This window comes from Bradyrhizobium sp. USDA 327, assembly GCF_041262065.1.
In the GTDB taxonomy this organism is placed as follows: domain Bacteria; phylum Pseudomonadota; class Alphaproteobacteria; order Rhizobiales; family Xanthobacteraceae; genus Bradyrhizobium; species Bradyrhizobium liaoningense.
This window is the reverse complement of sequence record NZ_JBGCCW010000001.1, coordinates 6,644,313-6,701,983: the sequence shown is the minus strand read 5'-3', so window position 1 is coordinate 6,701,983 and position 57,671 is coordinate 6,644,313. Positions and strand designations below refer to the sequence as shown.

The following is a 57,671-nucleotide window of genomic DNA, read 5'->3' as shown; positions in this document are numbered from 1 at the left end:
ACCGCGGGCACCGCGAACATCGATTTCGTGATCTTCCCCGAGCGCTGGATGGTCGCCGAGAACACCTTCCGTCCGCCCTGGTACCACATGAACATCATGAGCGAGTTCATGGGACTGATCTACGGCGTCTACGACGCCAAGCCGCAGGGCTTCGTCCCCGGCGGCATGAGCCTGCACAATTGCATGCTGCCGCACGGCCCGGACCGCGACGCTTTCGAGCATGCCAGCAATGGCGAATTGAAGCCGGTGAAGCTGACGGGCACCATGGCCTTCATGTTCGAGACCCGCTACCCGCAGCGCGTCACCGCGCATGCTGCGAAATCCTCGACGCTCCAGGACGACTATGCCGATTGCTGGAACGGACTGGAGAAGCGGTTCGATCCGAGCCGGCCGTAGTTACTTCGTCATTCCGGGATGCGCCGAAGGCGCAGGCCCGGAATCCATACTCACGATCGTGGTTATGGATTCCGGGCTCGCGCTCCGCGCGCCCCGGAATGACGGCGAAGAAACTGTAAAAAAACATCCGGCAGGAAGCCAATGCCCCACCCCAACGACCCCAGCCTCCGCTCCTTCATCGACGTCGATCCCGCCTCCGACTTCCCGATCCAGAACCTGCCCTATGGCGTGTTCTCGGCGAATGGATTGGCGCCGCGCGTCGGTGTCGCCATCGGCGCCTACATTCTCGATCTCTGGGAGCTCGAGCAGGATGGCCGCCTCGATGTCGGGCAGCCGGGGATCTTTGCGGCAGGCAGCCTGAACCCGTTCATGTCGTTAGGCCCAAAAGTGTGGTCGACGACCCGCGCGCGGATCAGCGAACTCCTGCGGCACGACAATCCCGAATTGCGCGACAATGACGAGTTGCGCAAGCTGGCCCTGGTTCCCATGTCGGCTGCCAAACTGCATCTGCCCTTCACCGTCTCCGGCTACACCGACTTCTATTCCTCGAAAGAGCACGCCACCAATGTCGGCGTGATGTTCCGCGGCAAGGACAACGCGCTGCAGCCAAACTGGCTGCATATGCCCATCGCTTACAACGGCCGGGCCTCGACCGTGGTCGTGTCAGGCACCAAGGTGAAGCGCCCGCGCGGGCAGCTGAAGCCGCCGAATGTGGAGCTGCCGAGCTTTGCGCCGTGCAAGCGGCTCGATTTCGAGCTGGAGATGGGCGTCGTCATCGGCCAGCCATCGCCGATGGGCGGCATGCTCAACGAGGGCCAAGCCGAAGACATGATCTTCGGCTTCGTGTTGCTCAACGACTGGAGCGCGCGCGACATCCAGCAATGGGAATATGTGCCGCTCGGGCCGTTTCTCGCCAAGGCGTTTGCGACCTCGATCAGCCCCTGGGTGGTGACGCGCGAGGCGCTGGAGCCGTTCCGGCTGAAGGGGCCGGAGCAGGAGCCGGTGCCGCTCGACTATCTCAAGCAGACGAAGCCGCAGAACTATGATGTCGAGCTGGATGTGTCCTTGCGCGCTGCGGGCGCCAATGCACCCGCCAGCATCAGTCGCACCAATTTCAAGTACATGTACTGGTCCTCGGTGCAGCAGCTCATGCACCACGCTTCCAGCGGCTGCGCCATGAATGTCGGCGATCTCCTAGGCAGCGGCACCATCTCCGGCCCCGAGAAGGACCAGCGCGGCAGTCTTCTGGAGATCAGCTGGAATGGCACCGAGCCGGTCGACCTGCCTGGCGGCGCCAAGCGCTCGTTCCTGGAAGACGGCGACAGCCTCGTCATGCGCGGCTGGTGCCAGGGCAATGGCTATCGCGTCGGCTTCGGCGAGGTCGAGGGGACGATTCTGCCGGCGGAGTAGGGTCACCGTCATTCCGGGGCGATGCGAAGCATCGAACTACGGTGCGCAATTGCGCACCTGAGAATCTCGAGGTTCCGGGTTCGCGCTTTGCGCGCCCCGGAACGACGGCCCCGTAACTACCGCCTCTCCGGCGGCACGTCCTTGATCCTCGCGCAATGCGCCGCGACATCCTCCACGCTGTACTTCAAATGCACCCGCTTGTCGGACGGCGCCTGCTTGCTCGTGCACACGCCGGGGCGCCACTCCTGCGCCGGCCTGATCGGGCGCGGGGCAAAGCCGCCGCCGCAATTCGGGCAGACGTTGAACAGCTTCGCCTCGACGCAATCCGCGCAGAATGTGCATTCATAGGAGCAGATCCGCGCGTCCGTTGCGTTTGGCGGCAGGTCGCGGTCGCAAAATTCGCAGTTCGGCCGAAGCTGGAGGGCCATGTCGAAGCTCCGCACGTGGAGCCGGATCATCGCAGATCGCGCGCTCCGCGCGAATGCCATAGTTCCCTCGATTTCAGCCGGCTCTGATTTCCTTGAGCGGCAGCCGTGAGCTTTCCTTGAGCCTGTCGAGCACGATCGAGGAGCGCACATGCGCCACGCTCTGGTGCGGCATCAAGACGTCGTTGACGAGGTTGGAGAGGCCCTTGAGGTCGCGCAGCACGGCTTTCAACACATAGTCGGCGTCGCCCGTGAGCGAATACGCTTCCTGGATCTCGTCGATCCGGTTCACCAGCGCGCGAAAACGCTTGGAGTTATCCGGCGAATGCGTGGCCAACGTCACCTGGATGAAGGCGATCACGCCGAAGCCGAGCGCCTCGCTGGAGAGGTCGGCATGATAGCCCGCGATCACCTTCTCCTCCTCCAGCCGCATCCGCCGGCGCGAGCATTGCGAGGCGGAGAGGCCAGCGAGCTCGGCGAGCTCCTGGTTGGTGAGGCGGCCGTCGTCCTGGAGTGCGCCCAGGATCTTGAGGTCGAAGGCGTCCACGGGAATCATGCGTCAATCGTCCATTTCTTGCACAAAGCGTGCATAGGGTAGCGAAATCGCGTCCCGTTTGCACGCCCCTTGCGCATGCTATGAAGGATAGTTCCTCCCGGCAGCAAATTGGGAGAACAGCATGGGTCCGTTTCCGCACGATGCACCGCCGGCCACGATCAGCGCCGACAATCCGATGGGCACCGACGGGTTCGAGTTCGTCGAATATGCGCATCCCAATCCGGAAGAGCTGCACGCGCTGTTCAAGCTGATGGGCTATGCGCCCGTCGCGCGCCACAGGACCAAGAAGATCACGGTCTACCGCCAGGGCGACATCAACTATCTCGTCAACGAGCAGCCCGGAACCCACGGCTACGAGTTCGTCGCCGCACATGGCCCCTGCGCGCCGTCGATGGCCTTTCGCATCGTCGACGCGAAGGCGGCCTATGACCGCGCGATTTCGCTCGGCGCCGAACCTGCCGATGTGCCATCGGCGCAGAAAACGCTCGATGTCCCCGCGATCAAGGGGATCGGAGGCAGCCTGCTTTATCTCGTCGACCGCTACGGCGCCAACGGCTCGGCCTATGATGCCGAGTTCGAATGGCTCGGCGCACGCGATCCACGGCCGGTCGGCGCCGGCCTGTTCTATCTCGACCATCTCACCCACAACGTTCATCGCGGCCGCATGGACGTCTGGGCCGGCTTCTATGAGAAGCTGTTCAACTTCCGCCAGATCCGTTTCTTCGACATCGAGGGCCGCGCCTCCGGCCTGTTCTCGCGCGCGCTGACGAGCCCGGACGGCAAGATCAGGATTCCGATCAACGAGGACGCCGGCGAGTCTGGCCAGATCGAGGAATATCTCAAGACCTATCGCGGCGAGGGCATCCAGCACATCGCCTGCGGCTGCCGCGACATCTACCGCACCATCGAAGGCCTGCGTGAGGCCGGCCTGCCCTTCATGCCGTCGCCGCCCGACACCTATTTCGAGAAGATCGATGCGCGCCTGCCCAAGCATGGGGAAGACGTCGTGCGGCTCCGGAAGAACGGCATCCTGATCGATGGCGAGGGCGTCGTCGAGGGCGGCCAGACCAAGGTGCTGCTGCAGATCTTCTCCGCCAACGCGATCGGCCCGATCTTCTTCGAGTTCATCCAGCGCAAGGGCGACGACGGCTTCGGCGAGGGCAATTTCAAGGCCCTGTTCGAATCGATCGAGGAGGATCAGATCCGGCGCGGCGTGTTGAAGGTGGATAGCGCGGCGTAGGTCGCGCGGCGCGTGCGGGCACAGCTGCCGCGTCACAACAGCTGTCGTCCCCGCCTAGTGCGCAATTGCGCACGGGGGCGGGGACCCATAATCACAGGGAGGAGTTGTCGCGCGAAGTGAAAACTCCGAGCCGTCGCCAAACCACTCCCTGGGGTTATGGGTCCCGGGCTCGCGCTTCGCGCGCCCCGGGACGACAGCGGAAATTGAAGTAGGAGGGTGGGCAAAGCGACTTGTCCGCCGTAGCTCGAAGAGCGAAGGCGGAAGCGTGCCCACCACCTCTATGGGAATTGCGGAGTGATGGTGGGCACGGCGCGTCGCGCCTTTGCCCACCCTACAGGTCTGTGCGCTGGGCTACTTCGCCGCCTTCCACGCCTGCATCACCGCGGCGATCTCCGCCGGCTCCGGCTCCCGCACCGTCGAGGGCGTGCGCGAGAAGCGCGGTGCCGGCCCCGGCTGCTTGATGCCGTGACGCTCCACGAAGACCTTTCGCGCGACCATGTGCGGATGCTTTGTCGCCTCCGACATGGTCAGCACCGGCGCGAAGCAGATGTCGGTGCCTTCCATGATCTTGCACCAGTCCTCACGCGTCTTGCTCTTGAACACCGTCTTGAGCTTCTCCTTCAGCGCGGGCCAGGCCTTGGGATCCATCTGCGCGTCGAAATCGGCGTCGCTGAGCCCGGCGTGCTCGCGCAGCAGCGCATAGAATTGCGGCTCGATCGAGCCGATCGAGACGAAATGGCCACAGGCGCATTCATAGACGCCGTAGAAATGCGCGCCGCCATCGAGGAAGTTCTGGTTACGCCCCTCGGACCAGCGTCCCATCGCGGTCATGTCGAAGAAGAACGACATCAGCGATGCCGCGCCGTCACACATGGCGGCATCGACGACCTGGCCTTTACCGGACTTCTGCGCCTCCAGGAGCGCCGCGAGCACGCCGACGACGAGATAAAGTGCGCCGCCCCCGAAATCGCCGACCAGATTGAGCGGCGGCACTGGCGCCTCCTTCGTGCCGATCGCGGCAAGCGCACCGGTGATGGAGATGTAGTTGATGTCATGCCCCGCAGAGTTGGCGAGCGGGCCTTCCTGGCCCCAGCCGGTCATGCGGCCATAGACCAGCTTGGGGTTGCGCGCGAGGACCAATTCGGGCCCGAGCCCGAGCCGCTCCATCACGCCGGGACGGAAGCCCTCGACCAGCGCATCGGCGCTGGCAAGCAGGTCGAGCACCTGTGCAATCGCGGCCTTGTCCTTGAGGTCGAGCTCGATCACCTTGCGGCCGCGGCCGGCGACGGATTTCATGCTTTTCTTCGCACCGACGCGATCGAGCGTGACGACGTCGGCGCCCATGTCGGCCAGCATCATGCAGGCGAACGGACCAGGTCCGATGCCGGCGAATTCGACGATGCGAAAGCCCGAGAGCGGGCCGGAGGCGCGGACGGATGAGGTGGGGGCTGATTTATCGAGCACGTTGTTGTTTCCTCGGGTCGCGGGCAGGTGCCGGTGATCCGGCAAACGCCTCACGTTGCTCTTGGGGGCGAGTTAATCGGCTGATTAACTTTTCTCGCCTTCCCGCCAGCGAGGCAAGCGGTTTTCATGCCGCATGGCCAAATAAAAACGGCGCGCACCGAAGTGCGCGCCGCGGAAAATTTGCGTAGAGGCGCTATCAGCGCGCAGCGGCGACCGCGCGCTGGGCCATCACCTTGACGAGATTGGCGCGGTACTCCGCCGTGCCGTGGATATCGGCCAGCAGTCCGCTCGCCGAAATCGTCACGTTGTCGATCGCCGAGGGCGACCAGTTCGCCTTCAGCGCGGCCTCGATCGCAGGCACCCGCATCACGCCGCTTTGCGAGGCACCGGTGGCGGCCACCCGAACCTCGCCCGACTTGGTCTGCGCGACGAACACGCCGGTCAGCGCAAAGCGCGAGGCCGGATGCCGCATCTTTTCGTAGCCTGCCTTCGCCGGCACCGGGAATGACACGGCGGTGATGATCTCGCCGTCTTCGAGCGCCGTGGTGAACAGGCCCTTGAAGAAGTCATCCGCCGAGATCGACCGCTTGTTGGTCTTCACGGTGGCGCCGAGCGCGAGCAGAGCGGCCGGGAAATCCGCGGCAGGATCGTTGTTCGCAATCGAGCCGCCGATCGTGCCGCGGTAGCGCACCGCGGGATCGCCGAGCACCGAGGTGAGATAGGCGATCGCGGGGATCGCCTTCTTCACATCGGCATTCTGCATGATGTCGTAATAGGTCGTGGCGGCCTTGATGGTCAGTACGTCGCCCGATAGTTCGACACCCTGCAACTCCTTGATCTTGCCGAGGTCGATGACGTCCGACGGTGCGGCGAGCCGCTGCTTCATGACCGGCAGCAGCGTCTGGCCGCCGGCAAGGAACTTCGCCTCGCTGCTCTTGCCGAACAGGCTGACGGCTTCGTCGACCGAGGAGGCGCGATGATAGGTGGTCTGGTACATCTTCGTTCCTCCCTCTTAAGCCGCGTGGACCGTGCGCCACACCCGATCAGGGGTTGCGGGCATTTCCAGATTGTTCTTGCCGATCGCGTCCGTGATCGCGTTGATCACGGCCGCTGACGCCCCGATCGCGCCGGCCTCACCGCAGCCCTTGATGCCGAGCGGATTGCCCGGACACAACGTCGTGGTGTGGGAAAGGTTGAACGAGGGCAAATCGTCGGCGCGCGGCATGGCATAGTCCATGAACGAGGCCGTGACCGGCTGGCCGTTGGCATCGTAGATCGCGTGCTCGAGCAGCGCCTGACCGATCCCTTGCGCGAGACCGCCATGGACCTGGCCCTCGACGATCATCGGATTGATCAGCCGGCCGAAATCGTCGGCCGCGACGAAGTTGACGAAGGAGGTCTTGCCGGTGCCGGGATCGACCTCGAGCTCGCAGATATAGGCGCCGGCCGGGAAGGTGAAGTTGGTCGGGTCGTAGAAGGCGCTCTCCTTCAGGCCCGGCTCCATCCCGTCAGGCAGATTGTGTGCGGTGTAGGCCGCGAGCGCGACCATCGGCAGGGCGATCGCCTTGTCGGTGCCGGTCACCTTGAACTCGCCGTTCTCGATGACGATGTCGGCTTCCGAGGCTTCCAGCGCATGCGCCGCGATCTTCTTGGCCTTGGATTCCATCTTCTCCATGGCCTTCAGGATCGCAGTGAGGCCGACGGCCGCGGAGCGCGAGCCGTAGGTGCCCATGCCGAACTGCACCTTGTCGGTGTCGCCATGGACGATCGAGACCTGGCTGATCGGAATGCCCAGCCGTTCCGCGACGAGCTGGCAGAAGGTGGTCTCGTGACCCTGGCCGTGGCTGTGCGATCCCGTGAGGATCTCGATGGTGCCGACCGGGTTGACGCGCACCTCGGCCGATTCCCACAGGCCGACGCCGGCGCCCAGGCTGCCGACCGCCTTCGACGGCGCGATGCCGCAGGCCTCGATGTAGCAGGACACGCCGATGCCGCGCAGCTTGCCGTCGGCCTTCGCCTTGGCCTTGCGGGCGGGGAAGCCGGCATAGTCGATCGCCTTCATCGCGGCATCGAGCGAAGCGTTGAAGTCGCCGGTGTCGTAAGCCATGATCACCGGCGTCTGGTGCGGGAACTGGGTGATGAAGTTGCTCCGGCGCAGCTCCGCCGGGTCCACCTTCAACTGTCGCGCCGCCGTCTCCATCAGCCGCTCGATCAGATAGCTCGCCTCAGGGCGGCCCGCGCCGCGATAGGCGTCGACCGGCGTGGTGTTGGTGTAGACGCCGATCACCTCGGCATGGATCGCCGGGATGTTGTACTGGCCCGACAGCAGGGTCGCGTAGAGGTAGGTCGGCACCGAGGACGAGAACAGCGACATGTAGGCGCCGAAATTGGCGTAGGTCTTCACCTTCAAGCCGATGATCTTGTTGTTTGCGTCGAACGCCATCTCGGCATGGGTGATGTGGTCGCGGCCATGCGCGTCGGTGAGGAAGGCTTCGGTGCGATCACCCGTCCATTTCACGGGACGCTCGACCTTCTTGGATGCCCACAGCGCCACCATCTCCTCGGGATAGATGAAGATCTTGGAGCCGAAGCCGCCGCCGACGTCGGGGGCGATCACGCGCAGCTTGTGCTCGGGCGCGATGTTGTAGAACGCCGACAGCACGAGGCGGGCGACGTGCGGGTTCTGCGAGGTCGTATATAGAGTGAAGTGCTCCTCAGCCGCGTCGTAATCGGCGATGGCCGCGCGCGGCTCCATCGCGTTCGGGGCGAGACGATTGTTGGTGACGTCGAGCTTCACCACATTGGCAGCCTTGGCAAAGGCGGCATCGGTGGCACCCTCGTCGCCGATGACCCAGTCATAGACCTGGTTGCCGGGCGCTTCGGGATGAAGCTGGGGCGCGCCGGCCTTGATGGCAGCTTGCATGTCGGCGACCGCGGGAAGCTCCTCGTAATCGACGACGACGGCTTCCGCCGCGTCGCGTGCGAGATTCTTGCTCTCGGCGATGACGACGGCGACGGCCTGGCCGACGAAGCGCACCGTCTCGGGCGCCATTGCCGGCCATGCGCCCATCTTCATCGGGCTGCCATCCTTGGAGGTGATGGCCCAGCCGCAGATGAGGTTGCCGACCTTGTCGTCGACGAGCTGCTTGCCGGTGAGCACCGCGACCACGCCCGGCATCTTCAGCGCCGCGGAGGAGTCGATCCCCTTCACCTTGGCGTGCGCGTGCGGGCTACGGACGAAATAGGCATGGGTCATGCCCGTCAGCTTGATGTCGTCGACGTAGCGGCCCTTGCCGGTAATGAAACGCTTGTCTTCCTTGCGCACGACGCGTGCGCCGATGCCTTCAACACCCATGTCTGGTCCTCCCGACCGGAATTTTTGTTGACCCGCGCTTTCCCTCGAAAGCGGGAGTGGTGATTTTCTTGCTTCGCGACGGCCGCTCTACTCGGCCGCCTGCGCGACCTTCATGCGTCCGGCCGCATCCAGCACGGCTTTCACGATGTTGTGGTAGCCGGTGCAGCGGCAGATATTGCCCTCAAGCTCCTGGCGGACGGTGGCTTCGTCGAGCTGGCCACCATGGCGTTGCACGATGTCGATTGCGGACATGATCATGCCCGGCGTGCAATAGCCGCATTGGAGGCCGTGATTGTCGCGGAAGGCAGCCTGCATCGGGTGCAGCTCGTCGCCCTTGGCGATGCCCTCGATCGTGGTGATGCTGGCGCCATCGGCCTGCCCTGCCAGCATCGTGCAGGATTTCACCGCACGGCCATCCATGTGCACGACGCAGGCGCCGCACTGGCTGGTGTCGCAGCCGACATGGGTTCCGGTGAGGTTGAGGTGATCGCGCAGGAGCTGGACCAGCAGCGTGCGGTCCTCGACGTCGACAGCAACGGCCTTGCCGTTCACTGTCAGGTTGACTTTAGACACGGCGTAGTCCTCCCGGGATTGATTTTGATTGCTTCTAATTAGAGACAGCGGCCCGGAACTTTGCAACTAGGATTTTGGTCGCCGGCGTCATTGAAAAGTCATTGATCCAGTTCGACGCGCGAGGATTTGGGAGGCGGAGCAGCCGGGCTGGCGTGGGATGCCAGCAATCATCTCGATCCAGATCGGCCTTTGGCCGACGCGGCGAGCATCGTGCGGGCCTGCCAAATTTACCGCCCCTTATCGATTCTGCCTTAGTTTTGCGCATCCAGGTCGGGGGCGGGGCGCCTCCGGATCGCGGCTGAATTACAAATGGGGGTGGGAATGTCCGGGCGTATCGCGTCGCCGTCTAAGCGTACACTGTTTCCGGCCCTCAGGTTCCGTGCAAAGATCATTCTCGGCTTCGCCGCCGTGCTGGTGATTTCCGCCGGCAGCATGGCTTTCTCCTATTTCGGCTTCGAGCGGGTCGCCTCCGGGGTCGGGTCGTACCGTAGCAGCGTTTCCGAGGCCGATCTCGCCCGCAACATCGATCGCGAGCTGCTCGCCTATCGTTCGGCCGCCCGTTATTTCGTGGTGACCGGCAAGGAAGACGACGCCAAGGCGGCGCTGGATGCTGAAGGCAGCCTGAAGAACGCCATCGACCAGGCGGTGAAGGGCGCCAAGACGCCGGCGCGGCAGGAGAGCCTCGACAAGCTCGCCAAGGAGTTCTCCAACTTCTCCGCGACCTTCGCAAAGGTGCTCAAGGCCAAGCGCGACAGTGCGCTGCTGGTGCAGAACCAGCTCAGCCGCAACGCCAATCTCTTGAAATACAAGCTGGACGATATCGGCAACAACGCCTCCGACTCCGAAGCGCAGGCGATCGAGTTCGGCACGAAGCAGGTCAACGCCCAGTTCCAGACGGCGAGTGCGGCGGCGACCAATTTCGTGCTGACCTCCGACCAGGCGATCGCCACCAGCGCGCTGGCGCGGCTGAAATTCGTCGAGAACTCGCTCGGTGCGATCTATTCCATGGACGACAAGGTCGTCGCCGGCCTGAAGGATGCCAAGGCTCTGCTCGGCGCCTATCGCGAAGCGCTGGAGAAGCTGATCGCCAATGCCAGGCTGGTCGATGAGCTCGTCACCGAGATGAACGGCTCCGCCGGTGCGATCCTGCAAGGAGCGACCACCATGAAGGCCGACCTCCTCGCCGAGCAGCAGCGGCTGGATTCGGAGTCGGAGGCGACCATCGGGCGGACCGAGCAGCTGGTGCTGATGCTGGCCGTTGGCGGCACGCTGCTCGGCGCGGTCCTTGCTTTTCTGCTTGGTACCGGCATCTCGCGTCCGATGATCGCGATGTGCAAGGCGATGCGCGAGCTCGCGTCGGGCAATTTCGACGTGGTGCTGCCGGGCCTCGGCCGCAAGGACGAGATCGGCGAGATGGCCGGCGCGGTCGAGGAGTTCAAGGTTCAGGCGGTGGCCAAGGCCGAGCGTGACGCCGCCGCCAGCGAGGTCCAGAACCGGGAGCAGGCCGCGAGCCGCCGTGCCGAGCTGATCCGCTTTGCCGATGATTTCGAGAGCGCGGTCGGCGCCATCGTCTCCAACGTCTCGGCCTCGGCCGTGCAGCTGGAATCGGCGGCCTCGACGCTGACCCGCACCGCCGAGACCACGCAGAGCCTGTCGAGCCAGGTCGCCGGCGTCTCCGAGCAAGCATCCAGCAACATGCAGTCGGTCGCGACCGCGACGGAAGAGCTCTCGGCCTCGGTCGAGGAGATCGGCCGCCAGGTCCGCGATTCCAGCCGCATTGCGGAGGCTGCCGTGGTGCAGGCCAAGGAGACTGACGGCCGCATCGGCAAGCTGTCGCATGCCGCCCAGCAGATCGGCGAGGTGGTCAAGCTGATCACGGCGATCGCCGAGCAGACCAACCTTCTCGCGCTCAACGCCACCATCGAGGCGGCCCGCGCGGGTGAAGCCGGCCGCGGCTTTGCGGTGGTTGCGAGCGAAGTGAAATCGCTGGCGAGCCAGACGGCGAAGGCGACGGACGAGATCTCCTCGCACATCGCGGGCATGCAGGGGGCCACCGCCGAATCGGTCGCCGCGATCAAGGAGATCGGCGCGACCATCGGCCAGATCTCGTCGATCTCGACGTCGATCGCGAGCGCGGTCGAGCAGCAGGGCGCCGCCACCCAGGAGATCGCCCGCAGCGTCCAGACGGTCGCGCAGGGCACGCAGACGGCCGCCACCGATATCGGCGAGGTCAACCGCGGCGCCGCCGAGACCGGCTCGGCCTCGGAAGAGGTGCTGAATTCGGCCAAGACCCTGTCGAGCGAAAGCACCCGCCTGCGCGCCGAGCTCGACCGCTTCATGGCGAACATCCGGGCGGCGTAGGTTCGCGGCCTCCGAGGTCGCGCCGCGGCCTCACACTCCGCCGTCGTCCCGGACAAGCGCGCCCCCAGGCGCGCGCTTGTCCGGGATGACAGCGGAGATTGGCGCGGCAATCGATTTGTAACGGCGCCAGAAAGCCTGCCTTAACGATTCCCTGGGTCACCTAACCGCCAGTTGCGGCGCCACAAATTTACCACAGCTTATCCTTTGCCCCGTAACGTGCAGAAGAGCCGGGAAGCGGGCTGCTTCCGGGATGCGCCTGGTTTTCCGCGAATGGAATGGGGTGGGGGAATGTCGGTCAAGTCGAAGTCGAGCAAATCGAAGCTGCCAACGCTGCGCTTTCGCGCAAAAATCATCCTCGGCTTTGGGGCGGTGCTAGCCATTCTCGCCGTCAGCATGGCGTTCGCCTATTTCGGCTTCGAGCGAATCGCAGGCGCCGTGGCGTCCTACCGCACCAGCGTATCGGAAGCCGACCTGGCGCGGACGGTCGATCGCGAGCTGGTTGCCTATCAAGGGCTGGCGCGGGCCTATACCCTGACCGGCGCGGCCGATGATGAGACCGCAGCCAAGGCCGCTGAAGGCAATCTGAAGAGCGCGATCGCCAAGTCGATGACGGCGACGACCGGCGCCGCCCGCCGTGAGCAGGTCGGCAAGCTCGAGACCGAGTTCCAGAACTTTACGAAAGTCTTCGGCGAGATCATCACGCTGACGCGCGAGAACAACAAGATCGCGGCCGACGAGCTCAACAGTGTCGGCAACAAGATCCGCTTCAAATTCGACGATCTCGCCGACACCGCAGCTCTGGCGGGCCTGAACTCGGTCCAGACCACGGCCAAGGACGTCACCTCGCAATATCTGGCGGTCTCCACCTCGGTCGGCGCATTCGTGGCCAAGCCGGAGCCGAAGACCGCCGACGGCGTGATCGCCCGCATCAAATTCCTCGAGACGCTGCTGGTCTCCATCTACGCGAATGACCAGAAGATCACGGATCGCGTCAAGGAGATCGGCGATCTCTTGAAGCAGTACCGCACCTCGTTCGCAAAGCTGAATGAGAACGTGAAGGTCATCGTCAAGCTGAACGGCGAGATGACCAAGACGGCCGCGACCATCCTCAAGCTCTCGGCCGAGCTGCGTTCGGATCTGACCGCCGACCAGCAACGCATCGAGGCGAGCGCCAATTCCACCATCGTGGAAACCGAGCAGCTGATGCTGATGCTGGCGCTGGGCGGACTGGCCGTGGGCACCGTGCTGGCCTTGTGGCTCGGCAACGGCATCTCGCGTCCGATGATCGCGATGTGCAAGGCGATGCGCGAGCTTGCCTCGGGCAATTTCGACGTCGTGCTGCCGGGTCTCGGCCGCAAGGACGAGATCGGCGAGATGGCCGGCGCAGTCGAGGAGTTCAAGGTTCAGGCGGTCGCCAAGGCCGAGCGTGACGCTGCCGCCAGCGAGGTCCAGAACCGGGAGCAGGCCGCAAGCCGCCGCGCCGAGCTGATCCGCTTCGCCGACGATTTCGAGAGCGCGGTCGGCGCCATCGTCTCCAACGTCTCGGCCTCGGCCGTGCAGCTGGAATCGGCGGCCTCGACGCTGACCCGCACCGCCGAGACCACGCAGAGCCTGTCGAGCCAGGTCGCCGGCGTCTCCGAGCAGGCGTCCAGCAACATGCAGTCGGTCGCGACCGCGACGGAAGAGCTCTCGGCCTCGGTCGAGGAGATCGGCCGCCAGGTCCGCGATTCCAGCCGCATCGCGGAGGCTGCCGTGGTGCAGGCCAAGGAGACCGACGGGCGCATCGGCAAGCTGTCGCATGCCGCCCAGCAGATCGGCGAGGTGGTCAAGCTGATCACGGCGATCGCCGAGCAGACCAACCTTCTCGCGCTCAACGCCACCATCGAGGCGGCCCGCGCGGGTGAAGCCGGCCGCGGCTTTGCGGTGGTGGCGAGCGAGGTGAAGTCGCTGGCGAGCCAGACCGCGAAGGCGACGGACGAGATCTCCTCGCACATCGCCGGCATGCAGGGGGCCACCGCCGAATCGGTCGCCGCGATCAAGGAGATCGGCGCGACCATCGGCCAGATCTCGTCGATCTCGACGTCGATCGCGAGTGCGGTCGAGCAGCAGGGCGCCGCTACCCAGGAGATCGCCCGCAGCGTCCAGACGGTCGCACAGGGCACCCAGACGGCCGCCACCGATATCGGCGAGGTCAATCGCGGCGCCGCCGAGACCGGCTCGGCCTCGGAAGAGGTGCTGAATTCGGCCAAGACCCTGTCGAGCGAAAGCACCCGCCTGCGCGCCGAGCTCGACCGCTTCATGGCGAACATAAGGGCGGCGTAGGTTCACGGCCTCCGAGGCCCGCGCCGTCGCCCACACTCCGCTTGTCCGGGACGACGGCGGAGTAAGAAGCGCGTGAGTCTTATTCCCTCCCGAAGGCTCGCTTCAGCTCCACCTTCGTGCGCTCCAGTCGCGTGCGCTGCGTCTTCGGCAGCGTCCTGCCGGCGCGGTTGATGTAGAAGGTCAGCATCGACAGCGCCGAGCGATAGGCGCCGGTCTTGCGACGCGAGCTGTGCTCCGCCGGGCGCTTCAGGGAGGCCGCGATCTTCCTGGGGTCCTTGAGCTTGAACATACCGCGCTTGAGATCGAGTGCGTCGCTCTCCCGCGTCACCCGTTGCGACCAGCGCTTCGATGCCGCACGGTGGCTCGACCTCTTGCGCGTCGTGCTCGCCTTGCGACGCGCGGTGTTGCGCGCGCCTGTCTTCCTTGAATGTGTCGTCTTTCTGACGTGAGCCATGCGTCAACTCCTTGCGGCTCCATCGGAAACGGGCGGTGCCAACGGACGTTCCCATGGGAACCTGGCCTTGCCGCAGGCGTTGTCGCAGGTGGCAGGCGAATTGCCGCACCCCGATGATCGGATCGACCCATCCACATCACGTGAGAGGGGTCGTTTCCATTGATCAGATGCAACAACCCGATGGAATTGCAGCAAAGCCCAGCCCTGAACTATGCACCCGTAGCCCCGGCGGCGACCGCGACCGACCGAATCGTCGAGACCAGCATTCCCTCGCGGCTCGACGCGCTGCCGTGGAGCGGCTTCCACACCCGCGTCGTGCTCGCGCTGGGCATCACCTGGATTCTCGACGGGCTCGAGGTGACTCTGGCCGGTGCGCTCTCCGGTGCGCTGAAGCAGAGCCCGTCGCTGCATTTCTCAAATCTCGATCTCGGCATCGCCAACTCCGCCTATCTGGCGGGCGCCGTGCTCGGCGCGCTCGGCTTCGGCTGGCTCACCGACCGCATCGGCCGCAAGAAACTGTTCTTCATCACGCTTGCGCTCTATCTCTCGGCAACGGCGGCGACTGCGCTGTCATGGGACGTCGCGAGCTACGCGCTGTTTCGTTTCCTCACCGGCGCCGGCATCGGCGGCGAGTACACCGCGATCAATTCGACCATCCAGGAATTGGTGCCGGCGCGCTATCGCGGCTGGACCGATCTCGTCATCAACGGCAGTTTCTGGATCGGCGCCGCGATGGGCGCGGTGGCGGCGATCGTGCTGCTCGATCCCGCAACGATCGCGCCCGATCTCGGCTGGCGCCTGGCTTATCTCATCGGCGCGACCCTCGGCCTCGTCGTGCTGTTGATGCGAATGTGGATCCCGGAAAGTCCGCGCTGGCTGATGATCCATGGCCGTCCCGACGAAGCCCATGCCATCGTCGACGGGATCGAGCGTTCGGTGATCGGGCATGATCAGGACCTGACGGACGGGCGCTTCACGAAGATCCGCCTGAGAATGCGCGATCACACGCCGCTCCGCGAGGTCGCGCATACGTTGTTCTCGGCCTATCGCCAGCGCGCGGTGGTCGGCCTCGTGTTGATGAGCGCCCAGGCGTTCTTCTACAACGCCATCTTCTTCACCTTCGCGCTGGTGCTGACCGATTTCTATGGCATCAGTGCCGATCAAGTCGGCTGGTACCTGCTGCCCTTCGCTGCCGGCAATTTTCTCGGGCCCCTGCTGCTCGGCCGTCTGTTCGATACGCTCGGCCGCCGCACCATGATCATGTTCACCTATGGCGCATCGGGCGTGCTACTGGCGATATCGGGTTACCTGTTCTCGATCGGCGTGCTGAGCGCGCAAGGGCAGACCGTGGCCTGGATGGTGATCTTCTTCTTTGCCTCGCCTGCTGCGAGCGCGGCCTATCTTACCGTCAGCGAGACGTTTCCGTTGGAGGTTCGCGCGCTGGCGATCGCGGTGTTCTACGCCGTCGGTACCGGCATCGGTGGCGTGATCGGGCCGGCGCTGTTCGGCGCGTTGATCGACACGGGATCACGCAACAGCGTGTTCGCCGGCTATTTGCTGGGGGCAGTCCTGATGATCGCGGCTGCGATCGTGGCGTGGCGCTACGCCGTCTCGGCGGAGCGCAAATCGCTCGAACAAATCGCGCGGCCGCTCGCCTTTATGGAGTAGACTGATGAAATCGGAACTTGCGGAGATGGCGTTGGACCAGAAGCGTACCATGCGGGATGACGATGCGCCCGAAGCGGTGCCGGTGCCGCATGCGCTGGTGCCGCATCTCGACGAGATCGCCATTCTGCTCGATATCGACGGCACGCTGCTCGATCTGATGCCGACACCGCGCGAGGTGTGGGTGCCGCCGGGCCTGTCGGAAACGCTGGGCCGGTTGACCGAGCGCACGTCCGGCGCGCTGGCGCTGGTCAGCGGCCGTTCGCTCAACGATATCGACCTGATTTTCGCGCCGGACGTGTTTCGCGCCGTCGCCGGCCACGGCGCCGAAATGCGGCTGTCGGTCGACAACGAGGCCGATGCTGTCCATGCGCCCCCGCTCGACAAGGAGCTGAAGCGGCGCCTGGCTGCGGTCGCCAAGCTCAGCCCGGGCATTCTGCTCGAGGACAAGGGCTACTCACTCGCGCTGCATTACCGTCTGGCGCCGCATGCGGAGAAGGCGATCTACGAATCCGTCTCGTTGATCCGCGCCGACCTGCCCAATGCGCCGATCGAGGTGCTGCCCGGAAAGTTCGTCTGCGAGATCAAGCATTCCGGCTTCACCAAGGCGAGCGGCGTGCGCGAATTGATGAAGCACGAGCCGTTCAGGGGACGACGCCCGATGTTCATCGGCGATGACGTCACCGACGAAACGGTATTCGCGATCATGCCCGACATGAACGGGCTCGCCTTCTCCGTAGGCCGCCGCGCCATGGGCGTGAATGGCCACTTCGATGCGCCGGCGGACGTGCGCGCGTTCCTTGCGCACCTGCTCGATCCGAGGTGAAACGAAGGCAGCGCCACCTCGCAGACACAAAGCCCTGAGCGCAGCGTCATTGCGTGCCGCGATACATGCTGCGCAACACGACCGGAAAAGCCGTCTTTGCAGCGAAATTCCTGGGTTCCGCAAGCGAAACCAGTTCCAACGCGCGCGCCTGATTTTGGTTTCAATTGGTTGAAACGATGATCAGGAACCATATTGATGAACGGCAGTTAAACGAGGTGGAATGAACAGGAGGGGACGACCTGTGAACTTGGTTATCGTTTCAAATCGCGTCGCGCGCGGCAAACCCAACGAGCCCATGACGGGCGGCCTTGCGGCGGCACTGCTTCCCGTGGTGGAACATTCTGGTGCGATCTGGGTCGGTTCCTCTGGCCGGGTGCGTGATGGCCATCAGAAGGAGCCTTTTGCCGAGATCGAGGCGCTCGGGACCGGCGCGATTGCGACGCTGGACCTGCCGGCGGCGCACTATGGCGGTTATTACGAAGGCTTTGCCAATTCGGCGCTGTGGCCGGCGTTGCATTCACGCAGCGATCTAATCCGCGTCTCGCGGGAGGACTATGTCAGCTATCGCGAAGTCAACGCCTTCATGGCGCGCGCCCTGCTGCGCTTCCGAAAAGCCAAGACGGCGTTCTGGGTGCAGGACTATCATTTCCTCGCGCTCGGTGCCGAGCTGCGCGACCTCGGCGTCGATGATCCCATCGGCTTCTTCCTGCATACGCCGTGGCCCGTCGCCGCGGTGATGCAGGGCGTACCCAACCATCGCGAACTGATCACGGCGATGCTGGCCTACGACCTGCTCGGCTTCCAGACCGAGGAAGATCGCCAGAACTTTCTCGGTTATGTCGGCGGTGAGCTCGGCCTCGCCATCGAGGACGGCGTTGCGATCTCGCAGCATGGGCGCACCCGCTGTGAAGTGTTTCCGATCGGCATCGATGCGGAGAAGTTCGCGCAATATGCTGCGAAGTCTGCCTCGCACCCCGATGTGTCGCGGCTGCGGCGCAGCCTCAACGGCGAGCGGCTCGCGATCGGCGTCGACCGGCTCGACTATTCGAAGGGTCTCGTCAACCGCATCAGCGCGTTCGACCGGCTCTGGACCGAGCAGCCGCAACTGGCGCGCAGCATCTCGCTGCTCCAGATCGCCAACCCCTCGCGCGGCGGCATCGAGGCCTATGGCAGTCTCCAGAGCGAGGTCGCGCGCCTCGTGTCCGACGTCAACGGCCGCCACGGCGAGGTCGACTGGACGCCGATCCGATATCTGAACAAGGGCTTCAGCCAAGCCGTGCTCGCGGGTCTCTACCGCACGGCGCAGATCGGCGTGGTGACGCCGCTGCACGACGGCATGAACCTCGTTGCCAAGGAATATGTCGCCGCGCAAAACCCGGCCGATCCCGGCGTGCTGGTGCTGTCGAAATTCGCGGGCGCCGCCAACGAGCTCGACACCGCATTGCTGGTCAATCCTCACGACGTCGACGGTATGGCGCGTGCGATCGCGGTCGCGGCCTCCATGCCGCTCACCGAGCGCAAGATGCGCTGGGACGCGATGATGAAGAAGCTGCGCGGCCACACCATCCAGCAATGGTCCGCCGACTTCGTCGCTGAACTCGAGAAGTGCCGGACGGAAAAGGCGGCGGTCGCGCCGCTCGCAGCCCAGCCGCCGCAGGCACTGCGCTGGCTGAAGTCGGCGATATCAGGCGTGCGGTTGATCTAAGAGTCTCGCGGATACGAGAACGTGGATGCCCGGGACGAGCCTCGGGCATGACGGTCGCGGGCGAATGGCGCGAGCCTCAGTAACAATACGATACGCCCTCCAGAATCGCGCATTGCCGCTTGTTCGGCGCGTTGGGATCGTCCAGCGGCACCACGCCCTTGCCCTGGCCGACAAACACGCCCGGCCCGACATGGACCGAGCTCTTGTTGCCGATGACCACGCTCTGATGCGGCGTCGAGCTCGAGCGCGTGCCATCCGGCCAGAGGATGGCATCGCCCGAAAGCACCCCGCGCCGGCCGTCGTCACAGCTGACGTCGACGCCTTGCCGGGCGCAGACCTGCGCGGCGGCGGGCACGGCGAGGGCGGAGCCGATGGCCGAAATCAGGCCAAAGGCGGCGATGGTCCTGCAGATAGTCATGGCGTCCCCGGTCGTGTTCGGCCGCTTCCCGTGAATCGTCGCGCCAACCCCGCCTGCGGTTCAGCCGGCAGGCGGGTCAAGGCACCTGCAGCGCCAGCTATTGTCCTGTAAATACAACAAGTTGCGGAAAATCGCCCGATTCGCTCCGCGATCCCTTGCAAAATCATCAGCGCCCCTTCAAGAGAGGGCGCTCCGGAGAGATGGCCGAGTGGCTTAAGGCGCACGCTTGGAAAGCGTGTGTGCGGGAAACCGTACCGTGGGTTCGAATCCCACTCTCTCCGCCAGTCCTATGAGACAACAGCTTGAATTTATTATAAAATATATAATCTTCAGCTGGCCTTCCCCACCCGATACCCCACCCACTGCTGCCTTCTTGTCGTCGGGCAGGCCTCTCAACTTGAGATTGCTATTTTCGAAATCAATAATTTTTAATTGCAATGCCCGCCGCCTCGTCGGGACGGCTCTGATTTCGAACGCCTAAAAGGCCATTTTGGAACGTGCCCTTCAAAATGGCAGGCTATCCTCAACCGGATCATCCTTGTGGCCTCTCCCGCGCCTCCCGTAACGCTCGATTGAAGAAGTGGCGGATCGCTTGCTCGCGTGCCTGCGTGTCACTCAATACGATGTTCTTCATTTCATTGTCGCGCTGGAACATCTTGATGGCGCCTTTGAAGAAGGCCTGACTGAAGGCTGAGAACACTACGTCCGGCGGATTGTTGCGCAGCATCTCGGTCAAGTCTTCGTCCATGATCTCGCGGTTGACCTGCTCGAACCGGATGAAGTCCTCCCGGGAGAACTCTGTCCCATGGCGGTCATTGAACGCCTTGATGATCTCCGAGAGGGAACGTTCCTCTTCTTCCGTATAGGGCTTGGCAGCGAACTCGCTAATGGGCTTGAGAGCCTCGATATCACCCGCCCTGAGCGATGCCGAGCCCTGCTCCTTCTGCTCAACGCGGAACGCCTGAAGCCGAAGCACGTCTTCTGTAATTTCAATATCCGGCGGCACTTCCCGGTTCGGCAGCAGGCGTGATAGCCAAGTGGCGTAGGAATAGAGCTTCTCGAGTCCGGTATCGCCGAGCCGGATGACCTGCGCGACGAAGCTGTAGAAGCGCATGTAACTCTTCAGAAGCTGACGGAACTCTTCCTGTCTCCCCTCATCGTCCTCGACCTCGAAACGGTGCACCGCCTGCCGCACGAGACCTTCTAGTTGTGCCCGGTCATGGGTGCCTAGCGCGCCCTTATAGAAAGTATCGGCGAAGCGATCGATCTCGCCCTGATCGAGGATACCGAACTTCCTGAGCCGTGCTTCCAGCTCGTAAATCTGATTGGGATCGGAAATCGCCTCCAGTCCTGTCACCTCGAAGAAGGGCTTGAAGGCGTTCCGGATGTCCTCCGTGGTGTTCTGAAAATCGAGGACGTAGGTCCGGTCCTTCGCCGGATAAGTTCGGTTAAGACGCGAAAGCGTCTGAACGGCCTGAAGGCCAGCGAGTTTGCGATCTACATACATCGCGCATAACTTCGGCTGGTCGAAGCCCGTCTGGTATTTTTCGGCGACGATTAGCACCTGATAGGCGTCCGTGTCGAAGCGGCGTGGCAGCTCGGTTTCGGAAAAACCGTTAAGCTCCGCCTCGGTGTAAGACTGACCGTCCACCTCTAAGTCGCCGGAAAACGCCACTAGCGGTTTCACATCAGTATAGCCGTTGGCTTTGATGTAATCACGGACGCCGAAATAATAGCGGAGTGCATGCTCGCGGCTGCCAGTGACGATCATTGCCTTGGCGTGGCCGTTCAGCTCGTTCATCGCATGGCGACGAAAGTGCTCTACAATCACCTCAACCTTCTGACCGATGGCGGTTGGATGGAGAGAAGCGAAGCGTGCCACGCGACGCTGAGTGCGGCGAGTGTTCAGCTCGGGGTCATCCTCGATGGCCTTTTCGAGCTGATAGTAGGCTTTGTAGGTCATGTAGTTCTGGAGCACGTCCAGAATGAAGCCCTCTTCAATTGCTTGGCGCATCGAGTAGAGGTGGAAGGGGTGCGGCAGCCCGTCCGCCCCTTTCGTCCCGAACCGCTCCAAGGTCACGTTGCGAGGCGTCGCCGTGAAGGCGAAATAGCTGATGTTCGGCTGCGGCCCCCGGGCCTTCTGATACTGGGCAATCAGATCCTCAATGTCCCGAGAATCGTCTACATAATTGCGCGTCAGGGCATCGCTCATCGCCTGGGCGCTTTTACCGGACTGACTGCCGTGCGCCTCGTCGATGATGACAGCAAAGGACCGCGTGCCCTGGCCGGACAGCTCCTTCAGGTGGTCAGTCGAGAACTTCTGGATCGTCGTGATCACGATCCGCGCACCACTCTCCAGCGCCTGCTTCAGTTGGCGGGAAGTGCCGTCTATCTTCTTCACCACGCCCTTGGTCTGCTCGAACTGCGCGACCGTATTCTGAAGTTGGCGGTCGAGCACGATGCGGTCGGTGACAATGATGGCGGAATTGAAGATCGGCTGGTCCGCATCGTTATGCAGATTCGTGATCTGATGTGCTGTCCAGCCGATGGTGTTGGACTTGCCGGAGCCCGCCGAATGCTGGATGAGGTAGTTATGTCCCGGACCGAAGGCGCGGGCGTGCGTCATCAGCTTACGCACGGCGTCGAGTTGTTGGAAGCGCGGGAAGATCATCATCTCCCGCACTTCGATCGAACCGCCTGCCGTCGGAGTCTCCTGCCGCTCCAGATGGAGGAAGCGACCGATGATATCGAGAAGGACCTCACGCGACAGAACTGCCATGCCCTCGGGCTGGTCAGCGTAGAGGTATGCCACACGGAAATCACTTGATACGTCCGGGTTTCCAGCCCCTCCATCACGGCCACGATTGAACGGCAGGAACCGCGTCTTTCCGTTCTGAAGGCGCGTTGTCATGGATATGTTGTCTTCGTCCATTGCAAAATGGACGAGCGCACCGCGCTTGAAGGTCAGGAGCGGCTCACCGGCTGGGGAGCGGTCGTAGCGATACTGCTTCTCGGCATGGCGGAAGGTGGAGCCGGTCAGGAGATTCTTCAACTCTGCTGTCGCCACCGATAGACCGTTGACGAACAGCCCCACGTCGATCGCATTTTCCGAGCGCTGACTGTAGTGTAGTTGGCGGATAACGGAGAGGATGTTAGCCTGGTAGAGCCTAACCAACTCGGCATTTAGCCCGGACGCTGGCTTGAAGAAGCAGAGCGCCAGCTTGATGTTGGGAATCAGCTTCAGTCCCTGTCTCAGCACGTCGAGCGTGCCGCGCGTCTTCAGCGCTTTCTCCAACTGCTTGAAGAACTCGGCCTCAGCTGCGGTGGTGTACTGCGCCTCAAGCTTGCGCCACTCCTCAGGCTGCGTTTCTTTGACGAAGCGCAGGACAAGCTCACGGTCGATTGCCAGGTCGCGGTCATAGTCGTCAGGAAGACGGGCAAGATAACCCTGTTTGGCCACCAACTGGTCAACCAGGTGCTGTTCAAGCACGATCTCCCGATGAATATTTTGCGCAGCGTGAGCAGTCATGCTGAAGCCTCACGCATCAGGTCTTGCGGGTTCCAGAGGCGCTCCGCCATCTGCCGATACAGCTGACCGCGCTCTTCGACGTCAGCCCTCTTGAATGACGGATAAGCCCGAAAGGGTAGCCCCGTCGTGCTGACAAATCGAAGAAAGCCGGGATTGTGGCTGTAGCAGTCGGGGTGCAGTGAATGCGCCAGGAGGTTCTGCGTCCGGTAGTAATTCAATTTCTCTCCATAGGGGAGATCGCCATAGCTTGCGTTGAAGGACTTCGGCAGCAACAGCAGCCCGCCAATGCGATTTCGGTACTCAGCAAAGTCGGACGGATGCGGAAACTCATCAGTGTGGCGCTCGGGATGATCGGCCCAGATATGTTCAACCTCATAGCGCCCCGGACCATCGCCGACGTATTCCGCGTAACGCGAGGTCTGACCAGACTGCGTTTCCACATAGTCCGTCAATCGCGCCAAGATTCGATGGATCGCATATCGGTTCTGTTGATGAACGCGAAGGCGGTCATTGCTGGCGAAGGTCTCGGTTTCCCTATCCAACAACTCATGTAGCTTGGTGGCCAGGGGATGCGGTGCAAGTCCCCGGATGTCTCGCATGACCAGGAACATTGCATACTGCATCGTCGAATAGGCGATGCTGCGGAAATTCCAGAGACGCCAGGCGAGCAAAATGTCAATGAACCGGGCTGTCAGCCGAAGCTTCAAATCAACCGCCGGCGCATCGTCCTCGGGACGAAGCGGGGCAAGAAGTATCATGTTCTGGAGCGTGAAGCCGTGCTGAGCGTTGTAATAGACGTGTTCGAGGCCGGGCACTTTGTTCTCGGACGCTTCCACCAGCCTCAAATACTGGCGGGCGTAGAAATCAAAATCTCGATCGATAAAGCGAAAAAATGCATCACTAGATGTGAGCCCTATTTGAGCGCTTGTATCTCGCAACCAGCGATGAAATTCGGTGCCGATCCGGTCGAACTCCTCTGGTTTCGCACCGCGCTTGCGTTCGCGAATCTTCGAAGCGTACTGGCTCCGCAGCCACGCCTTGAAGCAGTCGGCCTCGACCTCCTTGCCGGCTTCGTTCAGCTCGGCAATGCGGTCTCGCCACCGGGCGTTCGCAGGAATGCGCTTGCCTTCGTCGATGTTAGCAAGCAGATAGCCCTTGAGCATGTCGGTCGGGCTGAGGGAAAGACCCCGATCGTTCATTGTCTCGAAAATTGTGTAGGCATCGTCGTCCGAATAAGCGGTGATCTCAACGAGATGGACATTCTCAAGAAGCCAATCGGCGAAATAAGGTAACGCATCACCGCGCAGTTCTTCGGGCCATGCCTCGTCCATGTCCTGATAACGGACGTATAGGTTCCGGACGGACTCCGACCGATCCGCCGGGTCGAATAGCTGCGCCTCGAACAGCGCCTCCATACAGGGGGTGCGCTCGTCAACATCGAGGTTGAACGATCTCTGTCCGTACTTTTCCGAGACAATGAGCTCATCGATGTTCACCGCGTCGGACCGACTGCGTTGGAGATTGCGCAGAAGAATCAGCAGCAGCGACAGGCTGGTCAGGCGTTGCTGACCGTCAACAATATAGTTGGCGCTATCCTTCTTGCTGATGATGATGGCGCCGAGGAAATAGTGCGGATACTCCGCCACCTGCTTGCGGGTGTGGCTGGGCTGATAATCTTCTAGGAACTTGCCAGTCAGGTCGTCGATTAGCTCGCGTGCCTGCTTCTCTCCCCATTTATATTCGCGCTGATAGTAGTCGATGGAGTACTTGACGCCTTTCAGCAGCTCTCGAACGGTTTTGGCCTTGCCGAGGATGTCTCTCATGCTGAGGCCTCTGCGATCTTGCGCGGGTCGATCTGGAATCCGGCCCCCTGCAAGCGCTGCGCGAGCTTGGGGACGATCTCCCGGACATGATCGTTAAACTCGATATAAAGAATGCCCGCGGCATCGGAGGGCATTTCCAATGCGCCCTTTTTGAGGATGACCATCTTCTGACGGCCGAGAGCCGCCATTACCATTCCCATCTCTAGAATGACGTTCTGGCGTGCGCGCGGCTGCTTCTCGGTTTCGCCCGCGGATTTTGAGTACCCGAAGTCGTCAGGCGTAAGAAGCACGATGCCGAATGCAGCCTCGCGATAGATATTCTGCTCTAGAGCCTCGATGATCGTCTTGCTCTCGCCATCAGAGTTCTGAAGGATGAAGGGCCGAAGGCCGAGCCGCATCAGGACGAGTTCAAGTTGGTCGCGAGCGTCGCGCTCATGTCCATGCACCACGAATATCTTCGCATTGTTGGCAGCGGACACTGGCGTTACGGGCATCGCGCCAGCAATCACGCCACTCAGTGCAGCGCGGAAGCCGTCCTGGTTTTGTCCCTGAAATTGGAGCGTTCCCTTTTGTGGCCACCAATTCAAAATCTCTCCGGTCCGACCACGAAAGGAATGATTCCCACCCTTCTCGTTCTCTCGCCACTCACCGATTAGCCCGCACGCATCGACGGCGGCCCTAAGTTCATCCAACCTCCCGTGGAATTTCGTCATACGTGCATCGCCTCCTGAATCTCATCCAGCCGCCTATCAGGGTGGCCCCTCTTGCCCCAACTGCTTATGTCGATTTGGCCGGTGACTGCGGCGGTTATCAGAGCGCCGCGCAACTCGCGCAGCCGTTCTATGGACCGCTGGGCCATCGAAGAGATACGTTCGTTGGCCGTCAAAACTGCGCTACAGGACCTCGCGCGCTCGATCTGCTCTTCAACCGCAATATAGGGAAAGCTGAACCGGGCGATTTGATCTCCGCTGATGTGCGGAACGCTTACGCCGGTAAGCTCTGGTTCGAAGTATCCGAGAAATCTTTTGCTCGACAGCATCAGCTTTAGAAAGTCCTTGGCCATTGTTCTCAGCGGGACGATCTTGCAAACCCGCTGCAGGAGCAAGGAAGGAACGTCCGAACTGGTTAGCTCTGCTACCCGGATTCCTCCTGAAACCCAGGGACGATCCATCCCCATCACGATGTCGCCTTCGGCCAGTCGAAAGCTCTCCAACCCATGAGCCAGATCGTGTGGCCAATAGACTGTATCGTCCCACCTGATCGCACCGGGCGACACGTTTGCACCCCGCAACAGACGAATGTCGTTGTCGTCGGTGCTGAAGTTCGCGCTTTGAAATGCGTATCCTGGAATAATCTTAACGTGGTGACCGAGCTTAGATGGCCTCGCGCTTGCGGAAATAGCTTCCTCGATTGCCGCCATCGATCGCTCATTCAGCAAGGCAATCAACCTCTGTTTCCTCTCGATGAGCTGATCGATGCGGACGGTTTCTTGGTCTAGGAAGTCCGCGATGGCCTTCTGGATGGTGAAGTCAGGCAGCATTACCGGCACGTTGCGCAGCGCCTCATGCTCCAAATCCCACTGACTAACTCTCACGCCTTTTGAGATACGGCCATAGAGTGCGATGTACGGCTCGCTCCGGAGCAAGTAATGAAGGAACTGATCACATTCACTACTAAGCGGCTCATAGACGTAGTATGCGGGGCTGACGATCCCTCGATACCGGGATATTGCGATCGATCCCTGCCAGGCCTTCATCTTGTTTGTGACGAGAGCGCCCTCAGTCACAAGCTGATAGCCGGAAAGGTCATCTGATTCCTTGTTGTGGTTGTCGTCGCGAGACGATTTTGGAATAACGCCATAATCTCGATAAACTGACAGCAACTCCTCGTCTTCATATCCCGTCAGCTTCCGACGACGGAAAAGTGACCAGAGTGGCTTAGTAGTCCAGCCGGGTGGCGTCTGCGATGCAATGAACTCTCGAAGTGCACTCACGCGGTGATATCCTTCAGCAGCCCGGCGATATCGGCTTCCAGCGCCTTCAGTTCGGCATCGATCTCGTCGATCGGACGCGGCGGGATATAGCGGTAGAAATAGCGATTGAAGTTTATCTCGTAGCCGACGCGGCCCACTCCGCCGTCGCGGGTGTCACGGTAGCCTTCATCCACCCAGGCTTCGGGCACGAAGGGCTTGACCTCGCGGGCCACATAGTCTCGCCATTCCGCTTTCAGTGGCACCAACTCGTGGTCGCGCAGCTCGGTGTCCGGCTCCGGGTTCCCGTCCTTGTCGGTGCAGACCTCGGCATCCTCGTCCCGTTCGGATAGGGCGGAGAGGATGGCCTTGCGGATCGGCACTCCGACCTTCACTCCACAGACCTTTAGCGCCCTATTTAGTGCCTCTTCGAACTCAGCGCGGTTCGTGAAGAGTCCCTCACCGATTCCGACAAGGGCGACCTCAATCTCCTTCCGCTCGTCCTCCGACAGCTTCTGGAACGCCCTCTCTTCCCGAAGCAGGGCGATTCGATCGTGGCTGGCCCGAAAGTTGAGACGCAGCGGGCGCTCGACACGAATTTCACGGTAGCCGAAGTCGGCCGTGTCAAAGATTTTGGAGAACTCGCTATACTCGCCGTTGCCGTTTAGCATTCCTGCATAGATGCGAACGATCTCCTTGCGTGCTTCCTCTGGGATTTCCCGTCGCTTCGAGCCGAGGGATTTGCGCATCGATTTCCAGAAGCGTTCGCCGCTGGCATCGATCAGTTGCACCCTGCCGCGTCGTGCTTTCGTTTTGCGGTTGGTGAGCAGCCAAACATAGGTTTGAATACCGGTGTTGTAGAACAGGTCGGTCGGCAGCGCCACGATTGCTTCGACCAGGTCCATCTCCAGCATCCAGCGACGTATCTCGCTCTCGCCCGAACCAGCGCCCCCGGTGAAAAGAGGGGAGCCGTTCATGACGATGCCGATGCGTGAGCCGGTCTCATCATCGCGCATCTTGGAGATCATGTGCTGGAGAAACAATAGCTGCCCATCGGAGATGCGCGGTAGGCCCGCACCGAACCGCCCGTCGAGTCCCAGCGTGTCGGCCTCTTCCCGGATCGGATCCTGATATTTTTTCCAGTCGACGCCGTAGGGCGGATTAGAGAGCATGTAATGAAAAGACTTGCCGTTGTGGGCGTCGTTCGTCAGCGTGTTGCCGAAGGCGATCTGCTCAGGATCGTGGCCCGTTACCAGCATGTCAGACTTGCAGATGCCGAACGATTCGCCATTGAGTTCCTGCCCGAACAGTTCGACCCGGATTGAGGGATTGAACTCTTTCAGCGCTTCCTCCGTCAGCGCCAGCATGCCTCCCGTGCCGCAGGCCGGATCATAGACCTGGCGGATGATCCCCCTGCCGGTCAGCTTTGTGTCGTCGTTGGCGATCAACAGCTCGACGATGAGCCGGATGACCTCGCGCGGGGTGAAGTGCTCACCGGCCGTTTCGTTTGAGATTTCCGAGAAGCGGCGGATCAGGTCCTCGAACAGGTACCCCATCTCGATGTTGCTGACGCGATCTGGGTGCAGGTCGATCTGCGTGAACCGATCGAACACCTGCCAGAGTATGCCGCCTTCCTTGAGGCGCTTGAGCTGGTCCGTGAACAGGAACTTGTCCAGGAAGATGTCGCGGACGTTACCCGAGAACTTGGTGATGTAGTCGATCAGGTTAGCATGGAGCTGGCCGGGGTCCTGGGCCTTGAGGCTTTTGAAGGTGAAGGCACTGAGGTTGTAGACTCGGATGTTGCCTCCAGCCGCTCCGAACAGAATCATGTCGCGGGTTGCATCGTCGACGCCGTCTGGCAGCCCCTGGGCAGCATCGAGTACACTTGTCTTCGATGCTTCGAGGATGCAATCGAGGCGCCGCAGCACGATGAACGGCAGGATGACTTTGCCGTACTCGGATTGCTTCAAGTCGCCGCGCAGAATCTCCGCGATCGACCAGACGAAGCTTTCTAGGTTCTGAACCTTAGCGTTTGCCCCCGGCACTATTCTCTTTCCTTTTCATTTGCGGCGGCCGACCTTCGTTCGATCCACCTGTCGATCTCGCCGCGCCGGAAACGCCAAGCTCCACCGACCTTGAAGCCCGGAATCTTGCGGTCGGCCGCAAGGCGGTACGCCGTCTTTTCGGTGAGCTTGAGATACTCAGCCAGCTCCCGAATCGTCATGATGTCGGTGTCCACCGCGGTCCCTATCCGGAATATCCAGCCTGAATGAGAGAATACGGGAAAGAATAGGAAACTCCAAGTAGAACGAAAGGTTAGGCCTGCTTCGCGGCCGACCGATGCGATGTTTTCTAGGAGGCAGGTCTGTAAATCCTGGAGGTGCTATCCGCTCCGAGCAACCGTCCGATCGACGCGGCACCAAGGCCCGAACGCAGCACGCGATACTAAGCCCACTCGTCAATGAAGCTACAAACTCGTTGTACGGTCGCGGCTTCAAGTTCTCCGATCAAAACGAAGCTCTTGTCGTTCAGGCCGTTCATCGACGGGCCGAACAACCCAGAGATCTCACCACTGCGGTGTCGCACCAAGTAGAACCTGTCATGAAACCGCGTGCCGGTTTTCGTTCTGAAATATGTGAATTTGATTTTGTAACCTCGATTTTCGCCGTGTTGCTTCACAGTCCGGCGCCAAATCCAACCGGATTCTGTCTTCTTGCCCTTCGCGAAGGGCGGCTGAAAGATCGTCAACATGCCTGATGTCGGAATCTCAAGCAGGTCCAGATAGGTTAGAAAGTTGTTGATCCCTCCGACCGTGTCCTCTTCGCCCTTGTCGGCATAAATGAACGGGTCCGTAATTAGCAAGTCTTTGGCCGGTCCTTTGCCCCCGTGTACCTTACGGGCGGCATCCAGAAACGCATTCGATTTGGCGCTCCAGCCGCCCGCGACTGTCATTAACTCAAGGACGATTTCTCCGTTCATTGCGGCGGCATCGCCGTTGGATGAATCAGCAGAGCCGCGATGAGGACGGCCGAGTTGGAGAGGGCAGTCCGGCTGTGTGCAGGTCCCAGCCCGCACTGTTACGAGGGGGTGCGGATCATCTGTCGCAAGCCAGCTCCTAATTTCGCTTCGAAAATCCTCGGCGTCCCAAAATTTCTGCTGATGAGTTTCCCTAAAGCGATGCTCGCGGTTGAACAGTTCTGGTGCGATACGTCGGACGGCTTCTCGATCCTCAGACCGAGCGGGGAGACCCATGCGAAAACGCCAAAACCAGTCATCCGAGTTCGACACCAGGTAAGCTCCCCCATTGTTTTTTGCTTCTACTGTGAATTGCAGGTCAAGCGCCATACTCCTTTAGCCAAGATGCTTTCGCGTCAAGTCCGACCCCCGGCTTTCCGTCTTGGAAGAGCGGCCAGCAAGGACGACACTTGATGGAGTTGGACCTGAGCGCGATCGAGGGCGCGGCAACTTGCGCTCCCCATATGGGCGAATTACGATTTTTCGATCGAAAAGTGAGAAAAGCCACTGTGCAGCAGGTGTTTCTTGCGAAAAAATAATTCGAAAAAAATCCCCCGAAATTCCATTTTCGTCATCGCCGAGGGCAAATTATCCAGGAGAAGGTATGACCCCGCGATCCACTAGGTTGGACTGCGCGTGCGAATGGCCTCCAGGCTGGTGCTTGCCTAGCTACTAGGGTCCAGACTCAATTGAGCCAATATGCGACGAGAGCGGCGAGATGAACAGCGGCCAAAAAATTACGGGCGAGCTTGTCATATCGCGTGGCGATGCGCCGGAAGTCCTTGAGCCTGCAAAAGCAGCGTTCGATGACATTTCGTCCTTTGTAGGCGCGTTTGTTGAAGCGATGGATGACGACACGGTTAGATTTATTGGGGATTACGGGCTTGGCGCCACGACGAATGATTGCGCCGCGAAGCTTGTCGCCATCATACCCTTTGTCGGCGAGGAGCACGCTCATGGGTGGCGCGAGCGCCAGGACATCGGGAGCCGCAGCGATATCGGCATCCTGGCCTGGAGTCAGATGCAGGACGACCGGCCGGCAGAGCGGATCGCTCAGCGCATGGATTTTTGTCGTGCGGCCTCCGCGCGAGCGGCCGATTGCTTGATTGTGCTCCCCCCTTTTCCGCCGGAGGCACACCGGTGAGCTTTAATCGAGGTCGAGTCGAGCGACAGTACGACGCCGTCTTCGCCAGGCTTGGCCAGCGCTTCGAAGATTGCGCACCATCGTCCTCGCTTGGCCCAGCGATTGAAGCGATTGTAGATCGTCGTGTAAGGGCCGTATTCACGTGGACAATCACGCCATCGTGCACCCGATTGCAGCATGTGAATGATACCGCTGACGATGCGTCGGTCGTCGTCCCGATCCGGCCCCGTCAGTCCCCTCGGCAGATGCGGTTCGATACGCGCCCATTGCCTGTCGTTCAGCCAAAACAAACCAGCGCGCATTCTCTCGCCCCCGAATCAACACGTAGGCAAGAGAATCACGTGGCGCTATTTAGGTACAGACCCTAGGTAAGGCTGGGTGTTAGGACCTATCAGGAAGTGTACCATAGAGGATAGCCTACCAAGCACGGTAGGCGTCTCTTACCTCTGTTTCCTAGCCTCTCCCCAACGGTATTCGACGGCCTTGCCCGGCTTCGGCTTCGTGAGCGGCACGATCCAGCCGGTTCGCACCGCTTTACGACGTACACGCCGGAACTGCTCGCGGGGCCATCCAAATTTCTCTCTCAATCCATCCGCGACCAAGAACCTGGCATCTGGTCCGTTTTGAGCCTGCAACCAAGCTATCAACGCGGTGAAGTAGGGGTCTTGAACCATCTCATCGAGTGACGCCGCGCTCAGCCAAGCCCCATGGCGTCCGATGCGGTTGGTGCCGTCCATCGTGTACTTCCAGGCCGACCTCGCGGCTTTGATCACCTCGTCGTCATCGAGAGGAGGGACGCAGGAGTCTTCGTTGAACGTCCTTGCCACATCGAGCAGGTCGTCGAACGTATCGCAACTGTGTGCATCACGCATGCAGTGCCGCCAGAGCATCTTGTTCCGCTCGCCCTCGCGTGCGGGCCTGCGGTGCGCCTGATCTCCAGGCCACCAGGCCTTCTGCATGAACGGCAGATTGGGCAGATCGTCCAGCGTGCCCTGAACGATCTCATAGGCCATGCGCTTGCCCTCTGAGGGTGGAGCAACGACATACCCGTCACCGAGCTGGTCGATCGGAAGCTCATTTCCCCAAGGTCGGATTTGCCGCTTCTCTCCCCCATGACGGTACCATGCTTGAAAGTTTCCCGAGCCGGTGCGGACCACGAACGGGGTCTCGCCGTGGCGCGCTAAGGCATCGCCAAGGACATGTTCGTCTTTGCAATCGACGTCCAGGACCGTCAGGCCGGTGATACGGCCACAGGCCAGTCCGAACGCGCTCGCGTCGGCGAATTGCCTCACGAGCTTTTCGCTCCTCAAACTTCCGACCTTCATATATCCACGGATCGCCGGTCGCTTATCGTTGCCGATGACCTTGACCGGGAACGTCGGAAGCCCACGCGCGGCATATTCCGGCTGCCACTTCGCAAAGATGCCCATCGCCATGGCTTACGGCTCTCGTGTGAAGCCGTTGGCGACGAGGGTTTGGATTTCTTCGGCCCTCCAGGCGGTGATGCGCGGCCCTAGCTTCACGGGCTGGGGGAAGCGGCCTGACTTCACGCCGGCCCACCAGGTTGACTTGCTAACGGGGATGGGACCAGCCGGGGCGAGGACTGCCGAAAGGCGGAGGAGCCGGTCAGTCGAAGAGGGCGAGTTCAAGGGACACCTCAATGCTCTGATGAGAAGGAGGTGCCTTATTGATCAGGCGCGGATCGCCTTGGACGAACTCGGATTACGGCTATCCGATTTCGGAGAACCGCTGCCGCTCTACAAACCGATTTCGGATTGGTGCTGTCTGAAATCGCACAACGACCGGGGGCGTCGTGAGACAGCTTGGCCTCACCATCGAAAAAGGAGTTGGACTTGACAGAGAACTTTGATTGGACGGCCAACGACGAACTCGTTTCGGTCCGAAAGCAGAATGCGATCGCTGTTTATCTCTCCACGACCGGGACCGTCGTTGTTCGACAGCAGGGGGATGAACCGGGTTCCGATAGGTGCATCCACCTAGCTGCGCACCTTGTGCCGGACCTCATCGACCGGCTGGAAGACGTTTTCTGTTCGGCCGTTTCGGCTGGCTAAGCCTCTTATTGGCCGCCGCCGTCGTAATCCGGAGGCGGCCAATCTAGTTCTTGCATGGCCGTTCTCAGACGACTCAAGACCGTTTCCTGGGTCACCGTAGGAATTTGGTGGCGCTCTAAGTCGGTGACAATATCTCTCGTGGCGGTGTTTCTCGAATTCCTGGGATTGAAGGTATAACCTGCAACTGCCATTCCCAGGACGAGCTTGAGGAGGGACTGCCGCTCCCGGGCATTCGGAGCGGGATCGGCTTCGAGCCTTTGCTTTTGCGCTTCTAGCTCGGCTATTCGAGCGAGAAGAGCTTCTCGGGTCAACGCTGCTTCGGGCGGAGTTTGTACATTGGAATACGACCCCCTGATGCACTCTTTCAGCGCAGGGTTGATCCACACGCCCATATGTTCCGCCCAAGGCAGCAGGTCCGGAGGCGAAATCCTATCTGGAGAACCAGGCAGCAATTCGGTTCCGCAGTGACGCTCGATTAGCGTGCGCGTCCGGTGAACAAACTTTTGAGCCGAAGGTATGTCGACCGGCTCGCTCGGATCACACTGGTGAATCAAGGCAGAGGATTCGAATGCCGTCCAGAACGGCATCTTGCACCAAACTCTGTAAACACCCTCGACGAGGTCGTCCTCTTCTTCTTCGTACCACTCTTGTGACATCTGCTAGGGCGTGCCTTCCATCTTTTTGCACCGGGTCAAGACGCTGGCGGGAAGCCACCCATAGTCGGTGCTACCGTCTTTGCTATGCATCACGAACCACCAGTCCTGATACTTGTCGCGAAACGCAACCTTGTCGCCCTTATCGACTGGCATGTAGCGCGGCTCGGTCGGGCCCTCGGGCCGGTTCGCAAGCTCGGTGTCCTTCGAGACTGTGCACTCGGTGTAGAATGCGCTGGCTGGCCCGGTCAACGCCAAGACAGCGACAGTGGCGACAATATGCTTCATCATTCCTTCTGGTCCTCGATGGTCATCGACGGTGAGCCCTGCAGCGGCTTTGATCCGCTTCTGTTACGTTTCGGTTTTTGGTGCGGCGGTTTAGAATCGCAGAACGTCTGCCAAGCTTCCATGAGCTTGCGCCGTTTCTCTAGGGCATCACCACGTCTGTATGCACGTTCCGCCTTATCTCCGATAATGTGCGCAAGCGCCGCTTCCGCGACCTCTCGCGGGAACGCAGTAGCATCGCCGGCCCAGTCCCGAAACGAACTGCGGAACCCATGGGGTGTTGCGTCCACCTCCATCCGCTCTAGCACCGCTTCCAATGAGGTCTCAGACAGTGGCTTACCTCGCTTACCTCCTTGAAAGACGAACGGAGTCTCCTCGGTCTGGAGCCGTTTCATTTGCTTCAGGATTTGAAGTGCCCGGCTGGTGAGAGGAACACGGTGTTCGCGGCCGCCCTTCATTCGGGAACCCGGGACGACCCAGAGCCGGTCGTCAAGCGAAAGCTCCGGCCAGACGAGGCCGAACACTTCGCCGGAGCGGGCCGCGGTTAGAATTGCAAACTCCAGTGCTCTCGGCGCTACGCCTTCCATCTCCCGTAGCTGCTGCATGAAGGCGGGGACCTCCCGGAACGGGAGCGCCTTGTGGTGCCCTCTCGTTAACATCGGCCGTCTTGGTAGAATGGCATCGAGATGTCCGCGCCACTGTGCAGGGTTCTCTCCAGAACGCATCCCCCGCGCCTTTGCGAAGCTCAGGACGCGCTCAATCCTTCCCCGCAGCCTGGAAGCCGTCTCCGGCTTCGAGCGCCAGAGCGGCTCCAGAATGGTAAGGACGTCGTCGGTCGTTATCTCCGCTACCGGCTTCGACCTGATCTGTTGGCAGTAGGTCGTCAAGGTCATCGTCCACTGCGCTCGGTGCTTCTCGTTTCGCCAGGACGGAGACATGCTTTCGATCAGGGCGTCGGCCGCCTCGCCGAACGTCACTTGTGATGGCTGAGCCTGACGGGCCGCCAGGGGATCGTGTCCTTCAAGCACGAGCTGGCGAGCATTGGCAGCCTTCTCTCGGGCTTTGAGCAACGGCACATCTCGCAGCGGTCCCAAGCCCATCTCGCGGCGTCGGCCGGCTGTCTTCCACATGAACACCCATGACGCCGCACCGCTCGGGCTGATGCTGAGATACAATCCGCCGCCATCCGAATGACGACCCGGTTTTGTGAGAGTTGCGACCTTGCGGGCGCTCAGCTTGTTGACGAGCTTGGCCATCTATCCCCACCTTGTTCCCCACCCAAAGCCCTGGATCTCACAGGATTCGGTCGGACGACAACGGATGGAGAATGTCGTAAAGTGCTTCAAATATAGTGTCTAGCGAAACTGTGCTGGACTAGGTTGGACCTTAGTATGGCGGACACTCTCTCCGCCATATGCACGGTTTGACCGCTTCGTTCGCCGGCTCACGACTTCTTTGATTCGTACGACCGATGGAGGCGGCCCGCGGGCCATGTGGGCTGTCCCCAGGAAGCTCGCGGTCAAGCTCGAGTGGCAAGTCCACCATGACGTCATGACTCGATGGTGCCAGCGAAGTTTTCATTCCGCTGCCACGCGCGCCTGGCACCGACATCGCCGGCCCATGACATTTTGCACGACGAGGACAAGGCCGGCCTTCCCAGGTTGGGCGCTTGCGTGAATGGGTGCAGATAGAGGTCCGGGCAATCTTCCGCGATTCAAGTTTCTCTATCTCCGAAATCCGCGGCGAAGCGTGAAGGGCGGATGAGTGGCTGGCGGATCAGCAACAGTACATTCGCACCTCTAATGAAGGTACGATTCGCAAGGCGGCATTGTCTTGCGAAGCAGCGACGCTGCCAATGCCGTCTTTGCCGCGAGCGGCTGCAATCTCCGCCTCACAAACACCTTTCGCGGGAAATGCCCCGGATCTGATTCTTCTGTATATAGCGGGGCCAGTCGATTGATTCTCGATTGCGTCAGCGCGGTAACTTGATCCGCATTGGCAATGCTGCAGCTGCCGCAACGCGCCAAGGGGGCATCAAAGAGGCATTCATGAGCGCCAGGCTTGGGGCCCCTGGCCAATTCCGTGGCCGCTTGCGCCGATGAGGTGATGTTGCGATCGAGCCAAGTGCGGCCCAAACGATCGCCGCGCCGACATGGGCTCATGCCGTGAGCCCCGACGCAGGGGATGTCCGCGCGTTTTCGGAACGACTGCGGGCGGTGCGCCGGATGCTGGGCGCAGCACCGGGGCGATGGAGTATGCAGACGAAACAGACCGCGGCCGACATGGATGGTCCGCATGGCGGGGGATAGTAGAGATGGAGACGTTGGTACTAACGGGGCGTGGTTTTGCCGGCCGGCCGGCTCGCTTGGCGGTTTTAGCGGGCCTGGCTTGCGCCATGCCGGCCCTGTCCGGCTGTAATGAGAAGAACCGGTATGCTGCGCCGCCGCCGGCAAAGGTGGCGGTGGCAAGCCCGATCCAGCGGCCGGTCACCCTGTACGCCGAGTTCACCGGCAACACTGCGCCGCTCGCTGCAGTCGACGTGGAGGCCCGCGTTCAGGGCTTCCTGACGGCGATCGGCTATCGCGATGGCGAAGCGGTCAGGAAGGACCGCGTGCTGTTCGAGATCGAGAGGGACCAGTACCAGGCGCAATTCGATCTGCAGCAGGCGCAGGTGGAGAGCGCAAAAGCCAAGCAGGTGAATAGCAAGCGGGAGTACGATCGGCAGGTCACGCTGGGTCAGAAGGACGTTTCCACCCAGCGTGCGGTCGACGAGGCGACGATGAACTACGAGATGGCGAACGCCCAGCTCGCCGCCAACGAAGCCAGCCTCAGGCTCGCGCAGACGTCACTCGGCTACACCACGGTGCGCGCGCCCTTCGACGGCGTGGTCACTCGGCACCTTGCCGAGGTCGGCTCGCTGGTCGGCCAGTCCGGTCCGACCAAGCTCGCGACGGTCCTTCAGGTCAATCCGATCCACGTCTATTTCAACATCTCCGAGCAGCAGCAGATCGACATGCGTGATGCCCTTGCCAAGCAGGGCAAGACGCTCAGGGACCTGCGCGAGAAGGCCGAGGAGCGATCGGTCGAGGTGGCGCTCGCCGCGGATGCCGCGTTTCAGTACAAGGGCAAAATCGACTACATCGCCCCGCAACTCGACCCCAATACCGGCACGCTGCAATTGCGAGGGGTGTTCGAGAACAAGGATATCGCGCTGGTGCCCGGCCTGTTCGTGCGTGTTCGCGTTCCGGTCGGCAAGATCGAGAACGCGCTGCTCGTCAATGACACCGCTGTGATGTCGAACCAGGCCGGCAGCTATGTGATGGTGGTCGGCGAGGACAAGGTGGTCGCCCAGCGTCAGGTGACGACCGGTCCGGTGGAAGGCCAGCTTCGTGTCATCACCGGCGGGCTCAAGGCCGACGACAAGGTCGTGATCGGATCGATCCAGCGCGCGGTCGCCGGCAACACGGTCGATCCCGTCGCGGGCACAATGGCCGCCGCCGGCCAAGGCTCGACGCCCGCACCTGCCTCTCCGGTCCCGGCGGCGGGGTCGGGACGAAGCTTGCAATAGGTCACCGGCACACACAAGGCTCTCATGTTCTCGCGCTTCTTCATCGAACGGCCTGTGCTCTCGAACACGCTGGCGTTCCTCATCGTCCTGGTCGGCGCGCTGGCGTTGGCGAGCCTGCCGGTGTCGCAATATCCAAATGTGGTGCCGCCGACCGTATCGGTGACGGCGACCTATCCCGGCGCCAGCGCGCGCACCGTGATGGATACGGTCGCTCTTCCCGTCGAGCAGCAGGTCAATGGCGTCGACCACATGATCTACATGCAGTCGACCAGCGCGAGCGACGGCAGCTATAGTCTTGTCGTCACCTTCGACATCGGCACGGATCCGGACACGGCGCAGGTTCTGGTGCAGAACCGGGTCTCGCTGGCGAGCGCGCAACTGCCCAGCGCGGTCTCCACGCAGGGATTGAATGTCCAGAAGAAGCAGACCTCAATTCTTCAGTTCATCAATCTCTATTCTCCCGAGGGCCGCTACGACAACCTGTTCCTCGCCAACTACGCCACCATCCACCTCCAGAACGAGCTGGCGCGCGTGCCCGGCGTCGGCAACGTCACGGTGCTGGGGTCGGGAGCCTACGCGATGCGCATCTGGCTCGATCCCGGCCGCCTGCAGGCGTTCGGCTTGACCCCGAGCGATGTGACCTCGGCGATCCAGCAGCAGAGCAACGAGGTGACCGCCGGTCTCGTCGGCGCGCCGCCGACGCCGGACACCGTCAACTTCCAATACGTGCTCAATGTCACCGGCCGGTTCTCCGAGGCGGCCGAGTTCGAGAACATCGTGGTCAAGGTGGCGAGCGGCGAGGGCGGCAGGATCGTCCGCATCCGCGACGTCGGCCGGATCGAGCTCGGCGCTGCGTCCTACGGCCAGACCGCGACGCTGAACGGCCGGCCATCGGCGGCGATAGCGGTCTCGCAGCTGTCCGGCGCCAACGCCCTGACGGTTGCCGAGAGCGTCAAGAGCAAGATGGACGAGCTGTCGAAATCGTTCCCGTCCGGGCTCGCCTACAAGGTCTCGTTCGACAGCACCAAGTTCATCACCGCTTCGGTCCGCGAAGTCTACGAGACACTGGTGATCGCCGCCGGCCTTGTGCTGATCGTGATCCTCGCGTTCCTGCAGGATTGGCGGGCGATGCTGGTGCCGGCGACGACGGTGCCGGTAACCATCATCGGCGCGTTCGCCGCGATGTCGCTGCTCGGCTTCACCGTCAATACGACGAGCCTGTTCGCGCTGGTTCTCGCCATTGGCATCGTGGTGGACGACGCCATCGTGATCGTCGAGGGCGTGGCGCGTCATCTGGATGGTGGCATGTCCAGCCGCGAAGCTGCGGTGAAGGCGATGTCCGAGCTGTTCGGCCCCGTGATCGGCATCACCCTGGTGCTGATGGCGGTGTTCCTGCCGGCAGCGACCTTGTCCGGACTGACTGGAAAGATGTATCAGCAGTTCGCGCTCGTGATCGCCGCGACCGCAGTGATCTCCGCGATAAACGCCGTGACGCTGAAGCCGGCGCGTTGTGGCTGCGGCCGTCGGTGCCGCCGCAGGAGCGCAACGTCGCCGCGCGCGCCTTCAACGCCGTCTACGGGCGCGCCGAGATGCTGTACACGGCGCTGATCAGCCGTATCGTCGCCTTGAGCATTCCGGTTGCATTGCTCGGCATCGCCTTGATCGGTGTTGCGTTCTACAGCCTCTCGACGGTGCCGACCGGCTTCCTGCCGGACGAGGATCAGGGCTATTTCGTCGTCAGTCTCAAGCTGCCCGACGCGGCTTCCGCGCACCGGACAGAAACTGCCGTCGCGGACGCGGTAAAGCTCGTGCAGGCGGTCCCCGGCGTCGAGGACGTGATTGCGGTGTCCGGCATCTCGCCGCTCGACAACAACGCGACGCTGTACAACGCCGGCATGCTCTACGTGGTGCTCAAGCCCTGGGACGACCGAAAGACGGGCGATCTCAGCATCGGCAGCATTACGGCCAATGCCCGAGCCGCCCTCGACGGCATGGACAGCGCGACGGCGCTGATCATGCTGCCGCCGCCGATCCAGGGCATCGGCAATGCCAGCGGGTTCACGATGATGGTGCAGATCAAGGACGGCAGCTCCGATTTCGTGGCGTTGCAGAACGCCGTCGACCAGCTCGCCGCCAATGCGTCGACGCAGACCGGACTTGCCCATGTCGCGCCGAACTTCAAGGGGGCGGTCAAGCAGTTCCGTCTGGTGGTGGACCGCACCAAGGCCGAGGCCATCGGCATCACCGTCGGCCAGGTGTTCTCGGCGCTGGAGACCTATATGGGGTCGACCTACGTCAACCAGTTCACCAAGTACAATTACGTGTTCAAGGTCTACGTCCAGGCGGATGCCGCGTTCCGGCTCCAGCCCGACGACATCCTCAAGCTGAAGGTGAAGGGTGCCGATGGCCGGATGGTGCCGTTGGGCACGGTCGCCGCCATCAAGGATGAAGTCGGCCCACCACTGATCACGCTGTACAATCTCTATCCTGCGGCGACCGTCACCGGCAGTCCGGCGACCGGTTTCAGTTCCGGAGAGGCGATATCGCTGATGAGCGAGGTCGCGGCCAAGTCGCTGCCGCCCGGCATGGGTACCGCCTGGACCAGCATGTCCTATCAGGAACAGATCGTCGGCAACCAGATCTATCGCGTCTTCCTCATTGCATTGGTGCTCGTCTATTTCATCCTCGCCGGTCAATATGAGAGCTGGCTGCAGCCGCTCGCGGTGATCCTCGCCGTGCCGCTCGCGCTGCTCGGCACGGTCATCGCGCTCGATGCGACGGGCATGCCGAACAACCTCTACACCCAGATCGGCATCGTCCTGCTGATCGCGCTCGCTGCCAAGAACGCCATCCTGGTGGTCGAATATGCGCGCGAGAAGCGGACCGAGGGCATGGAGGTCGCCGAGGCGGCGATCGAGGCGGCACGGCTGCGCCTGCGCCCGATCCTGATGACCTCGTGCGCCTTCATTTTCGGCATGCTCCCGCTGGTATTCGCCAGCGGGGCCGGCGCCGGCGCCCGCGTTTCGATCGGGCTGGCGGTCGTGAGCGGCATGTTGGCTTCGACCTTCCTCGCCGTGCTCTTCGTGCCGCCGTTCTTCGTGGTGCTCGAACGGCTGAGCGTCGCATTGGCAGCGCGGACGAAGCGGGTGACCACGGCTTCGTGATTTCGGCCGCAACTCAGCCGACTCTGCGGCGGTGGATTCCTGAGATGCCGCCGCGGTGGTTTGTCAGATTGCTCGCCGCAGCGCCGGAGCTGGAAGGTTCGGCTCATTTCAGCGCAGTCCCTTCACCAGCCTCATCACACCAATCTCCACCTTCCATCGCCCGCCCGTTTCAACGCCGGATCGTTCACCCGCACGTGCTCGGCCAGGAAATCGATGAACGCGCGCACGCGCGCGGGCAGCGGCGCGGTGTGGCCGACATAGACGGCGTGGATGTCTTCGCGGTCGCCGGGATTGTAGTTTTGCAGCACCGGAACGAGGCGGCCGGATTCGATGTCGGGGCCGATGTGGAAGAGGGCGAGCCGGGCAAGCCCGACGCCGCCCAGCGCAAGGCGGCGGGCGGCTTCACCGTCGCTGGCGCGCGCGACGGGTGTGGGCACGGCCTCCTCGGTGTGATCCCCGCGCCTGAACGGCCAACCGCGGATGCTGCGCGGAAAAGTCCAGCCGATGCCACGGTGATCGGCGAGATCCGCCGGCGTTTTCGGCGTTCCGCAACGGGCGAGGTAGTCCGGCGCGCCGACCACGACCATGCGGCTGCTGCCGAGCTTTCGCGCGACGAGACGCGAGGCCCGTAGCGGGCCGACGCGGATGGCGACGTCGGCGCGCTCCTGCATCAGGTCGATCAGCGTGTCGGTCAGCACGAGATCGAGCGTGACGTCGGGATGCTGCTCCAGGAAGCGCGGGATCAACGGCACCACATGCAGCATGCCGAAGGGAATGTTGCAATTGACCGTGAGACGGCCGCGCGGCGCCGCGCCTGAGGCGGCCTCGCGCTCGGCCTCCTCCATTTCGGCGAGGATGCGCACGGCCCGCTCGTAGAAGGCCTGGCCCTCCTCGGTCAGCGTCAGCTTGCGCGTGGTGCGGTTGACGAGCCGTGCGCCGAGCCGCGCCTCCAGCCGCGACATCAGCTTGCTGACGCCCGACGGCGTCAGACGCAGCTTTCGCGCGGCCTGGGTGAAGCCGCCGAGATCGACCACGCGGACGAAAACCTCCATTTCGGCGGAGCGGTTGGTGTCGAAACGGGCCATGTTGAATTCACGTCACAAATGATTGGATTGCCGACATTCTAATGGTTTTGCGGCCATGCCGCTATCTGCGGGGCTTCGTCTCATCCATCGGAGCCACGCATGCCTCCCGCCGTCCTCGCGCTCACCGCCGGTGCCTTCGGCATCGGCACCACCGAATTCATCATCATGGGCCTCCTGCTCCAGGTCGCCGCCGACATGCATGTTTCCGTGCCGGTCGCCGGCCTGCTGATATCGGGCTATGCACTCGGTGTGTTCGTCGGCGCGCCGGTGCTGACTCTGGCGACGCGGCGGATGCCACGGAAAACAGTACTGCTCGCGCTGATGGCGATCTTCACGCTGGGCAATGCGGCTTGCGCGCTGGCCCCGAATTACGAACTGCTGATGGCTGCGCGCGTGCTGACCTCGCTCGCTCACGGCACGTTCTTCGGTGTCGGCTCGGTCGTGGCCACCAGCCTCGTCGCCGAGGACAAGCGTGCCTCCGCGATCGCCACCATGTTCATCGGTCTGACGGTCGCCACGCTCCTGGGCGTACCCTTCGGCGCGTGGTTCGGTCTGATGCTCGGCTGGCGTGCCGCGTTCTGGGCCGTGACGGTCATCGGCGTGATCGCGTTCGCGGTGGTGGCCGCGCTCGTGCCTGGCCATGTCGGCAATGGCGACAAGCCGATCTCGCTTGCCGAAGAGGTCGCTGTGCTCGGTCGTCCGCAGGTGCTGCTCGGCCTCGCCATGACCGTGTTCGGCTTCGCCGGCCTGTTCGTCGTCTTCACCTATATCCAGCCGATCCTGACGCGTTTCACCGGCTTCTCGGAGGCTGCCGTCTCGCCGATCCTGCTGGTGTTCGGCGTCGGGCTCGCGATCGGCAACGTCGCCGGCGGCAAGCTTGCGGACCGCGGCCTGGCACGGGCCTTGACCGGCACGCTTGCCGCGCTTGCGATCGTGCTGCTTGGGCTGGCAGCCGTGCTATCGATCAAGATCCTTTCCATCGCGCTGATCCTGCTGCTCGGCATCGCCGCCTTCGCAACCGTCGCCCCGCTCCAGCTTCGCGTATTGGAGGCAGCCGGCCCCGGCGGCCGCACGCTCGCCTCCAGCCTCAACATCGCCGCGTTCAATCTCGGCAACGCGCTCGGCGCCTGGGCCGGCGGCTTCACCATCGACCGCGGGTTCGGCCTTCCCGCGTTGCCGCTGGTCGCTGCCGGCATCACCGCGATCGGCCTCGCGCTGGCGCTGTGGAGCCTTCGGCTCGAGCGCGCGTCGGTCGTCGCCGCGGCGTGCCCGGCGGAATAGCGAAGGAGACCCACAATGGAATACCGCAATCTCGGGGCCTCCGGACTCAGGGTCCCCGTCCTCAGCTTCGGCACCGGCACCTTCGGCGGTCAGGGCCCCCTGTTCTCGGCCTGGGGCCGCAGCAATGCAGACGAAGCGCGCAGGCTGATCGACATCTGCCTCGATGCCGGCGTCAATCTGTTCGACAGCGCCGACGTCTATTCGAACGGCGCGTCCGAGGAGATTCTCGGCGCTGCGATCAGGGGCCGGCGCGACAAGGTGCTAATCTCGACCAAAATGAGCCTGCCGATGGGCGAGGGGCCGCACGATGCGGGCTCGTCGCGGCAGCGGCTCCTGACCTCGGTTGACGCGGCGCTGCGCCGGCTCGGCACTGACCACATCGACTTGCTCCAGCTCCACGCTTTCGACGCCTTCACCCCGATCGAGGAGGTGCTGTCGACGCTCGACATGCTCGTGCGCGCGGGCAAGCTGCGCTATGTCGGCGTCTCCAATTTCGCCGGCTGGCAGTTGATGAAGTCGCTCGCCATTGCGGACCGGCACGGCTGGCCGCGCTATGTCGCGCATCAGGTCTACTACTCGTTGCTCGGCCGCGACTACGAGTGGGAGCTGATGCCGCTCGCGCGCGACCAGGGGGTGGGTGCACTGGTCTGGAGTCCGCTCGGCTGGGGACGGCTCACCGGAAAAATCCGACGCGGCCAGCCGCTGCCGCCGAACAGCCGCCTGCACGCGACCGCACAGTTCGGTCCGCCGGTGCGCGAGGAGACGCTCTACGCCGTCGTCGACGTGCTGGACGCGGTCGCGATGGAGACCGGCCGCACCGTGCCGCAGGTCGCGATCGCCTGGCTGCTGAGGCGCCCCACGATCGACTCCGTCATCATCGGCGCTCGCGACGAAGCGCAGCTGCGCGACAATCTCGGCGCAGCAGGCTGGCCTCTGAGCGCGGATCAGATCAAGCGTCTCGACGAGGCCAGCGCGGTGATGCCGCCCTACCCCTACTATCCCTATCGCGTCCAGCAGGGCTTTGCCCGGCTGAATCCGCCGCCTGTTTAGGCCAGGGGACGCCGGCAATTCGTCGCATCGGTGTACCGTCGCAATGCGCCATGCAGAAACGCCGCTGTACACGCCGCATCGTCGTCCGTAACCTCCGCCGCGCAATTTCAGGAGATGCGACGTGGCGAAGAAAACGGCAACCAAGAAGAAAAGTACTTCCAGGAAAGCGGCAACGAAGACATCGAGCAAGAAGGCCTCAGCCCGAAAGGGCGTCGCTGCGAAAGTGATCAAGCCAGCCAAGAAGGCCGCCGCGCGCAAATCAGCCACCGGGCGCCGGCCCAGAGGACCGGCCTGGCAATGGTCCGCGGTCGATACCGCGGCCGCGATCCGCTCCGGCGCAATCTCCGCGGTCGAAGTCGTGGAAGCGCATCTCGAACGGATGCGCCTCGTCAATCCAGGGCTCAATGCGGTTGTCGTGGATCTCTCGGAAGAAGCGCTCGCGGCGGCGCACGCCGCCGACAAGCAGCGCGCCAAGGGCGGCGAGCTCGGCCTCCTGCACGGTGTGCCCATCACCATCAAGGAGAATGTCGACTATGAAGGCCGGCCCAACTTCAACGGCGTTCCCGCCAACAAGGATCTCATCGCGCCGTCGGATGCGCCTGTTGTCCGCAACCTCAAGAAGGCCGGCGCCATCGTCCTTGGTCTCACCAACACCCCGGAATTCTCCTTCCGCGGCTTCACCGACAATCCCCTGCACGGGCTGACGCTGAATCCCTGGGATCCCGGTATCACCTGCGGCGGCTCCTCGGGCGGTGCGGGTTCGGCGGTCGCGGCAGGCATCGGCACCATCGCCCATGGCAACGACATCGGCGGCTCGCTGCGCTGGCCGGCGCATTGCAACGGCGTCGCCACCATCAAGCCGACGCAGGGCCGCATCCCCGCCTTCAACGGAAGCGCAACGGCGGAGCGGCCGATGCTGGCGCATCTGATGTCGGCGCAGGGGCCGCTCGCCCGCCATGTCGCCGACGTCCGCCTCGCGCTGGAGGCGATGAGCCAGCGCGATCCGCGCGACCCCTGGTGGGTGCCGGCACCGCTGATCGGACCCAAGCCGAAGGGGCCGATCAAGGTCGCGCTGGCGAAGATCCCCGAGGACATGGACGTCGATCCCTCTGTCGCCGCGGCGCTGCGCCAGGCCGCCGACCATCTCGAGCGTTCCGGCTATCGCGTCAGCGAGGTCGCGGTGCCCGACATCAACGGTGTCTGGCAGACCTGGTGCGACATCATCACCAACGAGACCGTGGTGATGCAGGAGGCCGGCATGCTGAAGGTCGCGTCCGAGGATTTCCACAAAGCCTGGGGCGGCATGAAGGCCAAGGCCAACGTGCTCGATCTCAAAGCCTGGATGCAGGCGACTGCCGCGCGCAACGGCCACATCCGCGCCTGGCAGTTGTTCTTCGAGGAGTATCCGGTCGTGCTGGCGCCGACCACGGTGAAGCCGACGCCGGGCCCGCGTGACGACACCGTCAGTTCCGAGCGCGTGCGCGAGATCTTCTGGGGCGAGATCCGCTTCATCTCCGCCATCAACGTGCTGGGCCTGCCCGGCGCGGTGGTGCCGGTGGCGCTCCACGACGGCAAGCCGATCGGCGTGCAGCTGATTGCCGGGCGCTATCGCGAGGATCTCGCGCTCGATGCCGCGGCCGCGATCGAGAAGCGCGTCGGCGTGCTCTCCCACCGCCTCTGGGAGAGCATGGCTCAAGCCTAAGCAAGCACCGCCACGTTGACGATGCACCCCTCTCCCCGCGTGGCCGAGGGGTGCTCGCCGCGCAGCGGCGAGACGGATGACGCCGAGCAAGATATGGCGTGATCGGTTAATCGAATTTAACCTGGATTTCGGCCAATTCGCCAGCAAGCGTTAGGGTTACTTCCTCGATCTCTAGGCGAATTATTGTCCGCTTTACCACCCGCCTCTAACACGAGGACGGCGGACAACGCACATGCCTCATACAGGCCAATAAGTGCGGCCCGCTCCACGCGGAGGTGGCACGATGCGCAACGAGACGATCGCTATTCACGCCGGCTACGAGCCCGAGGCTACAACGCATGCGGTGGCCGTGCCGATCTACCAGACTGCGGCCTATGCCTTCGACAGCGCCGATCATGGCGCCGCCCTGTTCAATCTCGAGACCGAAGGTTTTCGCTACAGCCGCATCGCCAATCCGACCAGTGCGGTGCTGGAGAAGCGTATCGCCCAACTTGAAGGCGGCGTCGGCGCGCTTGCAGTCGCGACCGGGCAGGCAGCGCTGCATTTCGCCTTCGTCAACGTCGCCGATCACGGCGGCAACATCGTTTCCGTGCCGCAGCTTTACGGCACCACGCACACGCTGCTCTCCCACATCCTGCCGCGCCAAGGCATTACCGGCCGTTTCGCCGAGAGCGACAGGCCTGAGGCGATCGAGAAGCTGATCGATGAGAACACCCGGGCCGTCTTTGCCGAGACCATCGGCAACCCCGCCGGCAATGTCTGCGACATCGAGGCGCTGGCGAAGATCGCGCATGCGCATGGTGTGCCGCTGATCGTCGACAACACCGTCGCAACCCCGATCCTGCTCAAGCCCTTCGACTACGGTGCCGACATCGCCGTGCATTCGCTGACCAAGTTCCTTGGCGGTCACGGCACCACGCTCGGCGGCGCCATTGTCGATTCCGGAAATTTCCCCTGGGCCAAACATGCCGAGCGTTTCCCGGCCTACAACAAGCCGGATGCCTCCTATCACGGTCTCGTCTACGCCGTGCGGTTCGGCCGCACCGCCTATATCGAGCGCGCGCGCAGCGTCTATCAGCGCACCATGGGTTCGGTGCTGTCGCCGTTCAACGCCTTCCTGCTGCTCCAGGGCATCGAGACCGTCGCGCTGCGCATGGAGCGCCATGTCGAGAATGCGCGCAAGGTCGCCGAATTCCTCCGCGGCGATCCGCGCGTGGCATGGGTCAATTACACCGGTTTTCCGGACAGCCCCCATTATCCGCTGGTGCAGAAGTACCTGAATGGCAACGCCTCCTCGCTGTTCACCTTCGGCATCAAGGGCGGAATGGAGGCCGGCAAGACGTTTTATGATGCGCTGAAGCTGATCACGCGGCTCGTCAATATCGGCGATGCCAAGTCGCTGGCCTGCCATCCGGCCTCGACGACCCATCGGCAGATGTCGGCGGAGCAGCAACGCGTTGCCGGCGTGCTGCCGGAGACCATCCGTCTGTCGATCGGCATCGAGCATGCTTCAGACATCATCGAGGACATCGACCAGGCGCTGGAAAAGGCCTGCCCGTCGGCGCGGCTCGAGGCCGCGGAGTAGGCGGCGTCGCCCATGACGATCCTGATCGACAGGGATCAAGTCATATCGAGTCCGGCCCTGGTGCCGGGCGAGGGCGATCTCGTACGCGACCATGCAGGCGCCGACCTCACGATCGGACTGATCAACAACATGCCGGATCCTGCGCTGAAGGCGACCGAGCGGCAGTTCATGAAGCTGCTCCAGGCCGCCGCGGGCCCGCACCGCATCCGCTTCCACCGCTTTTCGCTTCCCAGCGTGAAGCGATCGCCCGAAGCGAAGTGGCATGTCGACAGCGAGTATTCCGACCTTTCCGATCTCGAGCGCGGCAAGTTCGACGGACTGATCGTGACCGGCGCGGAGCCGATCGCGCCCGAGCTCGACCAGGAGCCATACTGGCGGGACCTCACGAACCTCATCGACTGGGCCAAGGCCAACACGCGCTCGACGATCTGGTCGTGCCTTGCCGCGCATGCCGCGGTGCTGCATCTCGACGGTATCGAACGGCGGCGGCTGCCGGCCAAATGTCACGGCATTTTCGATTGCGACGTCGTGACGCGCGATTCGTTGACCCGTGCTGCGCCTGCGCCGCTCAAGGTCTCGCATTCGCGCCTGAACGAGATCGCCGAGAGCGACATCGTGCAGGCCGGTTACCAGGTGCTGACACGCTCGGCCCAAGCCGGCGTCGACGTCTTCGTCCGCCAATATGCCAGCCGCTTCGTGTTCTTTCAGGGCCACCCGGAATATGACGCGCTGTCGCTCCAGCGAGAGTATCTGCGCGACATCGGCCGCTATCTCGTGCGGGAGCGCGAGAATTATCCGCGCCTGCCGGTGAGCTATTTTGACGCAGTGACGGAAGAGAAACTGGCTCGCTTCGAGAAGAAGGCGGCGCATCAGCGCCATCCGGCACTCGCCAACGAGCTGCCTGGGCTGAACCTGCGCGCCGATATCGGCGCTGGCAACGCGGCGGCGATGCTATTCCGCAACTGGTTGCGCTATCTCGGCGCGGGCGCCGACGCGTCGGTCGCGGCGCGCTAGCCGAAGCGGTCTTGGTCTCACGTTAGGATTACCCAGGCGTTAGGCTTGCCTCAACCTGCACGAATGTTTCAGTAGAGAAATAGGGAATCACGGGAAGCGCAGCGTGTGGTCGGCACTCCAGGGACGCGTGAACAATCGGCTGGCCCGGCATTTCCACGCCGCGCCGCACCGATTGCCCGCGCATGCGCCGATGGTGAGCTTCACCTTCGACGATGCCCCCGATAGCGCCGCAGGCGAGGGTGCCGAGCTTCTGGAGCAGCATGGCGGTCGGGGGACGTTCTATCTCGCCGGCAGCTTGATCGATCAGCCGTCGGACCATTGGCACGGTCTGTCGAACGATGCGATCGTGCGCCTTCACAGGGCGGGTCACGAGATTGCCTGCCACACCTTCTCGCACCGGAGTTCGGCCACTCTCGATGAGGCCGCGATGGCTCGCGAGATCGAGCGGAACCGCAGTCATTTCCGCGATATCGATTCCTCGATCACGCTGGAGAACTTCGCCTACCCCTATGGGATCGCCTCGGTCTGGCGCAAGCCGCAACTCGCAAAAGCCTTCCGTTCCGCGCGCGGCATTCTTCCCGGCGTCAACAGTGACGTCATCGATCTCCAGTTCCTGCGCGCCTCGCCGCTTGTGGATTGCGAGATCGATGCGGCAGGCGTCGATCGCTATTTCGACGAGGCGGTCGCAAGCGGCGGCTGGCTGATCTTCTACGGCCACGACGTCGCCGATGCGCCAAGCCCCTATGGCTGCACGCCGCACCTGATGCGTCATGCGCTGGAGGCCGCTGGCAAGCGCAACATGCCGATCGTGCCCGTTGCAGAGGCGCTGCGACGGATCGGGGCGTAGCTTCTTCTTCACCTCTCCCGGCTTGCGGAGAGAGGTCGGATCCTTGCGGGGACTCCTCCTCACATCGACCCTCTCCCCGCTCGCGCAGGGCTATCGCATATGGTGTGCACGATGTGGCGGCATCGGCACTGGGCTCCCTCTCCCGCTTGCGGGGGAGGGCTGGGGTGGGGGTGTCTCCGCGTCGGGATTGTTGAGGGTTGAGGAGAATGTCCCTGCGCGGCGAGAGCCCTCACCCGCCGCGCTCTGCGAGCGCGTCCGCCTCTCCCGCAAGCGGGAGAGGCGGAGCAAGCCCGCAGACAGTTCTCGTGAAATCCATATGCGATTCCCCCCGCCCCGCAAGCGGGGAGAGGGAGAAGATGGCCTTGCCACGCCCGCGCTGCCATGCGACTGGCGTTGTGACGAATCTCACGGCATTGTTCCCGACACGCCCATGTCCGCTCCCTCCACCGCTCCGCTCTCTGCGCCGGCCAACGGCCGCGACGCGCTGTCGGTGTTGCATTCGGTGTTCGGCCTGCCGGGTTTTCGCGGCGCGCAGGGCGAGATCATCCGGCATGTCACCGACGGCGGCAATTGCCTCGTGCTGATGCCGACCGGCGGCGGCAAGTCACTGTGCTATCAGCTTCCATCCTTGCTGCGCGAAGGCTGCGGCATCGTGGTGTCGCCGTTGATCGCGCTGATGCGCGACCAGGTTGCCGGGCTGATCGAGGCCGGCGTCAATGCCGCCGCGCTGAACTCGTCGTTGACGCCGCAGGAGGCGTCCGACATCGAGCGACGCCTTCTCGCGGGCGATCTCGACCTGCTCTATGTCGCGCCGGAACGCCTGGTCACGCCGCGCTGCCTGTCGCTGCTGGCGCAGGCGAAGGTGGCGCTGTTTGCGATCGACGAGGCGCATTGCGTCTCGCAATGGGGCCATGACTTCCGTCCCGAATATGTCGGCCTCTCCATCATCGCCGAGCGGTTTCCCGACGTGCCGCGCATCGCGCTGACCGCGACTGCCGACGAGATGACGCGCAAGGAGATCGTCGATCGACTCCAGCTCACGGGGGCGCCGCAATTCGTCTCGAGCTTCGACCGGCCCAACATCCGCTACGAGATCGTCGACAAGCGCAACGCGGTGTCGCAGCTGAAGGAACTCATCCGCGAGCGGCACATGGGCGATGCCGGCGTGGTCTATTGCCTGTCGCGCAACCGGGTCGAGGAGGTCGCCGCCGCGCTTCAAGACGCCGGCATTGCGGCGCTGCCCTACCACGCCGGGCTCGACGGCAGCGTGCGCTCGCGCAACCAGGACCGCTTTCTCAACGAGGACGGCATCGTCATCGTCGCGACCGTGGCGTTCGGCATGGGCATCGACAAGCCCGACGTGCGCTTCGTCGCCCATCTCGACCTGCCCAAGAGCATCGAGGCCTACTACCAGGAGACGGGGCGCGCCGGCCGTGACGGCAAACCGTCGACGGCCTGGATGGCCTATGGCCTCTCGGACATCGTGCAGCAGCGCCGCATGATCGACGAGTCCAACGCTTCCGACGAATTCAAGCGGGTCTCGATCGGCAAGCTCGATGCGCTGGTCGGCCTTGCCGAGACGCCGCACTGCCGGCGCCGGCGTCTGCTCGCCTATTTCGGCGAGATCGTGATGGGCGAGAGCTGCGGCAATTGCGACAATTGCCTGACGCCGCCCAAGATGCGCGACGGCAAGGTGCTGGCGCAGAAGCTGCTGTCCTGCGTCTATCGCACCGGCCAGCGCTTTGGCGCGATGCATTTGATCGACGTGCTGGTGGGGCGCCTGACCGAGAAGGTGACGCAGTTCGGCCACGACAAGCTGTCGGTGTTCGGCATCGGCCGCGAGCTCAACGAGAACCAATGGCGCACGGTGCTGCGGCAACTGATGGCCATGGGACATCTGCGAAGCGACAGCGAAGCGTTTGGCGCGCTGAAGCTGACGGAGTCATCGCGTGGTGTGCTGCGCGGCGAAACGGACGTGTGGCTGCGCGAGGAGGCGCCGGGCACCCGGATCCGTTCGAGTCGGGCCAAATCCCGCCGCGGCGATCTTGCGCCCGCGGCCAGCGCGCCGCAGGGCGATGTCGATCCCGAGCTGCGCGCGCGCCTGCGCGCCTGGCGTTCAGACGTCGCGCGCGAACGTGGCGTGCCGGCCTACGTGGTGCTGCACGACGCAACGATCGACGGCATCGTCCGGGCATGGCCGACGACGCTGGACGAACTCCGCAACGTGCCGGGGATCGGCGACAAGAAGCTCGAGCATTACGGCGACGAGCTGCTGCAGATCGTCAGGACGCGGTAGCAAGCCAAAAACTCCGCCGTCATCCCGGACAAGCGTAGCGCAGATCCGGGATCCATAACCACAGGCCGGTGTGGGACGGCAGGCTGGCAAGTACGAGCCTTCGTAAAACTATTGCTGCGGCGTATGGGTCCCGGATCAGCGCTTCGCTTCGCTGCGCTTGTCCGGGACGACAGCTGTGTACAAGGCGAGGGCTATGCCCTCACTCACCCATTCCTGAACGCATACGCATATCCGTTCAGCGCGGGCGCGCCACCGAGATGGGCGTAGAGGATCTTCGCGCCCTTCTCGAAATAGCCCTTCTTCGCGAGGTCGATCAGGCCCTGCATCGACTTACCCTCGTAGACGGGGTCGGTGATCATGCCTTCGAGCCGCGCGGTCAGGCGGATCGCCTCCTTGGTCTCTTCCGACGGCACGCCATAGGCGGGATAAGCGTAGTCCTCGATCAGCACGACGTCGTCGGCGACGAGGTCCTTGCCGAGCTCGACGAGCTTTGCGGTGTTCTGCGCGATCTCGAGCACCTGCGTCTTGGTCTGCGCCGGCGTAAAGGACGCGTCGATGCCGATCACCTTGCGGGCGCGGCCGTCGGCGGCGAAGCCGACCAGCATGCCGGCATGGGTGGAGCCGGTGACCGTGCAGACGATGATGTAGTCGAACTTGAAGCCGAGCTCGGCTTCCTGCTTGCGCACCTCTTCCGCGAAGCCGACATAGCCGAGGCCGCCAAACTTATGCACGGAGGCGCCGGCGGGAATCGCGTAAGGCTTGCCGCCCGCCGCCTTCACCTCCTCGATCGCCTGTTCCCAGCTCTTGCGAATGCCGATGTCGAAGCCGTCGTCGACCAGGCGCACGTCGGCGCCCATGATGCGCGAGAGCATGATGTTGCCGACCCGGTCATAGACCGCGTCCTCGTGCGGCACCCAGGCCTCCTGCACGAGGCGGCACTTCATGCCGATCTTGGCCGCGACCGCGGCGATCATGCGGGTGTGGTTGGACTGCACGCCGCCGATCGAGACCAGCGTGTCGGCGTTGGAGGCGATCGCATCGGGAATGATGTATTCGAGCTTGCGCAGCTTGTTGCCGCCATAGGCGAGGCCGGAATTGCAGTCCTCGCGCTTGGCATAGATCTCGACATTGCCGCCGAGGTGTTTTGACAGTCGCTCCAGCTTCTCGATCGGCGTCGGGCCGAAGGTCAGCGGGTAGCGCGCGAATTTTTCCAGCATCATTGGTTATCCCGATTTGGCGGTGGCGTCTGGGGACGGAGCTAGCACCGCCCCGGAAAAATGTGCTCTCGAATATTGGGTCAACATTGCTTGTCTCTTGCAGAGATTGGCCAGATGAGCCAGATTTCTTCCAAACAATTCGTCATAAGTGAAAGCTTCTTCCGTGGACTCTCGACTTGACCGCATCGACCTTAAGATACTGAGATTGCTGCAAAATAACGGACGGCTCAGCAATGCCGAGCTGGCCGAGACGGTCGCGATCAGCCCCGCCACCTGCCATCGCCGCACCCAGCGCCTGTTCGAGGATGGCTTCATTGCCACCGTGCGCGCCATGGTCGCGCCGAAGAAGCTGGCGAAGGGCACGCTGGTGATGGTCGGCGTCGTGCTCGACCGCTCGACGCCTGAGAGTTTTGCCACCTTCGAAAAGGCCATCGCGAAGTTGAAATTCGTGCTCGACTGCCACCTGGTCGCCGGCGACTTCGACTACTTCCTCAAGATCCGCGTCGGCGACATGGAGGATTTCAACCGCATCCATGGCGAGCAGCTCATCGCGCTGCCCGGCGTGCGCCAGACCCGAACCTTCTTCGTGATGAAGGAAGTCGTCGACAACGCGCCGCTGGAGTTTTGAGCAGAAGCGTTCTTCCAGCGAAGTGGAAACCGGTTCGCGCCATAAAGCGCGTCAAAACAAAATCAAGCGCACTTGATGCGCGATCCGCATCATGAGAGATTCATACCATGCAGACATTCCCCCTCCGCCAGTCCAATCGGGCCGGGCCGGCCTATCGACGCGGCTGGGTCGACGAGGCCGTCGCCGCGATCGAGGCCGACCAGTGCCGCACCGCCGACACGCATCTGATCCGGTTGATCGTGCCGGCGCTCTCCGGCATCGACATCTATCTCAAGGATGAGTCCACGCATCCGACCGGCAGCCTGAAGCATCGCCTCGCGCGCTCGCTGTTCCTCTATGCGCTCTGCAACGGCCACATCGGCGAAGGCACCCCCGTCGTCGAGGCATCGTCGGGATCGACGGCGGTTTCGGAAGCCTATTTCGCGCAGATGATCGGCGTGCCCTTCTACGCCGTGATGCCGCGGACGACCTCGGCGGAGAAAATTGCCGCGATCGAGCATTATGGCGGCAACTGCCATTTGATCGACGACGGTCGCGCACTCTATGCGGACGCCGCGGCGCTCGCCGCCCGTCTGAACGGCCACTACATGGATCAGTTCACCTTCGCCGAGCGCGCCACCGACTGGCGTGGCAACAACAACATCGCCGAGTCCATCTTCACGCAATTGCAGGGCGAGCCGCGCCCGCTGCCGGACTGGATCGTGATGGGTGCCGGCACCGGCGGCACCTCGGCCACCATCGGGCGCTATCTGCGCTATCGGCAGTATCCGACGCGGCTATGCGTCGCCGATGTCGAACATTCCGCGTTCTTCGACTGCTTCCGCTCGCAGGACCGCTCCCATGTCTGCGACCGCCCCTCGCTGATCGAGGGCGTCGGCCGGCCGCGCTGCGAGCCGTCCTTCGTGCCGGGTGTGGTCGATCGCATGATGAAAATCCCGGATGCGGCGACGATCGCGGCGATGAACGTGCTGTCGCGCCGGCTGCGCCGCGCGGTCGGCGGCTCCACCGGCACCAACTTCCTGGCGTTGTGCCGGCTCGCCTCGGAAATGCGCCAAGCGAACGTGACGGGCTCGCTCGTGACGCTGATCTGCGATTCCGGCGAGCGCTATCGGCAGACCTGTTACGAGCCCGCATGGCTGAAAGCGCGCGGCCTCGATCCGGCGCCGTACGAGGCGGCCTTGTCGTCGTTCCTCGCGACAGGCGAGCCGTTGAGGCTCGATGTCGATGACGTCTTCAATCCGCAGGGCGTGCGAAGCCCCGCCGCGTCATAGCAGCGTCTTCCCGCCGTTTTTCAAATTGGCACGGTCGTCACGGCAACTTCACTTGCCCTGCGCACGCATGCAGGTGACGGTTGTGGTCTCAACGAGGAGATCCTGCCGTGCGCCTTCCCATTCTCGATCCCAAGGATCTGACTGACGAACAGAAGCCGCTCTATGACGACATGCGAGCCGGCATCAAGGGCCATTTCAAGGGCTTTGTGAACATGCGCGACGACGGCGCGCTGCTCGGGCCCTGGAATCCCTGGATCCGCGAGCCGCGCTTCGGCAAGCCGGTGTGGGAGCTGGTCAAGGCGGTCGCGTCGAACCCGCTGCTGCCCGCGCCGGTGCGCGAGGTCGCGATCCTCGTCACCGGCTCGCATTTCCGGTCCGGTTACGAGCTCTATGCCCACGTTCTGGTCGCCGAGCAGCGCGGTCTCTCCGACGAGAAGCTGGCGACCATCGTCGCCGGGCAGCGACCGGTGGACCTCACCAGGCAGGAGGCTGTCGCCTATGACATGGCCTCGGCACTGGTCAGCGGTGGCGTGCTGCCGGAGCTGACCTATCGCGCGGCGGTGAAGGAGTTCGGCGAACACGGCGCGGCCGAGCTGTCCTATCTCGTCGGCGTCTACTGCATGGTCTCGGTCACGCTCAACACGTTCGACGTCCCGGTGCCGGATTAGCAGCGGCATCGTTTCGTTTGAGCATGATCCTTTTCCGGGACCATGCTCAATTGCGCACGGCGTAGAGCGGCGTTCGCAACGTCAGCTGATAGGACGGCTTCGGCGTCCACGCGATCAGCGCGGTGATGCCGAACAGTCGGTTGTCGTTGTCGTCCATGCGGTCAAGGTCGAGCCGCAGGATCGGCTGGGTGAAGGACTCCGCGATCGTCCGTCCCGCGAGCTGTGCGCCACCGAAGGACTGCATGCCGAGGCGCCCGGTGAACTTCCAGTTGCTCGGCCATTGGTAATAGCCGCCGGCATAGAGCACCGTGTTCGGCCGGATGCTGGCGAACGGGCTGGCAATGGTGGCGGTGGTGTATTGCACGCCGGCCAACCAGCCCCGCGTCTCGTCCTCGTCGAGCGCGTAGTCGAATTCCAGAATGTTGTTGAAGGAATTCACCATGCCCTGCTCGTTCGGCACCGACTGCGTCAGCGTCGATTGCAGCGTGATCGTCGGGATCTTGCCGCCATTCTGCTGGTAGAGGTCGGCTTGCACGCCGATGTTCCAGCTGGTGATGTCAAAGGACGACCAGCCGCCGCCGAGATCCGTCGTCGATCCGGATACGCCGCCATAGAGCGAGACACGGTCGGTGACGTCGACGGTCAGCGGCAGGTCAACGGCAATCGATTGTGCCGCCGGCAAGCCGTTCGGCAGCGTCGTGCCTCGTCGCGCCGCCAGGGCTTGGAACGCAGCCGACAGCGAGGTGGTGCCGAAGCCGAGCCCGAGCGTGCCTGCGGGGATCGTCGCGTAGCTGGTGCGGAGGTCGAGGTAGATGTTCGGAACAGTCGGCTTTGCCGGTGCGTCCTCCTCCGCCTCGGTGGCGAAGGCAGCGCTTGCTGAAACCGTCAGGCAGGCCAGCCCCAGCGCGACAGCGCGCAAAGCCGGACGATGCGATGGGCTGCGGTTTGACACGTGACAATCCGACGCGTGGGGCTTGGTTGCTGAGCCTCATGCTAGATGGAACGTGATCGTTCCCGTGGTCAAGCGTTATCCGCAAACGATGGACTGTATCGACGCGCGCGGCTACCCTGTCGTGACTGCACCGACACTCTCGCCTGCCGGAGTGCAGGCCGGACAACGGAGGACGACAGCCATGAACACGTCACGCCGCATCCTGCTCGCCGGAATGGCGGGGCTCGCCCTCGCTCCGACCGCCGTGGCGGCCGCGCCGGCGCCAGAGGTCGATGATGCGACGGTTGCCGAAGAACGCTTTGCGCGCATGATCGCCGCCGCGCATGCGCCCGACGTCACTTGCGCACGGCAGGCCGAGCGCTATGCGGATGCGCATTGGCCTGAATATCTCGTGGCAGCCAGAGCCGTTCTCGACGCAAGAGTGTGATTCTCACACTGACTTCTTCACCGCCCTCCGCACCTGCTCGCCGATCTGCGACAGCACGAGCTGCGCCTGCGGCAGGATCGCGCCCATCGCGTGAAAATTGTGGACCATGCCGTCGTGGCAGACATGCTCGACGACGACGCCCGCGGCGAGCAGCTTGCGGGCATAGGCATTGCCTTCGTCGCGCATCGGGTCGTACTCGGCGGTATGGATGATCGCGGTCGGCAGGCCCGCCAGCCGTGTCGCGCGCAACGGAGAGACGCGGGGGTCGGCGGCGTCGATGCCCTCGGGCAGATAGTCGGAAAGATCGGCTTCGATCGTGACGCGGTCGATCAGGTGGCCCTCGGCAAAGGCCTCGCGCGAGGGCGAGGTTTCCTCGAAATCCAGCACCGGGCAGATCAGGCATTGCGCGGCGATGGAGAGGCCGGCGGTCTGAGCCGCCTCCTGGCACACGACCGCAGCGAGCGTGGCGCCGGCGGAATCGCCGCCGATTACCAGGCGGTCCGCGTCGATGCCGAGCGATGCCGCCTCGCGCGCCACCCATTCGGTGGCGGCGATCGCGTCATCGACGGCGGCGGGGAATCTGTGCTCGGGCGCGAGCCGGTAGTCGACCGACACGAGGCGGCAGCCGGTGGCATGCGCCAGCGCGGCCGCGATGCGGTCGTGCGTGGCAATGCTGCCGGCGACGAGCCCGCCGCCGTGAAAGAACACGAATCCCGGTGCGAGCTCCTCGGCGCTCGCCGGCGTGTAGAGGCGATAGGGCAGTTCGCCGGCGCGGCCGGTCAGCATGCCGTCGGAGGTCGTCACATCCGGTGCCTCGGTACGCGCGAACTGCATCAGCTTTGCCAGCGATTGCCGCCGCGCTTCCACGCTGGGCCGGCTCCGCGCCTGCGGCGCAGCCGCAGCCATCATGGTCAACAAACGCTTGGCGAGCGGATCGAGCGGCATGGATCTCTCCTTTCTCCCACGAGGGGAGGGTAACTCACCAGGTCCCCGCAGGGAATCTTTTAGAAATTGGGGCAATAGTGCCCGGATACTTCCAAGGGGAGGCCGGTCATGGCCGAGATCAAGAAGCCCATCGACTATTCGCTGAGCTGGACCTTCTTCGAGGGCGAATGGCACGAGGGCAATGTGCCGATCATGGGCTCGCGCACGCATGCGGTCTGGCTCGGCTCGGTCGTGTTCGACGGCGCGCGCGCGTTCGAGGGTGTTGCGCCCGATCTCGACCGGCACGTCGCCCGTGTCAATCAATCGGCGAT

General features: G+C 63.0%; 46 protein-coding genes, 1 tRNA gene and 1 pseudogene (2 of these 48 cut by a window edge). 23 read left to right on the top strand and 25 right to left on the bottom strand.

The features are described 5' to 3' along the window. Positions 1 to 396, top strand: partial view of a homogentisate 1,2-dioxygenase gene (gene hmgA, locus ABIA42_RS31725; RefSeq protein WP_271527679.1) — the final stretch only. Its footprint begins 951 nt before the window's first position; only the last 396 of its 1,347 coding nucleotides appear in the window; its start codon lies beyond the left edge, outside the window; its stop codon occupies positions 394 to 396. Positions 397 to 537: 141 nt separating this feature from the next. After that, positions 538 to 1,806 carry a fumarylacetoacetase gene (fahA, locus tag ABIA42_RS31720; protein ID WP_271527680.1) on the top strand — a complete coding sequence of 423 codons (1,269 nt, stop codon included), beginning with the start codon at positions 538 to 540 and terminating at the stop codon, positions 1,804 to 1,806. Positions 1,807 to 1,922: 116 nt separating this feature from the next. On the opposite strand, the gene ABIA42_RS31715 is transcribed toward fahA, so the two are convergent. Both ABIA42_RS31715 and ABIA42_RS31710 read right to left on the bottom strand, forming a co-directional pair. Further along, complete coding sequence (locus ABIA42_RS31715; RefSeq protein WP_370117744.1) at positions 1,923 to 2,234, bottom strand: DUF1272 domain-containing protein; 312 nt, start codon at positions 2,232 to 2,234, stop codon at positions 1,923 to 1,925. Between the two features lie 73 nt (positions 2,235 to 2,307). Then, positions 2,308 to 2,787: an Lrp/AsnC family transcriptional regulator gene (locus ABIA42_RS31710; RefSeq protein ID WP_319336138.1), complete on the bottom strand. Its 480-nt coding sequence runs from the start codon at positions 2,785 to 2,787 to the stop codon at positions 2,308 to 2,310. A gap of 121 nt (positions 2,788 to 2,908) precedes the next feature. Here ABIA42_RS31710 and hppD point away from each other — a divergent pair, with 121 nt between their 5' ends. Continuing rightward, positions 2,909 to 4,027 (top strand): 4-hydroxyphenylpyruvate dioxygenase, encoded by a 1,119-nt coding sequence (gene hppD / locus ABIA42_RS31705; protein ID WP_370117746.1) that lies wholly within the window; start codon positions 2,909 to 2,911, stop codon positions 4,025 to 4,027. Positions 4,028 to 4,378: 351 nt separating this feature from the next. Here hppD and ABIA42_RS31700 read toward each other — a convergent pair whose 3' ends face one another. The 4 genes from ABIA42_RS31700 to ABIA42_RS31685 form a co-directional block, all read right to left on the bottom strand. Beyond that, complete coding sequence (locus ABIA42_RS31700) at positions 4,379 to 5,491, bottom strand: CaiB/BaiF CoA transferase family protein (RefSeq protein WP_370117749.1); 1,113 nt, start codon at positions 5,489 to 5,491, stop codon at positions 4,379 to 4,381. A 196-nt stretch (positions 5,492 to 5,687) separates the two neighbouring features. Further along, on the bottom strand, positions 5,688 to 6,488 hold the full coding sequence (locus ABIA42_RS31695) for a xanthine dehydrogenase family protein subunit M (RefSeq protein ID WP_370117752.1): 801 nt from the start codon (positions 6,486 to 6,488) through the stop codon (positions 5,688 to 5,690). Positions 6,489 to 6,503: 15 nt separating this feature from the next. After that, complete coding sequence (locus ABIA42_RS31690) at positions 6,504 to 8,846, bottom strand: xanthine dehydrogenase family protein molybdopterin-binding subunit (RefSeq protein WP_028181082.1); 2,343 nt, start codon at positions 8,844 to 8,846, stop codon at positions 6,504 to 6,506. 87 nt (positions 8,847 to 8,933) lie between these two features. After that, on the bottom strand, positions 8,934 to 9,419 hold the full coding sequence (locus ABIA42_RS31685; RefSeq protein ID WP_028181083.1) for a (2Fe-2S)-binding protein: 486 nt from the start codon (positions 9,417 to 9,419) through the stop codon (positions 8,934 to 8,936). A gap of 321 nt (positions 9,420 to 9,740) precedes the next feature. On the opposite strand from ABIA42_RS31685, the gene ABIA42_RS31680 reads away from it, so the two are divergent. Together ABIA42_RS31680 and ABIA42_RS31675 are read left to right on the top strand one after the other, a co-directional pair. Beyond that, entirely contained in the window at positions 9,741 to 11,780 is a 2,040-nt protein-coding gene (locus tag ABIA42_RS31680; protein WP_370117755.1) for a methyl-accepting chemotaxis protein, read from the top strand. A 288-nt stretch (positions 11,781 to 12,068) separates the two neighbouring features. Next, on the top strand, positions 12,069 to 14,102 hold the full coding sequence (locus tag ABIA42_RS31675) for a methyl-accepting chemotaxis protein (protein WP_370117758.1): 2,034 nt from the start codon (positions 12,069 to 12,071) through the stop codon (positions 14,100 to 14,102). Between the two features lie 79 nt (positions 14,103 to 14,181). Here ABIA42_RS31675 and ABIA42_RS31670 read toward each other — a convergent pair whose 3' ends face one another. Next, complete coding sequence (locus ABIA42_RS31670; protein ID WP_370117761.1) at positions 14,182 to 14,556, bottom strand: DUF3175 domain-containing protein; 375 nt, start codon at positions 14,554 to 14,556, stop codon at positions 14,182 to 14,184. 180 nt (positions 14,557 to 14,736) lie between these two features. Between ABIA42_RS31670 and ABIA42_RS31665 the strand changes: the two genes are divergently transcribed. From ABIA42_RS31665 to ABIA42_RS31655, 3 genes are all read left to right on the top strand, one after another. Then, positions 14,737 to 16,224 (top strand): MFS transporter, encoded by a 1,488-nt coding sequence (locus ABIA42_RS31665; protein WP_370117764.1) that lies wholly within the window; start codon positions 14,737 to 14,739, stop codon positions 16,222 to 16,224. Positions 16,225 to 16,228: 4 nt separating this feature from the next. Continuing rightward, positions 16,229 to 17,047 carry a trehalose-phosphatase gene (otsB, locus tag ABIA42_RS31660; RefSeq protein ID WP_370117766.1) on the top strand — a complete coding sequence of 273 codons (819 nt, stop codon included), beginning with the start codon at positions 16,229 to 16,231 and terminating at the stop codon, positions 17,045 to 17,047. Between the two features lie 241 nt (positions 17,048 to 17,288). After that, positions 17,289 to 18,752 (top strand): trehalose-6-phosphate synthase, encoded by a 1,464-nt coding sequence (locus ABIA42_RS31655; protein ID WP_028181087.1) that lies wholly within the window; start codon positions 17,289 to 17,291, stop codon positions 18,750 to 18,752. 76 nt (positions 18,753 to 18,828) lie between these two features. Here ABIA42_RS31655 and ABIA42_RS31650 read toward each other — a convergent pair whose 3' ends face one another. Continuing rightward, positions 18,829 to 19,170, bottom strand: a complete 342-nt coding sequence (locus ABIA42_RS31650; RefSeq protein ID WP_370117769.1) for a hypothetical protein — start codon at positions 19,168 to 19,170, stop codon at positions 18,829 to 18,831. 194 nt (positions 19,171 to 19,364) lie between these two features. Between ABIA42_RS31650 and ABIA42_RS31645 the strand changes: the two genes are divergently transcribed. Continuing rightward, positions 19,365 to 19,454: transfer RNA gene (locus tag ABIA42_RS31645), tRNA-Ser, on the top strand. A 248-nt stretch (positions 19,455 to 19,702) separates the two neighbouring features. Here ABIA42_RS31645 and ABIA42_RS31640 read toward each other — a convergent pair. From ABIA42_RS31640 to ABIA42_RS31580, 13 genes are all read right to left on the bottom strand, one after another. Continuing rightward, positions 19,703 to 22,699 (bottom strand): type I restriction endonuclease subunit R, encoded by a 2,997-nt coding sequence (locus ABIA42_RS31640; protein ID WP_370117772.1) that lies wholly within the window; start codon positions 22,697 to 22,699, stop codon positions 19,703 to 19,705. Continuing rightward, positions 22,696 to 24,522, bottom strand: a complete 1,827-nt coding sequence (locus ABIA42_RS31635; protein ID WP_370117775.1) for a DUF262 domain-containing protein — start codon at positions 24,520 to 24,522, stop codon at positions 22,696 to 22,698. The genes ABIA42_RS31640 and ABIA42_RS31635 overlap by 4 nt, the downstream gene beginning before the upstream one ends. Then, positions 24,519 to 25,235: a TIR domain-containing protein gene (locus ABIA42_RS31630; RefSeq protein WP_370117778.1), complete on the bottom strand. Its 717-nt coding sequence runs from the start codon at positions 25,233 to 25,235 to the stop codon at positions 24,519 to 24,521. Before ABIA42_RS31630 ends, ABIA42_RS31635 begins: the two co-directional genes overlap by 4 nt. After that, positions 25,232 to 26,515: a restriction endonuclease subunit S gene (locus ABIA42_RS31625; protein ID WP_370117781.1), complete on the bottom strand. Its 1,284-nt coding sequence runs from the start codon at positions 26,513 to 26,515 to the stop codon at positions 25,232 to 25,234. The genes ABIA42_RS31630 and ABIA42_RS31625 overlap by 4 nt, the downstream gene beginning before the upstream one ends. Beyond that, positions 26,512 to 28,536, bottom strand: a complete 2,025-nt coding sequence (locus tag ABIA42_RS31620; RefSeq protein ID WP_370117784.1) for an N-6 DNA methylase — start codon at positions 28,534 to 28,536, stop codon at positions 26,512 to 26,514. Before ABIA42_RS31620 ends, ABIA42_RS31625 begins: the two co-directional genes overlap by 4 nt. Further along, positions 28,536 to 28,730, bottom strand: a complete 195-nt coding sequence (locus tag ABIA42_RS31615) for a helix-turn-helix domain-containing protein (RefSeq protein ID WP_370117787.1) — start codon at positions 28,728 to 28,730, stop codon at positions 28,536 to 28,538. The genes ABIA42_RS31620 and ABIA42_RS31615 overlap by 1 nt, the downstream gene beginning before the upstream one ends. 206 nt (positions 28,731 to 28,936) lie before the next feature. Beyond that, on the bottom strand, positions 28,937 to 29,836 hold the full coding sequence (locus tag ABIA42_RS31610; RefSeq protein ID WP_370117790.1) for a hypothetical protein: 900 nt from the start codon (positions 29,834 to 29,836) through the stop codon (positions 28,937 to 28,939). Positions 29,837 to 30,191: 355 nt separating this feature from the next. Then, a protein-coding gene (locus ABIA42_RS31605; RefSeq protein WP_110115815.1) for an IS5-like element ISBj2 family transposase occupies positions 30,192 to 30,952 on the bottom strand; the annotation gives its coding sequence in 2 pieces (ribosomal slippage) (positions 30,192 to 30,613 and positions 30,613 to 30,952; 762 coding nt in all). 138 nt (positions 30,953 to 31,090) lie between these two features. Next, positions 31,091 to 32,086, bottom strand: a complete 996-nt coding sequence (locus ABIA42_RS31600) for a bifunctional DNA primase/polymerase (RefSeq protein WP_370117793.1) — start codon at positions 32,084 to 32,086, stop codon at positions 31,091 to 31,093. 3 nt (positions 32,087 to 32,089) lie between these two features. Continuing rightward, a complete protein-coding gene (locus ABIA42_RS31595; RefSeq protein WP_211982954.1) occupies positions 32,090 to 32,299 on the bottom strand; it encodes an AlpA family transcriptional regulator in 210 nt (69 codons plus the stop codon). A gap of 428 nt (positions 32,300 to 32,727) precedes the next feature. Next, positions 32,728 to 33,378 carry a hypothetical protein gene (locus tag ABIA42_RS31590; protein ID WP_370117796.1) on the bottom strand — a complete coding sequence of 217 codons (651 nt, stop codon included), beginning with the start codon at positions 33,376 to 33,378 and terminating at the stop codon, positions 32,728 to 32,730. A 3-nt stretch (positions 33,379 to 33,381) separates the two neighbouring features. Next, positions 33,382 to 33,666: a hypothetical protein gene (locus ABIA42_RS31585; RefSeq protein WP_370117799.1), complete on the bottom strand. Its 285-nt coding sequence runs from the start codon at positions 33,664 to 33,666 to the stop codon at positions 33,382 to 33,384. Beyond that, entirely contained in the window at positions 33,663 to 34,916 is a 1,254-nt protein-coding gene (locus tag ABIA42_RS31580) for a tyrosine-type recombinase/integrase (protein ID WP_370117802.1), read from the bottom strand. The genes ABIA42_RS31585 and ABIA42_RS31580 overlap by 4 nt, the downstream gene beginning before the upstream one ends. A gap of 1,139 nt (positions 34,917 to 36,055) precedes the next feature. On the opposite strand from ABIA42_RS31580, the gene ABIA42_RS31575 reads away from it, so the two are divergent. Together ABIA42_RS31575 and ABIA42_RS31570 are read left to right on the top strand one after the other, a co-directional pair. After that, positions 36,056 to 37,228 (top strand): efflux RND transporter periplasmic adaptor subunit, encoded by a 1,173-nt coding sequence (locus ABIA42_RS31575; protein ID WP_271531190.1) that lies wholly within the window; start codon positions 36,056 to 36,058, stop codon positions 37,226 to 37,228. Positions 37,229 to 37,252: 24 nt separating this feature from the next. Beyond that, a pseudogene (locus ABIA42_RS31570) lies at positions 37,253 to 40,392 on the top strand (efflux RND transporter permease subunit). Between the two features lie 134 nt (positions 40,393 to 40,526). Here ABIA42_RS31570 and ABIA42_RS31565 read toward each other — a convergent pair. After that, positions 40,527 to 41,477 carry a LysR family transcriptional regulator gene (locus tag ABIA42_RS31565; RefSeq protein WP_370117805.1) on the bottom strand — a complete coding sequence of 317 codons (951 nt, stop codon included), beginning with the start codon at positions 41,475 to 41,477 and terminating at the stop codon, positions 40,527 to 40,529. Positions 41,478 to 41,576: 99 nt separating this feature from the next. Here ABIA42_RS31565 and ABIA42_RS31560 point away from each other — a divergent pair, with 99 nt between their 5' ends. From ABIA42_RS31560 to recQ, 7 genes are all read left to right on the top strand, one after another. After that, positions 41,577 to 42,758, top strand: coding sequence for an MFS transporter (locus tag ABIA42_RS31560; RefSeq protein ID WP_370117808.1), 1,182 nt, complete (start codon positions 41,577 to 41,579; stop codon positions 42,756 to 42,758). Between the two features lie 15 nt (positions 42,759 to 42,773). Continuing rightward, positions 42,774 to 43,808 carry an aldo/keto reductase gene (locus tag ABIA42_RS31555; protein WP_370117811.1) on the top strand — a complete coding sequence of 345 codons (1,035 nt, stop codon included), beginning with the start codon at positions 42,774 to 42,776 and terminating at the stop codon, positions 43,806 to 43,808. A 121-nt stretch (positions 43,809 to 43,929) separates the two neighbouring features. Continuing rightward, positions 43,930 to 45,510 (top strand): amidase family protein, encoded by a 1,581-nt coding sequence (locus ABIA42_RS31550; protein WP_370117814.1) that lies wholly within the window; start codon positions 43,930 to 43,932, stop codon positions 45,508 to 45,510. 283 nt (positions 45,511 to 45,793) lie between these two features. Then, positions 45,794 to 47,095, top strand: a complete 1,302-nt coding sequence (locus ABIA42_RS31545; RefSeq protein ID WP_370117817.1) for an O-acetylhomoserine aminocarboxypropyltransferase/cysteine synthase family protein — start codon at positions 45,794 to 45,796, stop codon at positions 47,093 to 47,095. Between the two features lie 12 nt (positions 47,096 to 47,107). Then, on the top strand, positions 47,108 to 48,109 hold the full coding sequence (locus ABIA42_RS31540; protein ID WP_370117820.1) for a homoserine O-succinyltransferase: 1,002 nt from the start codon (positions 47,108 to 47,110) through the stop codon (positions 48,107 to 48,109). Between the two features lie 103 nt (positions 48,110 to 48,212). Next, positions 48,213 to 48,956, top strand: coding sequence for a polysaccharide deacetylase family protein (locus ABIA42_RS31535; protein WP_370117823.1), 744 nt, complete (start codon positions 48,213 to 48,215; stop codon positions 48,954 to 48,956). 430 nt (positions 48,957 to 49,386) lie between these two features. After that, a complete protein-coding gene (gene recQ / locus ABIA42_RS31530; RefSeq protein ID WP_370117826.1) occupies positions 49,387 to 51,252 on the top strand; it encodes a DNA helicase RecQ in 1,866 nt (621 codons plus the stop codon). Between the two features lie 203 nt (positions 51,253 to 51,455). Here recQ and ABIA42_RS31525 read toward each other — a convergent pair whose 3' ends face one another. Then, the gene (locus ABIA42_RS31525; RefSeq protein WP_271532230.1) at positions 51,456 to 52,469 is read right to left on the bottom strand and encodes a 1-aminocyclopropane-1-carboxylate deaminase; all 1,014 of its coding nucleotides are present in this window, start codon (positions 52,467 to 52,469) and stop codon (positions 51,456 to 51,458) included. 163 nt (positions 52,470 to 52,632) lie between these two features. Between ABIA42_RS31525 and ABIA42_RS31520 the strand changes: the two genes are divergently transcribed. The 3 genes from ABIA42_RS31520 (at position 52,633) to ABIA42_RS31510 (ending at position 55,036) form a co-directional block, all read left to right on the top strand. Further along, positions 52,633 to 53,097: an Lrp/AsnC family transcriptional regulator gene (locus ABIA42_RS31520; RefSeq protein WP_370117829.1), complete on the top strand. Its 465-nt coding sequence runs from the start codon at positions 52,633 to 52,635 to the stop codon at positions 53,095 to 53,097. A 107-nt stretch (positions 53,098 to 53,204) separates the two neighbouring features. Then, entirely contained in the window at positions 53,205 to 54,368 is a 1,164-nt protein-coding gene (locus ABIA42_RS31515) for a PLP-dependent cysteine synthase family protein (RefSeq protein WP_271531201.1), read from the top strand. A 107-nt stretch (positions 54,369 to 54,475) separates the two neighbouring features. Next, complete coding sequence (locus tag ABIA42_RS31510) at positions 54,476 to 55,036, top strand: carboxymuconolactone decarboxylase family protein (protein WP_271531202.1); 561 nt, start codon at positions 54,476 to 54,478, stop codon at positions 55,034 to 55,036. A gap of 46 nt (positions 55,037 to 55,082) precedes the next feature. On the opposite strand, the gene ABIA42_RS31505 is transcribed toward ABIA42_RS31510, so the two are convergent. After that, entirely contained in the window at positions 55,083 to 55,955 is an 873-nt protein-coding gene (locus ABIA42_RS31505) for a hypothetical protein (RefSeq protein ID WP_370123831.1), read from the bottom strand. A gap of 214 nt (positions 55,956 to 56,169) precedes the next feature. Between ABIA42_RS31505 and ABIA42_RS31500 the strand changes: the two genes are divergently transcribed. Beyond that, the gene (locus ABIA42_RS31500) at positions 56,170 to 56,415 is read left to right on the top strand and encodes a hypothetical protein (protein ID WP_370117834.1); all 246 of its coding nucleotides are present in this window, start codon (positions 56,170 to 56,172) and stop codon (positions 56,413 to 56,415) included. A gap of 3 nt (positions 56,416 to 56,418) precedes the next feature. Here ABIA42_RS31500 and ABIA42_RS31495 read toward each other — a convergent pair whose 3' ends face one another. After that, positions 56,419 to 57,360, bottom strand: a complete 942-nt coding sequence (locus tag ABIA42_RS31495; RefSeq protein WP_370117837.1) for an alpha/beta hydrolase — start codon at positions 57,358 to 57,360, stop codon at positions 56,419 to 56,421. Between the two features lie 108 nt (positions 57,361 to 57,468). Between ABIA42_RS31495 and ABIA42_RS31490 the strand changes: the two genes are divergently transcribed. Further along, positions 57,469 to 57,671, top strand: the 5' end (the start) of a protein-coding gene (locus ABIA42_RS31490; protein WP_370117840.1) for a branched-chain amino acid aminotransferase. Its footprint extends 685 nt past the window's final position; the window shows 203 of its 888 coding nt (coding positions 1-203); it begins with the start codon at positions 57,469 to 57,471; the stop codon falls past the right edge of the window.

What these genes read in the sequence shown, in the direction of transcription:
- recQ (WP_370117826.1), top strand. Translation starts at nt 49,387, where the DNA reads ATGTCCGCTCCCTCCACCGCTCCGCTCTCTGCGCCGGCCAACGGCCGC.
- ABIA42_RS31610 (WP_370117790.1), bottom strand. Translation starts at nt 29,836, where the DNA reads ATGGCGCTTGACCTGCAATTCACAGTAGAAGCAAAAAACAATGGGGGA.
- ABIA42_RS31675 (WP_370117758.1), top strand. Translation starts at nt 12,069, where the DNA reads ATGTCGGTCAAGTCGAAGTCGAGCAAATCGAAGCTGCCAACGCTGCGC.
- ABIA42_RS31695 (WP_370117752.1), bottom strand. Translation starts at nt 6,488, where the DNA reads ATGTACCAGACCACCTATCATCGCGCCTCCTCGGTCGACGAAGCCGTC.
- ABIA42_RS31565 (WP_370117805.1), bottom strand. Translation starts at nt 41,477, where the DNA reads ATGGCCCGTTTCGACACCAACCGCTCCGCCGAAATGGAGGTTTTCGTC.
- ABIA42_RS31650 (WP_370117769.1), bottom strand. Translation starts at nt 19,170, where the DNA reads ATGACTATCTGCAGGACCATCGCCGCCTTTGGCCTGATTTCGGCCATC.
- ABIA42_RS31585 (WP_370117799.1), bottom strand. Translation starts at nt 33,666, where the DNA reads ATGATGAAGCATATTGTCGCCACTGTCGCTGTCTTGGCGTTGACCGGG.
- ABIA42_RS31710 (WP_319336138.1), bottom strand. Translation starts at nt 2,787, where the DNA reads ATGATTCCCGTGGACGCCTTCGACCTCAAGATCCTGGGCGCACTCCAG.
- ABIA42_RS31555 (WP_370117811.1), top strand. Translation starts at nt 42,774, where the DNA reads ATGGAATACCGCAATCTCGGGGCCTCCGGACTCAGGGTCCCCGTCCTC.
- ABIA42_RS31590 (WP_370117796.1), bottom strand. Translation starts at nt 33,378, where the DNA reads ATGTCACAAGAGTGGTACGAAGAAGAAGAGGACGACCTCGTCGAGGGT.
- ABIA42_RS31665 (WP_370117764.1), top strand. Translation starts at nt 14,737, where the DNA reads ATGGAATTGCAGCAAAGCCCAGCCCTGAACTATGCACCCGTAGCCCCG.
- ABIA42_RS31580 (WP_370117802.1), bottom strand. Translation starts at nt 34,916, where the DNA reads ATGGCCAAGCTCGTCAACAAGCTGAGCGCCCGCAAGGTCGCAACTCTC.
- ABIA42_RS31670 (WP_370117761.1), bottom strand. Translation starts at nt 14,556, where the DNA reads ATGGCTCACGTCAGAAAGACGACACATTCAAGGAAGACAGGCGCGCGC.
- ABIA42_RS31575 (WP_271531190.1), top strand. Translation starts at nt 36,056, where the DNA reads ATGCCGGCCCTGTCCGGCTGTAATGAGAAGAACCGGTATGCTGCGCCG.
- ABIA42_RS31545 (WP_370117817.1), top strand. Translation starts at nt 45,794, where the DNA reads ATGCGCAACGAGACGATCGCTATTCACGCCGGCTACGAGCCCGAGGCT.
- ABIA42_RS31500 (WP_370117834.1), top strand. Translation starts at nt 56,170, where the DNA reads ATGAACACGTCACGCCGCATCCTGCTCGCCGGAATGGCGGGGCTCGCC.
- hppD (WP_370117746.1), top strand. Translation starts at nt 2,909, where the DNA reads ATGGGTCCGTTTCCGCACGATGCACCGCCGGCCACGATCAGCGCCGAC.
- ABIA42_RS31690 (WP_028181082.1), bottom strand. Translation starts at nt 8,846, where the DNA reads ATGGGTGTTGAAGGCATCGGCGCACGCGTCGTGCGCAAGGAAGACAAG.
- ABIA42_RS31560 (WP_370117808.1), top strand. Translation starts at nt 41,577, where the DNA reads ATGCCTCCCGCCGTCCTCGCGCTCACCGCCGGTGCCTTCGGCATCGGC.
- ABIA42_RS31630 (WP_370117778.1), bottom strand. Translation starts at nt 25,235, where the DNA reads ATGACGAAATTCCACGGGAGGTTGGATGAACTTAGGGCCGCCGTCGAT.
- ABIA42_RS31635 (WP_370117775.1), bottom strand. Translation starts at nt 24,522, where the DNA reads ATGAGAGACATCCTCGGCAAGGCCAAAACCGTTCGAGAGCTGCTGAAA.
- ABIA42_RS31680 (WP_370117755.1), top strand. Translation starts at nt 9,741, where the DNA reads ATGTCCGGGCGTATCGCGTCGCCGTCTAAGCGTACACTGTTTCCGGCC.
- ABIA42_RS31600 (WP_370117793.1), bottom strand. Translation starts at nt 32,086, where the DNA reads ATGGCGATGGGCATCTTTGCGAAGTGGCAGCCGGAATATGCCGCGCGT.
- ABIA42_RS31495 (WP_370117837.1), bottom strand. Translation starts at nt 57,360, where the DNA reads ATGCCGCTCGATCCGCTCGCCAAGCGTTTGTTGACCATGATGGCTGCG.
- fahA (WP_271527680.1), top strand. Translation starts at nt 538, where the DNA reads ATGCCCCACCCCAACGACCCCAGCCTCCGCTCCTTCATCGACGTCGAT.
- ABIA42_RS31515 (WP_271531201.1), top strand. Translation starts at nt 53,205, where the DNA reads ATGCAGACATTCCCCCTCCGCCAGTCCAATCGGGCCGGGCCGGCCTAT.
- ABIA42_RS31525 (WP_271532230.1), bottom strand. Translation starts at nt 52,469, where the DNA reads ATGCTGGAAAAATTCGCGCGCTACCCGCTGACCTTCGGCCCGACGCCG.
- ABIA42_RS31715 (WP_370117744.1), bottom strand. Translation starts at nt 2,234, where the DNA reads ATGGCCCTCCAGCTTCGGCCGAACTGCGAATTTTGCGACCGCGACCTG.
- otsB (WP_370117766.1), top strand. Translation starts at nt 16,229, where the DNA reads ATGAAATCGGAACTTGCGGAGATGGCGTTGGACCAGAAGCGTACCATG.
- ABIA42_RS31540 (WP_370117820.1), top strand. Translation starts at nt 47,108, where the DNA reads ATGACGATCCTGATCGACAGGGATCAAGTCATATCGAGTCCGGCCCTG.
- ABIA42_RS31640 (WP_370117772.1), bottom strand. Translation starts at nt 22,699, where the DNA reads ATGACTGCTCACGCTGCGCAAAATATTCATCGGGAGATCGTGCTTGAA.